56 protein-coding genes and 1 tRNA gene (2 of these 57 running past the window's edge) are annotated in these 57,671 nt (G+C 32.3%); 44 read left to right on the top strand and 13 right to left on the bottom strand.

Features of this window, described 5'->3' with window-relative positions:
* Together folB and ASC72_RS24185 are read left to right on the top strand one after the other, a co-directional pair.
* Window positions 1-158, top strand: the end of a protein-coding gene (gene folB / locus ASC72_RS23220; RefSeq protein WP_056196699.1) for a dihydroneopterin aldolase. It extends 202 nt beyond the left edge of the window; only the last 158 of its 360 coding nucleotides appear in the window; its start codon lies beyond the left edge, outside the window; its stop codon occupies window positions 156-158.
* A 95-nt stretch (window positions 159-253) separates the two neighbouring features.
* Window positions 254-324: transfer RNA gene (locus ASC72_RS24185), tRNA-Cys, on the top strand.
* 550 nt (window positions 325-874) lie between these two features.
* On the opposite strand, the gene ASC72_RS23225 is transcribed toward ASC72_RS24185, so the two are convergent.
* From ASC72_RS23225 to rnr, 4 genes are read right to left on the bottom strand one after another with little or no spacing between them, the layout of a single operon-like run.
* A complete protein-coding gene (locus tag ASC72_RS23225) occupies window positions 875-1,417 on the bottom strand; it encodes a hypothetical protein (protein WP_056196702.1) in 543 nt (180 codons plus the stop codon).
* A 14-nt stretch (window positions 1,418-1,431) separates the two neighbouring features.
* Window positions 1,432-2,109 carry a LysE family translocator gene (locus ASC72_RS23230; protein WP_056196704.1) on the bottom strand — a complete coding sequence of 226 codons (678 nt, stop codon included), beginning with the start codon at window positions 2,107-2,109 and terminating at the stop codon, window positions 1,432-1,434.
* A gap of 13 nt (window positions 2,110-2,122) precedes the next feature.
* Window positions 2,123-2,791, bottom strand: coding sequence for a head GIN domain-containing protein (locus ASC72_RS23235; protein ID WP_056196706.1), 669 nt, complete (start codon window positions 2,789-2,791; stop codon window positions 2,123-2,125).
* Window positions 2,792-2,815: 24 nt separating this feature from the next.
* Entirely contained in the window at window positions 2,816-4,996 is a 2,181-nt protein-coding gene (gene rnr, locus ASC72_RS23240) for a ribonuclease R (protein ID WP_056196709.1), read from the bottom strand.
* 183 nt (window positions 4,997-5,179) lie between these two features.
* Between rnr and ASC72_RS23245 the strand changes: the two genes are divergently transcribed.
* Together ASC72_RS23245 and rpiB are read left to right on the top strand one after the other, a co-directional pair.
* Window positions 5,180-5,413, top strand: a complete 234-nt coding sequence (locus ASC72_RS23245; protein WP_056196712.1) for a putative signal transducing protein — start codon at window positions 5,180-5,182, stop codon at window positions 5,411-5,413.
* Between the two features lie 847 nt (window positions 5,414-6,260).
* Complete coding sequence (gene rpiB / locus ASC72_RS23250) at window positions 6,261-6,692, top strand: ribose 5-phosphate isomerase B (protein ID WP_056196715.1); 432 nt, start codon at window positions 6,261-6,263, stop codon at window positions 6,690-6,692.
* A gap of 153 nt (window positions 6,693-6,845) precedes the next feature.
* Here the strand turns inward: rpiB and ASC72_RS23255 are convergent, their stop codons facing one another.
* Entirely contained in the window at window positions 6,846-7,115 is a 270-nt protein-coding gene (locus tag ASC72_RS23255) for a DUF1294 domain-containing protein (protein WP_056196718.1), read from the bottom strand.
* Window positions 7,116-7,231: 116 nt separating this feature from the next.
* Here ASC72_RS23255 and ASC72_RS23260 point away from each other — a divergent pair, with 116 nt between their 5' ends.
* Window positions 7,232-9,355, top strand: coding sequence for a Tex family protein (locus tag ASC72_RS23260; protein ID WP_056196722.1), 2,124 nt, complete (start codon window positions 7,232-7,234; stop codon window positions 9,353-9,355).
* A 101-nt stretch (window positions 9,356-9,456) separates the two neighbouring features.
* On the opposite strand, the gene ASC72_RS23265 is transcribed toward ASC72_RS23260, so the two are convergent.
* Window positions 9,457-9,636, bottom strand: a complete 180-nt coding sequence (locus ASC72_RS23265) for a twin-arginine translocase TatA/TatE family subunit (protein ID WP_056196724.1) — start codon at window positions 9,634-9,636, stop codon at window positions 9,457-9,459.
* A 211-nt stretch (window positions 9,637-9,847) separates the two neighbouring features.
* Here ASC72_RS23265 and ASC72_RS23270 point away from each other — a divergent pair, with 211 nt between their 5' ends.
* The 9 genes from ASC72_RS23270 (at window position 9,848) to ASC72_RS23310 (ending at window position 19,749) form a co-directional block, all read left to right on the top strand.
* Window positions 9,848-10,351 carry a hypothetical protein gene (locus ASC72_RS23270; RefSeq protein WP_056196726.1) on the top strand — a complete coding sequence of 168 codons (504 nt, stop codon included), beginning with the start codon at window positions 9,848-9,850 and terminating at the stop codon, window positions 10,349-10,351.
* Window positions 10,352-10,362: 11 nt separating this feature from the next.
* A complete protein-coding gene (locus tag ASC72_RS23275; RefSeq protein ID WP_056196729.1) occupies window positions 10,363-11,859 on the top strand; it encodes a GH3 auxin-responsive promoter family protein in 1,497 nt (498 codons plus the stop codon).
* Window positions 11,860-11,868: 9 nt separating this feature from the next.
* The gene (locus ASC72_RS23280; RefSeq protein WP_056196732.1) at window positions 11,869-12,258 is read left to right on the top strand and encodes a hypothetical protein; all 390 of its coding nucleotides are present in this window, start codon (window positions 11,869-11,871) and stop codon (window positions 12,256-12,258) included.
* A gap of 118 nt (window positions 12,259-12,376) precedes the next feature.
* On the top strand, window positions 12,377-14,056 hold the full coding sequence (locus ASC72_RS23285) for a hypothetical protein (RefSeq protein ID WP_056196736.1): 1,680 nt from the start codon (window positions 12,377-12,379) through the stop codon (window positions 14,054-14,056).
* Window positions 14,057-14,063: 7 nt separating this feature from the next.
* A complete protein-coding gene (locus ASC72_RS23290) occupies window positions 14,064-15,050 on the top strand; it encodes a hypothetical protein (protein WP_056196738.1) in 987 nt (328 codons plus the stop codon).
* Between the two features lie 11 nt (window positions 15,051-15,061).
* Entirely contained in the window at window positions 15,062-16,366 is a 1,305-nt protein-coding gene (locus ASC72_RS23295) for an MATE family efflux transporter (RefSeq protein ID WP_117595829.1), read from the top strand.
* A 6-nt stretch (window positions 16,367-16,372) separates the two neighbouring features.
* A complete protein-coding gene (locus tag ASC72_RS23300) occupies window positions 16,373-17,392 on the top strand; it encodes a glycosyltransferase (protein ID WP_056196744.1) in 1,020 nt (339 codons plus the stop codon).
* Window positions 17,393-17,408: 16 nt separating this feature from the next.
* Window positions 17,409-18,473 carry a hypothetical protein gene (locus ASC72_RS23305; protein ID WP_056196747.1) on the top strand — a complete coding sequence of 355 codons (1,065 nt, stop codon included), beginning with the start codon at window positions 17,409-17,411 and terminating at the stop codon, window positions 18,471-18,473.
* On the top strand, window positions 18,445-19,749 hold the full coding sequence (locus ASC72_RS23310) for an O-antigen ligase (protein WP_056196750.1): 1,305 nt from the start codon (window positions 18,445-18,447) through the stop codon (window positions 19,747-19,749). Before ASC72_RS23305 ends, ASC72_RS23310 begins: the two co-directional genes overlap by 29 nt.
* On the opposite strand, the gene ASC72_RS23315 is transcribed toward ASC72_RS23310, so the two are convergent.
* Complete coding sequence (locus ASC72_RS23315) at window positions 19,718-20,794, bottom strand: glycosyltransferase (protein ID WP_056196864.1); 1,077 nt, start codon at window positions 20,792-20,794, stop codon at window positions 19,718-19,720. The genes ASC72_RS23310 and ASC72_RS23315 overlap by 32 nt on opposite strands.
* Before the next feature lie 181 nt (window positions 20,795-20,975).
* Here ASC72_RS23315 and ASC72_RS23320 point away from each other — a divergent pair, with 181 nt between their 5' ends.
* Entirely contained in the window at window positions 20,976-21,959 is a 984-nt protein-coding gene (locus tag ASC72_RS23320; RefSeq protein ID WP_056196753.1) for a UDP-glucuronic acid decarboxylase family protein, read from the top strand.
* A gap of 12 nt (window positions 21,960-21,971) precedes the next feature.
* Window positions 21,972-22,739 carry a glycosyltransferase family 2 protein gene (locus tag ASC72_RS23325; protein ID WP_056196756.1) on the top strand — a complete coding sequence of 256 codons (768 nt, stop codon included), beginning with the start codon at window positions 21,972-21,974 and terminating at the stop codon, window positions 22,737-22,739.
* A 223-nt stretch (window positions 22,740-22,962) separates the two neighbouring features.
* Here ASC72_RS23325 and ASC72_RS23330 read toward each other — a convergent pair whose 3' ends face one another.
* Complete coding sequence (locus ASC72_RS23330) at window positions 22,963-23,484, bottom strand: ORF6N domain-containing protein (protein WP_056196758.1); 522 nt, start codon at window positions 23,482-23,484, stop codon at window positions 22,963-22,965.
* A gap of 41 nt (window positions 23,485-23,525) precedes the next feature.
* Window positions 23,526-24,836, bottom strand: coding sequence for a phenylacetate--CoA ligase family protein (locus tag ASC72_RS23335; protein ID WP_056196867.1), 1,311 nt, complete (start codon window positions 24,834-24,836; stop codon window positions 23,526-23,528).
* Window positions 24,837-24,972: 136 nt separating this feature from the next.
* Here ASC72_RS23335 and purD point away from each other — a divergent pair, with 136 nt between their 5' ends.
* Complete coding sequence (gene purD, locus ASC72_RS23340; RefSeq protein ID WP_056196761.1) at window positions 24,973-26,247, top strand: phosphoribosylamine--glycine ligase; 1,275 nt, start codon at window positions 24,973-24,975, stop codon at window positions 26,245-26,247.
* On the opposite strand, the gene ASC72_RS23345 is transcribed toward purD, so the two are convergent.
* Window positions 26,239-26,469 (bottom strand): hypothetical protein, encoded by a 231-nt coding sequence (locus ASC72_RS23345; protein WP_056196764.1) that lies wholly within the window; start codon window positions 26,467-26,469, stop codon window positions 26,239-26,241. The two genes, purD and ASC72_RS23345, sit on opposite strands and share 9 nt — an antisense overlap.
* Before the next feature lie 141 nt (window positions 26,470-26,610).
* On the opposite strand from ASC72_RS23345, the gene ASC72_RS23350 reads away from it, so the two are divergent.
* Window positions 26,611-27,540, top strand: a complete 930-nt coding sequence (locus tag ASC72_RS23350) for a DUF6427 family protein (RefSeq protein WP_056196767.1) — start codon at window positions 26,611-26,613, stop codon at window positions 27,538-27,540.
* Here ASC72_RS23350 and upp read toward each other — a convergent pair.
* Window positions 27,535-28,188, bottom strand: coding sequence for a uracil phosphoribosyltransferase (gene upp / locus ASC72_RS23355; protein WP_056196770.1), 654 nt, complete (start codon window positions 28,186-28,188; stop codon window positions 27,535-27,537). The two genes, ASC72_RS23350 and upp, sit on opposite strands and share 6 nt — an antisense overlap.
* Window positions 28,189-28,299: 111 nt before the next feature.
* On the opposite strand from upp, the gene ASC72_RS23360 reads away from it, so the two are divergent.
* Together ASC72_RS23360 and ASC72_RS23365 are read left to right on the top strand one after the other, a co-directional pair.
* Window positions 28,300-28,905: a DUF4254 domain-containing protein gene (locus ASC72_RS23360; protein ID WP_056196870.1), complete on the top strand. Its 606-nt coding sequence runs from the start codon at window positions 28,300-28,302 to the stop codon at window positions 28,903-28,905.
* A 39-nt stretch (window positions 28,906-28,944) separates the two neighbouring features.
* Window positions 28,945-29,958 carry a glycosyltransferase family 9 protein gene (locus ASC72_RS23365; RefSeq protein ID WP_056196872.1) on the top strand — a complete coding sequence of 338 codons (1,014 nt, stop codon included), beginning with the start codon at window positions 28,945-28,947 and terminating at the stop codon, window positions 29,956-29,958.
* A gap of 86 nt (window positions 29,959-30,044) precedes the next feature.
* On the opposite strand, the gene ASC72_RS24685 is transcribed toward ASC72_RS23365, so the two are convergent.
* Together ASC72_RS24685 and ASC72_RS23375 are read right to left on the bottom strand one after the other, a co-directional pair.
* Entirely contained in the window at window positions 30,045-30,290 is a 246-nt protein-coding gene (locus tag ASC72_RS24685; RefSeq protein ID WP_241775780.1) for a hypothetical protein, read from the bottom strand.
* 455 nt (window positions 30,291-30,745) lie between these two features.
* Window positions 30,746-31,798, bottom strand: a complete 1,053-nt coding sequence (locus ASC72_RS23375) for a ferredoxin--NADP reductase (protein ID WP_056196776.1) — start codon at window positions 31,796-31,798, stop codon at window positions 30,746-30,748.
* A 128-nt stretch (window positions 31,799-31,926) separates the two neighbouring features.
* On the opposite strand from ASC72_RS23375, the gene ASC72_RS23380 reads away from it, so the two are divergent.
* The 24 genes from ASC72_RS23380 to ASC72_RS23500 form a co-directional block, all read left to right on the top strand.
* Window positions 31,927-33,387, top strand: coding sequence for a DUF5687 family protein (locus tag ASC72_RS23380; protein WP_056196780.1), 1,461 nt, complete (start codon window positions 31,927-31,929; stop codon window positions 33,385-33,387).
* A 116-nt stretch (window positions 33,388-33,503) separates the two neighbouring features.
* Window positions 33,504-34,199 carry an ABC transporter ATP-binding protein gene (locus ASC72_RS23385; RefSeq protein WP_056196782.1) on the top strand — a complete coding sequence of 232 codons (696 nt, stop codon included), beginning with the start codon at window positions 33,504-33,506 and terminating at the stop codon, window positions 34,197-34,199.
* Window positions 34,200-34,371: 172 nt separating this feature from the next.
* Complete coding sequence (locus tag ASC72_RS23390) at window positions 34,372-36,900, top strand: tetratricopeptide repeat protein (RefSeq protein ID WP_371258483.1); 2,529 nt, start codon at window positions 34,372-34,374, stop codon at window positions 36,898-36,900.
* Between the two features lie 6 nt (window positions 36,901-36,906).
* A complete protein-coding gene (locus ASC72_RS23395) occupies window positions 36,907-37,308 on the top strand; it encodes a polymer-forming cytoskeletal protein (RefSeq protein WP_056196785.1) in 402 nt (133 codons plus the stop codon).
* Window positions 37,283-37,510 carry an AtpZ/AtpI family protein gene (locus ASC72_RS23400; RefSeq protein WP_056196788.1) on the top strand — a complete coding sequence of 76 codons (228 nt, stop codon included), beginning with the start codon at window positions 37,283-37,285 and terminating at the stop codon, window positions 37,508-37,510. Before ASC72_RS23395 ends, ASC72_RS23400 begins: the two co-directional genes overlap by 26 nt.
* A 566-nt stretch (window positions 37,511-38,076) precedes the next feature.
* Complete coding sequence (atpB, locus tag ASC72_RS23410) at window positions 38,077-39,249, top strand: F0F1 ATP synthase subunit A (protein ID WP_056196794.1); 1,173 nt, start codon at window positions 38,077-38,079, stop codon at window positions 39,247-39,249.
* 33 nt (window positions 39,250-39,282) lie between these two features.
* Window positions 39,283-39,480, top strand: a complete 198-nt coding sequence (gene atpE / locus ASC72_RS23415; protein WP_008465835.1) for an ATP synthase F0 subunit C — start codon at window positions 39,283-39,285, stop codon at window positions 39,478-39,480.
* A gap of 90 nt (window positions 39,481-39,570) precedes the next feature.
* Window positions 39,571-40,071, top strand: a complete 501-nt coding sequence (locus ASC72_RS23420) for a F0F1 ATP synthase subunit B (RefSeq protein ID WP_056196797.1) — start codon at window positions 39,571-39,573, stop codon at window positions 40,069-40,071.
* 4 nt (window positions 40,072-40,075) lie between these two features.
* Window positions 40,076-40,609 carry an ATP synthase F1 subunit delta gene (atpH, locus tag ASC72_RS23425; RefSeq protein ID WP_056196800.1) on the top strand — a complete coding sequence of 178 codons (534 nt, stop codon included), beginning with the start codon at window positions 40,076-40,078 and terminating at the stop codon, window positions 40,607-40,609.
* 38 nt (window positions 40,610-40,647) lie between these two features.
* Complete coding sequence (gene atpA / locus ASC72_RS23430) at window positions 40,648-42,225, top strand: F0F1 ATP synthase subunit alpha (RefSeq protein ID WP_056196803.1); 1,578 nt, start codon at window positions 40,648-40,650, stop codon at window positions 42,223-42,225.
* A gap of 91 nt (window positions 42,226-42,316) precedes the next feature.
* Window positions 42,317-43,177 carry an ATP synthase F1 subunit gamma gene (gene atpG / locus ASC72_RS23435; protein ID WP_056196805.1) on the top strand — a complete coding sequence of 287 codons (861 nt, stop codon included), beginning with the start codon at window positions 42,317-42,319 and terminating at the stop codon, window positions 43,175-43,177.
* A 269-nt stretch (window positions 43,178-43,446) separates the two neighbouring features.
* Window positions 43,447-44,121 carry a hypothetical protein gene (locus ASC72_RS23440; RefSeq protein ID WP_056196808.1) on the top strand — a complete coding sequence of 225 codons (675 nt, stop codon included), beginning with the start codon at window positions 43,447-43,449 and terminating at the stop codon, window positions 44,119-44,121.
* Window positions 44,121-45,242, top strand: coding sequence for a hypothetical protein (locus tag ASC72_RS23445; RefSeq protein WP_056196811.1), 1,122 nt, complete (start codon window positions 44,121-44,123; stop codon window positions 45,240-45,242). Before ASC72_RS23440 ends, ASC72_RS23445 begins: the two co-directional genes overlap by 1 nt.
* Window positions 45,243-45,270: 28 nt before the next feature.
* Window positions 45,271-47,085 (top strand): phosphate ABC transporter substrate-binding/OmpA family protein, encoded by a 1,815-nt coding sequence (locus ASC72_RS23450; RefSeq protein WP_056196814.1) that lies wholly within the window; start codon window positions 45,271-45,273, stop codon window positions 47,083-47,085.
* A gap of 87 nt (window positions 47,086-47,172) precedes the next feature.
* Window positions 47,173-47,904: an ABC transporter permease gene (locus ASC72_RS23455; RefSeq protein WP_131725848.1), complete on the top strand. Its 732-nt coding sequence runs from the start codon at window positions 47,173-47,175 to the stop codon at window positions 47,902-47,904.
* A 2-nt stretch (window positions 47,905-47,906) separates the two neighbouring features.
* Window positions 47,907-48,737 (top strand): ATP-binding cassette domain-containing protein, encoded by an 831-nt coding sequence (locus ASC72_RS23460; protein WP_056196822.1) that lies wholly within the window; start codon window positions 47,907-47,909, stop codon window positions 48,735-48,737.
* Between the two features lie 8 nt (window positions 48,738-48,745).
* Window positions 48,746-50,275 (top strand): AAA family ATPase, encoded by a 1,530-nt coding sequence (locus ASC72_RS23465; protein WP_056196825.1) that lies wholly within the window; start codon window positions 48,746-48,748, stop codon window positions 50,273-50,275.
* Window positions 50,276-50,762: 487 nt separating this feature from the next.
* A complete protein-coding gene (locus ASC72_RS23470; protein WP_056196828.1) occupies window positions 50,763-51,209 on the top strand; it encodes a GNAT family N-acetyltransferase in 447 nt (148 codons plus the stop codon).
* Window positions 51,210-51,303: 94 nt separating this feature from the next.
* Entirely contained in the window at window positions 51,304-52,764 is a 1,461-nt protein-coding gene (locus tag ASC72_RS23475; protein WP_056196831.1) for a lipopolysaccharide biosynthesis protein, read from the top strand.
* 29 nt (window positions 52,765-52,793) lie between these two features.
* The gene (dut, locus tag ASC72_RS23480) at window positions 52,794-53,228 is read left to right on the top strand and encodes a dUTP diphosphatase (protein ID WP_056196834.1); all 435 of its coding nucleotides are present in this window, start codon (window positions 52,794-52,796) and stop codon (window positions 53,226-53,228) included.
* 182 nt (window positions 53,229-53,410) lie between these two features.
* The gene (locus ASC72_RS23485) at window positions 53,411-54,427 is read left to right on the top strand and encodes a sugar phosphate nucleotidyltransferase (RefSeq protein ID WP_056196837.1); all 1,017 of its coding nucleotides are present in this window, start codon (window positions 53,411-53,413) and stop codon (window positions 54,425-54,427) included.
* 31 nt (window positions 54,428-54,458) lie between these two features.
* Complete coding sequence (locus tag ASC72_RS23490; protein ID WP_056196839.1) at window positions 54,459-55,808, top strand: lipopolysaccharide assembly protein LapB; 1,350 nt, start codon at window positions 54,459-54,461, stop codon at window positions 55,806-55,808.
* A 3-nt stretch (window positions 55,809-55,811) separates the two neighbouring features.
* The gene (locus tag ASC72_RS23495) at window positions 55,812-56,591 is read left to right on the top strand and encodes a DUF4292 domain-containing protein (RefSeq protein ID WP_056196842.1); all 780 of its coding nucleotides are present in this window, start codon (window positions 55,812-55,814) and stop codon (window positions 56,589-56,591) included.
* 23 nt (window positions 56,592-56,614) lie between these two features.
* Window positions 56,615-57,671, top strand: the 5' portion of a protein-coding gene (locus tag ASC72_RS23500; protein ID WP_056196845.1) for a murein hydrolase activator EnvC. Its footprint extends 197 nt past the window's final position; 1,057 of the gene's 1,254 nt are visible here — the first part of the coding sequence; the start codon lies at window positions 56,615-56,617; the stop codon falls past the right edge of the window.

The following is a 57,671-nucleotide window of genomic DNA, read 5'->3' on the forward strand; positions in this document are numbered from 1 at the left end:
CACATTTATTAGAACATGTGGCCAAAAGAATCAATATTCGTGTACTTGCAGAAATAGAATCTATAAAAAAAACAACGGTTTGGGTTTCTAAAATAAATCCGCCTATTGGTGGTGATGTTGAATCAGTTACTATAAAAATGACAGAAAATAGAAAGTAATTCTTTGAAGCAGAAAAACTAATTTTTTAAAATAGTTACTTTTAAAGTTTTGAATTTTAAAGATTTTAGTTACTTTTGCCATCCGTTCAAGTAATGGCGTCGTGGCCGAGCGGCTAGGCTGGGCTCTGCAAAAGCTCCTACTCCGGTTCGAATCCGGACGATGCCTCAAAACCTTCAAAGCAATTTGAAGGTTTTTTTTATGTTTAATTTTTAGAAAAAATTTGATAAAGGTTACGTTCGAATCCGGATGATGCCTCAAAACCTTCAAAGCAATTTGAAGGTTTTTTTTATGGTCAATTTTTAGAAAAAATTTGATAAAGGTTACGTTCGAATCCGGATGATTCCTTTAAAATCTTCAAGCAATTTGAAGTTTTTTTTATGGTTAATTTTTAGAAAAAATTTGATAAAGATTTACGTTCGAATCCGGGCGATGCTTTTAAAAATCTATAAAAAATATTCCTTTTTTGTGTTTAAAACACACAGTTTGTCATTTCGAACAAGGAAAAGTCCCCGCAAGTAGCTCGACAAAGATTAATGAATTACCATGCGTAGAATAGATTGAAATCCATCCCTACAATATCTTTTGTTCCTCCGAGAACAGCTTTAAAAAAAGGTTATTTATAATTTTTGTCATTTATGATAAGTAAAGGTTAAATGCAACTTAAACATAAAAAAACCTCTAAAAATGAGAGGTTTAAATATAAATTGAAATATTATTATCTTATTATTTTATAAAGCTTTTCAAGCTCTGATGGTAAACCAAAAGTATAAGTATCAACTTTAGTTCCTAAAAATTGGGATTCTCCACAACCATTACAAATCTTAGCAATGCCAATTATAGAATTATTTCTTTTAAAAATAAATATATCGCGATATTTAGGAATACAACTCGCTACATCACTTGGTAAAGAATCATTTTGTGTAAAAATATTCTCTACTTCTTTCTTTTTTTCTTTAGTTAATTCTGTTTTAACAAAATGAAACTTTAATAAATCAGATTCAAAATTTGGTTCTGCAATAGTTTTAGGATAATTTCCTGACAATAAATTACTTAACTTTTGATCCTTTACAATTGTGTCCTTTCTAATAATATCATAAACCGAAAAATCAGAAATATCTAAATAATAGTGATCAATTTTATCTGAGATATAAAAAGGTTTTAGCTCCTTCTTTATGACTTCTTTCTTTTTAATTTCAGTTTTACTAGAATTATTACAACCAAAAAAAATCACAATTAAAATAAGTAAAAGTCTTTTCATATAATTAAATCTGATTACTTATCAATCTTCTCAAAAGCATTTCTAACCATTTCTTTTTCTTTTGGAAACCATCCCTGAGTTATTAACACCACTCCAAAAACCATTAAAACGATACTAATCGCTTTTTTAATTTTTAGAATATTAGTGGGTGTCATTTTAGATTTTAATTGTTTGGCCAATAGTATTTTAATACAATCCACTAACAAATAAGTAATAATAACAGATGTAAAAAAAGTAATCATTCTGGAGTTTTGCATTTCTAGTTTTGGTCCAATAGAAATAATAACAGCTAACCAAAAACCTAATACTCCAATGTTAATAACGTTCAGTAAAAAACCTTTTATAAACAAACTTCCGTAATTTCTTTTAATGATGTCACGATCTATTTCTTCATCATTTATCTTTTCTTCTTTTTTTAATCTTACGAAAGAAATAATACCATAAGCCAACATAATAATTCCGCCAAAAATAAATAGGGCCGGTTTATCTTTTAAACTCTGAATTAATCTGTAACTTCCTAAATAAGCAACGGCTATAAAAAAAATATCACCTAGAACTACACCAAAATCAAAGACAATTGCAGCTCTGAATCCTTTTGTAATACTGGTTTCCAGTAATATAAAAAATACCGGACCTACCATAAAACTTAAAAAAAGTCCCCATGGCAGTCCAGCTAAAATATCATTTATCATTCAAATAGAATTATTATTTCACTTCTTCGATTTTACCTCCAAAAACCGTTTTTTGATTAATTTGTTTTGGTTTTCCATAAATGTAAATAGAGCCTCCTGCGCTAACTTTCGCCTCAACAAGGGTAGATGCATTAACATCTGCTTTTCCTCCTGCAGAAACGCTTACTGTAGTTTGTGAGGTAACTAATTTACTTGCTAGTAAAAAACCACCAGCTCCTAAGCTTGCATCTTGATTGGAAGCTTTTCCTGTCAAAGTAATTTCGCCACCTGAAACGGAACTTACTTTTAGTTTATCAACATCTAAATCGACATTAATTTTACCGCCTTCCTGGGCACTTACTTTAAATGCAGTTGCTTTTATAGCTTCTTTACTGCTAACAATTGCTCCTTCGTTTACATCTATCAACTCAATATTTTTGTAATACAAAGTTATATCTAAATCATCTCCGGATAATAATTTTGGAAAAGGCATTCTTAATTTCAATAAACCTTGTTTGTTAACAACTTCAACTTCTGATTCTCTTGCTCCTTTTATAACAATTTTATTTTCAGAAGACTGAACTAATTTTACACTTAATTTATCAAAAACTTTTACCGAATCAAAATCTCCTAAATTTTTGGTAATCTGACCAAAAGACATCTGTGCAACAAGAATTGCAACTCCTATTAATAACTTTTTCATATCGCTCTATTTTTAATTTAACAACTATTCTGCTCGTCTCAAAAAATGAAAATCCAGCTGTTTTTTAACCAAATCCGCATTTTTTACTTTAACATAAATTTCGTCTCCTAATTGCAATATACTGTTTGAAGTAGCTCCAACCAAAGCATATTGTTTTTCATCGAAAGTATAATAATCATCTTTTATTTCTCTGATTCTCACCATTCCTTCACATTTGTTAGAAACAATTTCAACATAAATTCCCCATTCTGTAACTCCAGAAATAACGCCCAAAAATTCTTCGTCCTGATGATCCTGCATGTATTTAACCTGCATGTATTTGATACTGTCACGTTCAGCATTTGTTGCTAAACTTTCCATATTCGAACAATGCTGGCATTTTGTTTCATAAATTTCTTCATCTACAGATTTACCTCCATCAAGGTAATACTGCAACAATCTATGAACCATAACGTCCGGATAACGACGAATTGGCGAAGTAAAATGGCTGTAATAATCAAAAGCTAAACCATAATGTCCAATATTTTCTGTCGAATATTTAGCCTTGCTCATACTTCTAATCGCAAGAGTATCAATTAAATTTTGCTCTTTTTTACCATTAACTTCTTCCATCAAAGCGTTCAATGATTTTGAAATATCGCCTTTGTTTCTGAAATCTATTTTATATCCAAATTTAGCAATTACTGTTGCCATTGCAATTAATTTGTCTTCGTTTGGTTCGTCGTGAATTCGGTAAACAAATGTTTTCTTTTGTTTTCCAATGTACTCAGCGACTTTTCTATTGGCCAAAAGCATGAATTCCTCGATCAGATGATTGGCATCTTTAGAAACTTTGAAGTATACTCCTTCTGGTTCTCCTTCGGCATCTAAGTTGAATTTTACTTCTACTTTATCAAAAGAAATTGCGCCATTTGCCATTCTTTTCTTTCTCAAAATCTTCGCTAATTCATCTAATTTTAAAGTAGCTTCAACAATCTCATCAGATACTACATAAGATTCTCCTGTAATTGAAATATCAACAGGAATTGTATTGTCTTTTGTTTCAATGATATATTGTGCTTCTTCATAAGCAAATCGCTGATCTGAATAAATTACTGTTCTACCAAACCATTGGTTAATAACCTGCGAAGTTGGAGAAACTTCAAAAACAGCTGAGAACGTATATTTTTCTTCATTTGGACGCAATGAACACGCAAAATTAGATAAAACTTCCGGAAGCATTGGCACTACCCTATCGACCAAATAAACTGAAGTTGCTCTTTGATACGCTTCATCATCTAAAATTGTTCCTTCTTCCAAATAATATGAAACATCGGCAATATGAATTCCAATTTCATAGTTTCCATTTTCTAACTTTTTGAAAGACAACGCATCATCAAAATCTTTTGCATCTTTTGGATCAATCGTAAACGTAAGTGTATCACGCATATCACGACGTTTTGCAATTTCAGCTTCCTGAATTGAAGTATCTATTTTTTGTGCATATACCTCTACTTCTACCGGAAAATCTGCCGGTAAACCATATTCGGCTAAAATGGCATGAATTTCAGTATTGTGTTCTCCAGGTTTTCCTAAAACTCTAATCACAGATCCAAATGGACTATCAGCTCTTTTTGGCCAATCTTCAATGGTAACCAAAACAACATCACCATTTTCTGCTTCTCCAATTTTATCTTTCGGAATAAAAATATCCGTATACATTTTAGGATTTGCCGTCGATACAAAAGCAAAATTTGCCTGAATATCTATTACACCAACAAACTCTGTTTTATTTCTTTCTATAACTTCGATTACTTCACCTTCAGGTCTTTTCCCTTTTCTTCTGTTATAAACGTAAACTTTTACTTTGTCTTTATCCAAAGCACGATTCAAATTATTGGTCGGAATAAAAACATCTTCAGCAAAATCCGGACAAACAAAATAAGCTGTTTTCCTGCTGGTCATATCAATTGTTCCTTCGTAATAATCCTGACTTTCTACTTTTACTAAATATTTTCCTGGTTCTGACTCTATAATTTTCTTTGAAGAAGCCAATATTTTTAAATCTTTTATAATCTGATTCCTGCTTTTTGTATCGTCAAGTTCAAGCTTTGCTCCTATCTGTTTGTAATTAAATGCCTTATTTGGGCTTTGCGATAAAATTTTTAAAATTTTGCTTGAGAAATCACTCTCATTTTTTATCGGCTTTCTAATTTTCTTACTCATATATCTTTTCTTAAAAAGTTAAAATTACAAATAAGATATCAGATTATAGATTTTAACAAATAAATTATTAAAAAAATAACGTTCAAAAGCAGATTCTAAAAGGTCATTTTGTAATTCACGTTTAAAATTAGTTATGCCTACATTTAGTAATGCTCATTTCGTATCTTTACGAAAAGACCTTGTATGGAAAGCTTTAAAACCATCGCCATATTCAATTATCTGCACGAAACTGTTGTTCTGAAACACTTGTTGGAACAAGAAGGGATTCCTTATTTTTTTGAAAACGAAATGACGCTCTCTGTTGTTCCGATGTACACCACGGCGCTCGGTGGAATCAAACTTAAAGTTCATCCGGACGATTTCGAAGAAGTTCAGCAAATTCTGGACAATCTCAATAGTCCACTCAAAATCGTTTAAAAAGTTCTGTTTTTTTTTCAATCTCAAATTTTTTTTCTTTTTAAAATTTCAAAGTTGTCAACATATATTAAATACAACAAAAAGAAAAATTTAATTTAAATTAATTTATGGTTGTTATTATAGCTTGTTAATATGTGCAATAATTTTATTTTTAAATGTATTGAAATGAAGTTTTGCTTACTTATATAGAGTTATCAACATACTTATATTTAGCTAAAAGATTAATTTATAAGACTTTTTGTATTTTAATTAACAACGGTTGACAACCAAAAAAGGATTCATTTTGTAGATAAGTTCATATGTTGATTTTTGTTGAAAATCGCATTTTTGATATTGATAACTTTTCTAAAAATTCATCAAACTTTATTAGGATTTTTGGTTCCGGTTTTGGATTAGGTTTTTTTATGACACGACCAAAAAAAACTTCTAATATTCTATCTGAACTTATTAACAAACAATGTTAATTTAAAGTTAACTGAATATCAACGAATTAGCTTTTAGTATTAACATTCTAAAATTTTAACAAAAATGCTGTTTATTTCTAATTGATTTTCAGCTAATTATAGAGATATTAAAATTGTTAATAACGCTAAGTTTTTGATATAAAGCTATTTGTAAAAACGCTTAGTTTAACCGCAAAGTTCGCAAAGATTTACGCAAAGTTAATAAGAATCATATCTTTTAATCTGTGTTGATCTGTGGTAAAGATCACAAAGTTTTACTTGATGAATTTCACGAATTCTATTTTAAAAATGGAAAAGGAAAAAATTCGTGATAATTAGTGAAATTCGTGGCAAACATTTATTAAATGATTAAATTTGCAATACACAACTAAATAGTATTTACGATGAAAATTTCGATAGGAAACGACCACGCAGGACCAGATTATAAAAAAGCAATTGTTGCAATGCTTAAAGCAAAAGGATATGAAGTAACTAATTACGGAACAGATTCTGAGGATTCTGTTGATTATCCGGATTATGGTCATCCGGTTGCAAATGATGTATCTGAAGGAAAAGCTGATTTTGGAATTGTGATCTGCGGAAGCGGAAATGGAATTGCAATGACAGTAAACAAACACCCAAAAGTGAGAGCTGGTTTATGCTGGACTAAAGAAATTGCGTATTTAACACGTTTACATAATGATGCAAACATTGTAAGTATTCCGGCGCGTTTTACATCGATTCCGCAAGCTGTTGAAATTGTTGAAACGTTTTTAACAACTGCATTTGAAGGTGGAAGACACCAAAACAGAGTGAATAAAATCGCTTGTTCGTAAGAAGTCAAAAAAAATCGGGTGCTTCGCACCAATAAAAATAAACACACCGGGCGGATTTTTTAAATTCATCCGGTTTTTTATTTAATGTTCTTAAATTCAGTTCATTGAGTTCTTCAAAACAAAAGGTTTTGGAGTTATCAACAACAGAATTGTTTAAATCTTATTGGTTAATTTAAGATAAACTAATACAATCTGAATCAAAAAAATCCCGGAAAACTTCACAATAAAAGAGGTTTTACTCGTTTTATGTCTAAAGAGTAACATCGCGAGTAATAAACCAATTGTTCCGCCGACAGCTTCTAAAAAAAACAATATATTTTCAGGAATTCTTCGTTTATTTTTTCGCGCTAAATATTTGTCATAGCCTGCAAGAATAAAAACGATGATGTTTATAAATAAAAAATACAATAATAAAATTTCCATTGGCTTAAAATTAGAAACAAAGATATTATTTTAGCCAAATGATTAATGAATTTGTTTTATTATTTTAACAAGTAATTTAAATCATTTTGTAATCAAGAAATTATTTCATTAAAAGTATGACTAATATTCAATTCATTGCCAAGACTGTTCAAACAGCAGCGATTAATATTCAAAAAACGGTTCAATTACTAGAGGAAGACTGTACAATTCCGTTTATTTCTCGTTACCGAAAAGATACAACCGGAAATCTGGATGAAGTTCAAATTGAACAAATTGCAAAACTTCAAAAGGAATACGAAACGATTGTAAAACGTAAAGAAGCCGTTCTAAAATCAATAGAAGAGCAAAAAGCGCTTACGCCAGACTTAAAACAAAAAATAGAGCAAAGTTTTGATTTGCAAGAAATTGAAGATTTTTATCTTCCATACAAAAAGAAGAAAAAAACAAAGGCAGATGTGGCACGTGAATTTGGTTTAGAACCATTAGCGAAAATAATCATGTCGGAAAATGATGTTGATGTCGATTTTATTTCGACACAATATATCAATGAAAATGTAATTAACGAAGAAGCCGCCATGCAAGGCGCACGCGATATTGTTGCCGAATGGATCAACGAGAATATTTATGTTCGTAAACAATTGCGTAGATTATTTAATAGAAAAGCAACGATTGCAACCAAAGTAGTCAAAAAGAAAGCAGAAGAGGAAGGAGCTCAAAAATTCAGTCAGTATTTTGATTGGGAAGAGCCTTTAACAAAAGCACCTTCACATCGTTTATTAGCTATGCTTCGTGCCGAAAACGAAGGTTTTGTGAAGATGAAAATTGACGTTGATCTTGATGAAGCGTATGATGTTATTGACGAAATCATCATTAAAAAACAAAATAGTACAACGGCACATTTGCAATTAGCGATAGAAGACAGTTACAAAAGATTATTGAATCCGGCGATTGGAAATGAAACTTTGCAGGAAGCAAAAGCCAAAGCCGATGCGAATTCAATTCAGGTTTTTGCCAACAATTTAGGTCAGTTATTATTAGCTCCACCATTGGGAGAGAAGCGAATTTTGGCAATCGATCCAGGATTTAGAAGTGGTTGTAAAGTAGTTTGTCTGGATGAAAAAGGCGATTTATTATACAACGAAACCATTTATCCACACGCACCTCAAAACGAGGAAGCTATGGCGATCAAGAAAATCCGTTCGATGGTGAATGCGTATCAAATTGATGCAATTTCTATCGGAAACGGAACGGCGTCAAGAGAAACGGAGTTTTTCATCAAAAAAATCGCATTCGATAAACCGCTGCAGGTTTTTATTGTTTCTGAGGCTGGAGCTTCGGTTTATTCGGCATCAAAAATTGCGCGCGAAGAATTTCCTAACTATGATGTTACAGTTCGTGGATCGGTTTCTATTGGAAGGCGTCTTTCAGATCCTTTGGCCGAATTGGTAAAAATTGACCCCAAAGCAATTGGCGTAGGCCAATATCAGCACGATGTGGATCAAACGAAATTAAAAGAAGAATTAGATAATACGGTAATTCGCTGCGTAAACTCGGTGGGAATCAATATTAACACGGCAAGTAAACATTTACTAAGTTACGTGAGCGGAATAGGAGAGAAGCTTGCCGAAAACATCGTACAGTATCGTTCAGAAAATGGTCCGTTCGAAGACAGAAAGCAATTGAAAAAAGTGCCTCGTTTAGGGGATAAAGCGTATCAACAAGGAGCGGCTTTTATTAGAATTTCGAATGCTAAAAATCCATTGGATAATTCGGCCGTACATCCGGAAGCATATCCGGTTGTAGAGAAAATGGCAAAGGATTTGAAACTTTCGGTAAACGACTTAATTGCAAACAAAGAGAAAACAGCCTTAATTAAGGCCGAAAACTATATTACACCTGAAATAGGTTTGCTTACGTTAAAAGACATTATAAAAGAGCTTGAAAAGCCTGGATTAGACCCGAGAAAGTCGGCTAAGGTTTTTGAATTTGATGCGAATGTAAAATCGATCAAAGATTTAAGAACCGGAATGATTTTACCTGGAATTGTGAATAACATTACCAACTTTGGCTGTTTTGTTGACATCGGAATTAAGGAAAGTGGATTAGTTCATATTTCGCAGTTAAAAGCTGGATTTGTAAGCGATGTAAATGAAGTAGTGAAATTACATCAGCATGTTGATGTTAAGGTTACGGAGGTTGATGAAGACAGGAAGAGAATTCAGTTAACGATGGTATTATAAAATTCCAAAAAAGAAATTCCAAATAGAAAAAGAGCAATAAAAATAAAATCCCAAACTACAATTGTAATTTGGGATTTTTTAAATTTTAAAAGTTGTAATTATTATTTTACTTCTTCCTCTTCTTTTTTGGCAGCAGTAGTTTGGTCGTCTTTGGCTGCGTTTTTAAATTCCTTAATTCCGCTTCCTAAACCTTTCATTAATTCTGGAATTTTTTTACCTCCAAAAAGTAATAACACAATACCTACTATTACAAGGATTTCTGTAAGACCTAATCTTCCCATGATTGTATATTTTATGCCGAAGCAAATTGTTTTCTAATTGTACTGCAAAGGTATATAGAAATATACGAACAAGAAGTGTTTTTGGATTAAAATATTTAGCCTTAACCACGTTAAATATTTTATAAAATCGTAAATTAAGCAGATTTGATCAAATTTGGGTCACATCAACACAACTATTAATTATTATATTTGCTCATATTAAAGAACCGAAATGGCTAAAAAAAAACGAAATTTCAGAAAAAAATTATTCATCAAAAACCGATTGGTAATTTTGAATGAAGATACTTTTGAAGAAATTTTTTCGCTAAAACTCACTCTAATGAATGTTTTTGTGGTTTTCTCTTTAGGCGGTATATTTTTAATTTTAATCACCACTTTCATTATTGCTTTTACACCTTTGCGTGAATTTATTCCGGGTTATTCTTCAACTGAATTAAAAAAGAATGCGACCGAATTAGCGATAAAATCAGATTCTTTAGAAAGAGCTTTAAAGAAAAACGAAGCCTATATTCATGGTGTTCAGAAAGTATTGAGAGGCGAATTGGAATATGCCAAATTCAACAAAGATTCTATTTTGGCTGCGAATATGGATGAGACTTCAGACGTAAACATGAAAGCTACTGAAGAAGAAATAAAATTAAGAGAAGAGGTTAATAAAATAGAGAAGGAGTCGGGCGAAAAAATGCGAAGTAAAAACAAAAATGACAAGAAATAATAGTATAAAAAATGTCGATTAAATCTGTAGCAGCAAAATTATTTGCCAGCAAAATATATCATCAAACGCAGGCATGGGCCAATAAACCTGTCGAAACACAACAAGCTGTTTTCAAGAGTTTAATTAAAAATGCTAAAGATACCGAATTTGGAAAAGATCATCATTTTGCCAGTATAAAAACATTTGAAGATTTTCAAAAGAACGTTCCCGTTCGTGATTATGAAGATTTGAAGCACTATATCGAAAAGGTTAAAATTGGCGAAGAAAACATTCTTTGGAAAGGAAAACCATTATATTTTGCCAAAACCTCAGGAACCACTTCCGGAGCAAAATATATTCCGCTTACCAAAGAATCTATGCCGACGCATGTAAATGCGGCTCGTAATGCTATTTTGCATTATATTCACGAAACCGGAAATGCCGATTTTGTTGACGGAAAAATGATTTTTTTGCAGGGAAGCCCTATTTTAACTGAAAAATACGGAATTAAATTTGGAAGACTTTCCGGAATTGTTGCACATTTTGTTCCAAAATATTTGCAAAAAAACAGAATGCCATCCTGGGAAACAAATTGCATTGAAGACTGGGAAACTAAAGTAAATGCAATTGTAGATGAAACAATCAAAAAAAACATGTCTGTTATTTCAGGAATTCCATCCTGGGTGCAAATGTACTTTGAGCGTTTACAGGAGAAAAGCGGTGGAAAAAAGATAAGTGAAATATTTAAAAACTTTAATTTGTTTATTTACGGGGGGGTAAATTACGAGCCATACCGCGCCAAATTTGAACAAATGATTGGTAAAAAAGTGGATAGTATTGAACTGTTCCCGGCCTCTGAAGGTTTTTTTGCTTATCAGTCCCGAAATTTCGGGATCAAAAATGAAGAAGGAATGTTGTTGTTATTGAATTCCGGAATTTTCTACGAATTTATTAAAAGCGATGAATTTTTCGAACCAAATCCAAAAAGTTACACTGTTGGAGAAGTTGAGGTTGGAATAAATTATGCTTTGATCGTTTCGACAAATGCCGGGCTTTGGCGTTATAATATTGGCGACACCGTTCAGTTTACCTCTTTATTTCCGCATCGTGTGATAGTTTCGGGTCGAATTAAACATTTTATTTCTGCTTTTGGCGAACACGTTATTGCCAACGAAGTTGAAAATGCCATGAAAGAAGCAACTGCAGGAACGAAAATCGTAATTAACGAATTTACAGTAGCACCTCAAATAAATCCGTCAAGCGGATTGCCGTATCACGAATGGTTTATTGAATTCGAAAATGAACCTGAAAATAGGGAAGCTTTCGCCGAAGCAATTGATGATTCAATGCGAAAACAAAACATTTACTACGATGATTTGATTACCGGAAATGTTTTGAGAAAAGTGGTTGTAACCAAAGTGTCTAAAAATGGTTTTCAGGAATATATGAAATCGCAGGGAAAATTAGGCGGACAGAATAAAATTCCGAGATTGTCGAATGATAGAAAGATTGCAGATAATTTGAAATAAAGACAGAATTTGGATTTTCACTTACCTTATGAACAAATTAGAAAAAGAGATTGTGATTTTATAGTCCAATATCGTTTTTTTTCTGCAGAAGAAGGCGGAAGGCCAATTGGAAATCCAGTTCAGGGATATCGTTCTGATTTTATGTATTCTGGCGATGAAAAAGCCAAACAACAATGGATGATCTGGCCAGAATTTTTGGATAATGAAGACAATATCATTTTAGATAAATCATTACGAGTTTCGACTTCAGGAAAGGCAAAAATGTGGGTATTAAATGAAGCACTGATAGAACTTCATAAAGGACGAATTAAAATTGGATTAAAAGCCTTTTTTATGGAAGGACGATATATAGTAGCAGAATGTGAAGTCATTCAAATTGTAAATCCTAATTTGAAATAAACGTTATAATTAAATCACATTTCTAGTTTTAGCCTAAAATAATATTAATATTTCCTACTTTCGTTTGTCGAAAGTTAGAATGATCTTTACTATTTCGAAGATTTTAAAATAAAAAAGCATGAAAGAAACCAAACATATATCAAGATCAAGAGCGCAGGAATCATCTGCAGCGATAGAAAAAATGTACATTACAATGCGTCACCTGTTCAACCGTGGTTTTTATAAGCCAATGGGAGTTTCTGGTGACAGTTTACGTGAATCTTTATTGGCATTACGTCCTGAGATTTACGGAAATATAGGCGAAGAAAAAGTAGAATTAAACGGACTTTTGTACGTTATCGAACGTCTTCCGATAGGAATCGAACAATGCCGTTTTATCAATTTAACTTCAGATGAAGGGTATTCGAAATCGCATTTTCAGGCCATTGTTCCTCCAAAAAGAAGACGAAATTGTTACCGAATCGATGAGGAACAAATGAATGTTGAAATCACGCGTGGACGCTCAGACATCTACGATATTTTAACGCATTTGACTTTTATTTTCATCGAATCACACAAAATAAAAAACAGGGTTTTATTAGATGACGGCGGCGAAGTTTCGCGCGATTGGCTGAAACTGGAACAAGCGGTTATGCAGACTAAAAAACTGCCTTTGATCGAAAAAGAAAAAGCAATTTCGCATGTTGCGAATATTTTAGGACGAACTTTTGAAGAGGTTTTAGATATTTACGACGCCTTCGGATCTGAAAATGCTCCGGATCGTTTCCTTCATGTTATTTATTGGTTAGGGAAATTAGCAATAGAAGAAGTAATTGAAAACAATAAAAGAACAATTACGTTCAGTCCGGTATTAAGAGAGCGTTTAGGACACCACATTCACGGAGAAATTTGGGCGACCAATATTAAAGAAGTTCTAAAAGCTAATAATCTTTTAAAAAGACCAATTCACGTAATTAGTGCGAACATGCATAGCGTTATGAATTCGATTTTTGCAACTCCGTTGTTGAAAACGAAATTCAAAGACAAGTCCGATTTCTTTATTTATGAAGAATTAAGCAAGTCTGGCGCAAAAGAAGTTAGAGCTCACGTTGAAGAACTGGCTTTGAAAAACGGAATGATTTCCTTACCGGATACCTCAGGAACCAATATCGATGTTCAGATTTTTGATACAGCCAAAATTGACTGGACAAAAACCGCTTTTACCTATGCGAATGTTGACGAAGAAAAACCGGTTATTATTGTAATGGATTATGCGTTTGGCGAACAGGCATACGAAACCATCGACGAGCTTTTAAAACCGTATAAAAAAGATACTTTATTGAATGTTCAGTCGGTTTCGATTATGGGAAAAGCCGGAATTTTGGAAGGCGGAAAAGGAGATATTATGATTCCAACGGCACATATAAACGAAGGAACTGCTGATAATTATTTCTTCGAAAATGAATTAACAGGTGCTATGTTTGAAGGAAATGACATTGCTGTCTTTGAAGGTGCAATGGTTACCGTTTTGGGAACGTCATTGCAAAACAGAGATTTATTGAAATTTTTCCATGAATCGACCTGGGGTGTAATTGGACTTGAAATGGAAGGTTCTTATTATCAAAAAGCGATACAGTCGGCATCAAAAATTAGAAAAAGTGTGCCGCACGATATTAAGGTTCGTTATGCTTATTATGCCTCGGATAATCCTTTGGAAACCGGAAGCACACTGGCTTCAGGCGGATTAGGAACAACTGGGGTAAAACCAACTTATTTGATTACCATTAAAATTTTGGAACAAATTTTCAGCGTAAAATAAAAGATAAATGAGTACAAAAGTACCCCAAAATAATTCTGATCAGGAAATAGATATTTTTCAACTTTCAAGAAGCATTAACAGTTTTTTTGATCGTGTGAACAGGTCTGTTTTTAGAGCGATTCAGTTTTTTATTCGAAACTGGATTGTAGTGCTAGTTTTGGTGGTACTTGGAGCTGCGCTTGGATTTTATTTAGACTCCAATAAAAAATCATACAATAATCAGGTTGTGGTAACGCCAAACTTTGAAAGTGTCGATTATTTGTACGCAAAAATAGATTTGATACAATCTAAAATTGTGGCCGGAGATTTGGATTTCCTGAAAAACACAGTTGGAATACCGAATCCGCAGACAATTCGAAATATTGAAATTAAACCGGTTGCAGACGTTTATAAATTTATTGAAGACAAAGAACAAAACTTTGAACTCATAAAATTAATGGCTGAGGTTGGCGAAGTAAAAAAGGTTTTAGAAGACAATGTTACAAGTAAAAACTACACCTATCACACCATTTCATTTGTTTCAAGTGGAACTACAAACGAAAAGGAAGTTGTAGAACCTTTATTGAAATACCTGAATAATTCGGATTATTTTAATTCCATTCAGAAAATAGGATATAAAAATCTGGAACGTGAAATCGCTCAAAACGACACTATAATTGCGCAAATAGACCAGGTTTTGAACGGTCTTTCGAGTACTGCAAAAAACAATGGTAAAAATGAGAAATTGGTTTATTATAGTGAGAATTTACAACTAAACGATATTATAAAAACCAAACAAAAATTAGTTACAGAACAGGGAAAAAACAGGTTCAGATTAATTAGTTTTGATAAAACGATCAAAGAAATTAATGCAACGCTCAACATAAATGAAAGTAAAACAGTAAACGGCCATTTTAAAATTTGGCTGCCACTTTTCTTTATTTTTCTTTTTGTTATGGTTAGCATGTTCAAAAAATTCTATCGCAGACAGCATGCAGTATCAAAAGCGAATTAACTTTAAAGCAATTGAAAACCAATCCTATTTATGAACGCCTTTCGCAAAATCCATTTTTAAGACAAAGTTTTGGCACTTTGTTTTTAAGAATTTTTGGGGTTCTTTTATTATTTGGTTTTACAGTATTTTTGACAAAATCCTACAGTCCAAAATTGGTAGGACAATATGATTTTGCCAGATCATTTCTCTTAGCTATTGGAACCATTTGTTTATTGGGATTCGATTTGTCGATTTTATATTTTAAAGGAAAATTAGCAAGCCTGGGTGCTCTCGAAGAATTAAAAAAAGTATACCTAAAAATGGTTGCAATGCTTTTTGCGACTTCAGTTATTGCTTTGGTAATAATTTTGTTGATAGACGAAAAAACAATCAATAATTATTTTGGAGATCCGGAGGTTTATTCCATTTTTTTAAAAGCAGCAGTAACCTTGTTTTTTTACGGATTAGCGACTTTAAATATTGAAGTTATCAGGGCCTTGGATAAACTATATATTGCAGAGTTATTTAGAAATATCATTAAATATATTCCGCTAATTATTGGTTCAATCGTTTTGTTTTATTGGCACAAAGAAACCTATTTGGTTGATGTTTTTTTAATTGGATTTGTATTTCTTGCCTTAATTAGCACCATTTTGATTTTTAATTATTTCAACAAAACAAAGCCGCTAAAAACAACAACTTTTTTTTCGCATAAAGATGTTTTTTTAAAGTCCTATCCAATGGCAATCAGCGGTATGGCTATATTTTTACTAATGTGTTTTGATATCATGTTTCTGAAAAAATATCGGAATGACGAGACAGTAGCTTTTTATTCAGTTGGAGTTAAAATAATGACGATTATTTCGGTTGTAATTTTAACCATAAACATTACGGTTTCGGCTAAAATTTCAGAATATTTTGCCAGTCAGAATAAAGTAGAATTAACAAAAATAGTTCAGAACTGCGCTCGCTTAATCTTCGGAATAACATTTCCAATAATCGTTATGATCAGTATTTTTTCAGAATATATTTTGTCTTTTTTCGGACACCAATATGTAGTGGCTAAAGAAGCATTTCTGATTTTAATAATTGGTCAGGGAATTTGTTCTGCATTTGGCGCGGCTTCGGTTTATTTGAATATGACCGGAAGACAACATACTTTTCAGGTAATTTTAATTTTGGCGGTTGTGCTTAATTTTGTTTTAAACCGATTTTTAATTCCGCAATACGGAATGACCGGAGCAGCAATTGCATTTGTTTCCGCTTCTTTTTTCTGGAATTTAGTTGTGGCAATTGTTATTTATCAGAAAGATAAAATAAAAGTTTTTTTGAATTAATTGGAAATGAGTAGTCAAAAAGAAAATATCTTTTTTAGCATTATTGTGCCGGTTTACAATGTTGAGGGCTATTTGGCTCAATGTTTAGAAAGCATTTTATGCCAAACCTTTTCTAATTTTGAACTCATTTTAATCAACGACGGATCTACTGATTCTTCTTTGGAAATTTGCCAACAGTATCGACAAAACTTCCATCAAATAAGATTAATTGATCAAAAAAACGGAGGCTTGTCTGAAGCCAGAAACAAAGGAATATTAGCGGCAAAAGGCGACTATATAATTTTTACAGATAGTGATGATTATTGGATAGGAAATGAAGTTTTGCAGGATTTAAATAATTTAATAAAAGAATCAAATCCGGATTTAGTTATACACGAAGAAAGCAGATTTTTTTCAGAAAAAGATGTTGCTTGTAAATACAATCAAAGATTTATAAAAAACAAAAGTGGAAGAGTTGAAGATGAAATCCTAAATCTGGTTTACTATGATTTATATGTAGCTTCGGCCTGGGATAAAGTAATTAAAAGATCTATTCTGATTGACAATCAATTGTTTTTTCCTGTCGGAAGAAAATCAGAAGATATCGAATGGTGTGCAAAACTTTTACAGCATATAAAGACTTACAGTATTTATCCAAAATCATTTTACACGTATCGCCAAGTACGTCAGGGCTCTATAACGGCAGCAGTAAGCGCAAAACATATTGAAGATGTTTATGCAATGGTAAAAGAAGGTTTAAGTTCGAAAAGCGCAACATCTGAAACAATAAACAAAGCAATAGAAAATTATTGGGCCTGCAATTATGTTGTAATTTTAAAAGACTTTTATGTTTTGTCTTCTAAAACACAAAATCAAATTTGGAATGATTTGGTTTCCTGGAAATATTTGCTTCAAAAAGGACGAAACATTAAGGTTGATAAAGTCATGAAGTTTTATTCATTTTTGTCTTTCAAAGCTTTGATTTTCTTTTTGAACGGATATAGAATAAAAACAGTTTTCTTTAAAAAATACAGAACTCTGAAGTAACGGAGACAATTTTATTATGCAGATTTTAATCAAAAAAAGTACCGCAGCATTTTTGCTCATTGCCTCAGCTAATTTAGTTGTGGCATTTTTGGCTTTTTTTGTTTTGCCTCCAAAGTTTTTCTACGATACCGCCATAATTATTTATGACAAGTATAATGAAATAGGCTATTTTGGAAGTTATCCGTTAACCATTTTGTTCTATAAAATTATTGGTTTTCGACATATTCCTTTTCCGATAATTGCACTTATTCAGTTTCCTATTTTAATGTATACTTTATATAAAATTGGAATTCCTGACAATTTCGAAAAGGTAAATATTAAAAACCTTTTAGTGTATTTGGGCATTTTTATGGTTGCAATTTTTATATCAATGCCTTCAAAAGAATTTATGACCTATTTGTTTATTGCCCTAATTGTTTTTGTGTGCAGCAATAAGCAATTTTCGTTTCGAAAAACCATATTGATTACTATTGTACTTTTAATTGTTTTTGGAGCGTTGTATCGTCCTTATTTTGCTTTAATTCCTATTGTTGGTGGCGGCATGTATCTGGTCAGTTTTATTAATTTTAAAAACAAAACTATAACAACCATTTTCTATGGTTTGCTTATTGTCGTTTTATTATCCTTAAGTTATGGCGTTTTAAAAGGCAAATATTTTTCAGAAATCAGCAGGGAACTTGTAAACAGTACCCGTATGGCTTCTGGAGACGCCAACTCAATTATTACATCACCTGTAAAAACAGATACCTGGTACGGAGAAGTAATTAGTGTGTTTTATGGTTTTTTTACAGTCAATCTACCTTTAAATGGTTTAAAACATATACTTTCACCACAAATTATTGTTTTCGTAATCTGGCAGCTTTTATTATTTTATATTCTTTTAGTAAGATTCTCAAAATGTTTAAAAGAAAGGAAAAAATACAAATATGAACTTTTAATCATGTTTATTTTATTTTCTTTTTTCATTCTTCAGGGTGTTTTTGAACCTGATTTGGGTTCGGCAATTCGACATAAAACGGGCATTTTTCCTTTAATCTATTTTGCATTATATTATGAACATTTCCGAAAAGAACTTCAATAAAATATTCCATGTTTTTTTGTGTTTGATCGCCATTGCGATGATTTTCAGAAAACCATGTTCATTGCTGATTATTTTGTTTGCGGCGTTTAATTTGATTTTCGCTAAAAAATTAAAATTTACCAGAACAGCATTGATTTTAATCGCTTGTATTGCTTCGCCAATTTTATTGGAATTACTGCTGTTTTGGAACAATGATTCTTTTGCAAAAGGTTTAAAAGCGATTGAGAAAAGTACTTCATTATTGATTTTTCCGCTGTTTATAATTGGAAATTATCGGCATGTAAATTTTTTAAAAATAGCAAAGACATATACGATTGTTACAACGCTAATTATATTCTTTTTCTTTCTGAGATTTCTAATTGTTTATCCAGAATTAATGGATAAATATTTGAATGGAATCGATTTGTGGGAAATGGGTTATCAATTTGCAGATAGCATTGGTATTCATGCACCGGCCTTAAACATGCATTTGGCATTTGTATCGGTTTGTGCCTTGTATTTTGTTTTTGAGAGTTTCAGGAATCATGAAAAAACGGTATTTAAAATCGTTAGTCTAATTGTTTTTGTATTTTCTTTTTTCTTCGTTCTTTTTGTAAATACGAGAATGGCATTGATCAATGTTTTGTTCGGATTTTTGATTGTTTTCTTTTTTGAATTGAGATCGAAATTCAACACAAAAAAAATCGTCCTGACAGCTACAACTGTTCTTGTTTTGTTAGGAGGAATTACATTTTTCTTTGTTCAGAAGAATCCTTATATGAAAGAAAAATATTCTTCGGTAACTTTTGCGTATATGGATAAAGTGGGGAAGTTAGATGAAATTGATCATCCCGAAATTAAGGTCTTTAATTCGTTAGTAACAAGAGTTTCCATCTGGAAATCGGCTTCGGAATTGTCCGTGCAAAATCTTCCTTTTGGCGTTGGAGCTTCAGATGGAAAATCGGAATTAAATAAATATTATAAAGCAACCAATCAACAATTTTTGGCCAAATATGAATTTCCAACACACAATCAATTTCTTGATTTCTTATTGAAGTTTGGTATTCTTGGGCCTTTGGTAGTAATATTATATATTCTCACCATTGGTTATTTAGGCTATGATTTGAAAAACGGAATGATACTTTCTTTTTTCCTTATTTTCTTCACTTCAAATTTAACCGATGATTTTTTACTCCGCTTCGACGGAATTGCCTTCAGCGGATTATGGTTGTCGATTTTTGGAAGCTATTGGTTGCAGCAAAAACTTACTCTTGATAAAGTGCCAGAAGCTGTTTAAAATTTTGATTTTTATCAAATAAATCGTGACATCTTGCCAATGCATTTTCACCAAAATCGGATCTTGTTTTTGGATCTTTTAAAATTTTAAAAAAGTTCTCCAACTCAGAAACATCACTAAAAAGAAATCCTGTTTTGTTGTGCAGAACAGCATCTTTATTTCCAATAATATTAGTTGCGATAACTGGTTTTTGCAGTGCCATTGCTTCAAGTACAGCAATTGGCAATCCTTCCCAAAGGGATATTTGTAGATAAATGTCAATATTGTTTAGCTCTTGTAAAACAGTTTTTCGCTCTAAAATCCAGCCTGTAATTCTGATATTTGGAGCTGTAATTGAAGGTCTTAATTCACCGTCGCCAATCCATACAAAATTAAAATCAGGAAATTTTAAGGCAATATGATTTAGGAATTGTGGATTCTTTTGGAAAGTTATTCTTCCCATTACCCCAATAGTCAATTTTTCATTTTGATGAGAAACAAAATGTTTATGAACATTTGCAATGTCAATACCATTTCGAACTAATTTGGCATTGCCAATTCCCTTTGCAATTTCAAATTCTGTATCGCCACAAGCAACAATTGTTCCTCCAAAAAAGCGCTGAAAATTTTTTTCAATTCTCCAATATATGTTTTTAACCGTTTTTGAAATATCTGTTCTTAGAAAAGAATATCCGTGGGGAGTATAAAAGAGTTTCTTTTTTTTGAATAAGAAAAAATAAGCTACCCGACCCAAAGCACCCGCTTTTGAAGAGTGGAGATGAATAACATCCGGATTGATTTTTTTGAGTTCTTTGACTAATTTATACGTAGATTTTAAATCCTGAACAGGAGAAAATTCGCGAACCATATTGACCTGGATCAGTTTAATCCCATCTGAAAATTCAGATTTAATTTTTTGAGCATCAATTTCTTTGCGATTGCCACTATAAATAATTGTGGTTTCTATGTTTTTGTTTATTTCATCATCTCCAAAGAAAGTCGATAAATCTCTAAAATATGTATAAACTCCGCCACCTAGAGCTTCAATAATGTGTACAACTTTCAAAACAATGGATTTAATTGGGGGTAAAAATAGATAAATGAGTTTAATAATTTTCTGAAAAGATAAAACTTCTTTTAACATATACTTTCAAGTGTAATTTAAAGGAAAGATATTTTATTACATTTGTGCCTCTATCTTGGATTTTAAATCATATTAAAATTCGAAATGTTCAATTAAACCAATTATGAAAAGAATACTTATTACCGGAGCAGCAGGATTTTTAGGATCACATTTATGTGACCGATTTATTAAAGAAGGCTATTTTGTTATTGGAATGGACAACCTGATTACGGGAGATCTTAAAAATATTGAGCATTTATTTAAGTTAGAAAACTTCGAATTTTACCATCACGATATCACCAAGTTTGTTCATATTCCGGGTGATTTAGATTATATTTTGCATTTTGCTTCACCGGCAAGCCCAATTGATTATTTAAAGATTCCGATTCAGACTTTAAAAGTGGGATCACTGGGAACTCATAATTTGTTAGGATTGGCACGAGTTAAAAAAGCAAGAATTCTAATTGCATCAACTTCTGAAGTTTATGGAGACCCATTGGTTCACCCGCAAACGGAAGAATACTACGGAAATGTAAATACAATTGGCCCGCGCGGTGTTTACGACGAAGCCAAACGTTTTCAGGAATCAATCACAATGGCATACCATACTTTTCATGGTGTAGAAACCAGAATCGTGCGTATTTTTAATACCTATGGACCAAGAATGCGATTAAACGACGGACGCGTAATTCCGGCATTCATTGGCCAGGCACTTCGTGGAGAAGATTTAACGATTTTTGGAGACGGAATGCAAACACGTTCATTTTGTTACGTAGACGATCAGGTCGAAGGTATTTTCAGGTTATTGCATTCTGATTATGTTTATCCGGTAAACATTGGAAATCCGGACGAAATCACGATTAAGGATTTTGCAGAAGAAATCATCAAGTTGACCGGTACCAACCAAAAAGTAGTATATCATCCATTACCAATAAATGATCCTTTGCAGCGTCAGCCAGACACTACAAAAGCAAAAGAATTATTAGGCTGGGAAGCCAAAGTAAGCCGTTCTGAAGGAATGAAAATTACGTATGACTATTTCAGATCGCTTTCTAAAGAAGAACTTTCAAAAGAAGAGCACAAAGATTTTTCAAGTTATATAAAATAATCCCGAGCGTTAATGAGTGAATTAGTTTCTATTATAACGCCAACTTACAATGCTGAAAAGTTCATTACCGAAACTTTAAAATCAGTTCAAAATCAAACGTACCAAAACTGGGAAATGATTTTGGTTGATGACGCCTCGACGGATGAAACCGTAAAAATTATTTCTGATTTTGCTAAGAAAGACAGTAGAATAAAACTGTTTAAATTAGAAAAAAATTCAGGAAACGGTTTTGCCCGAAATATAGCTTTAGAAAAGGCGATCGGAAAATATATAGCTTATTTAGATGCTGATGATTTATGGTTTCCGATGAAATTGGAAAAGCAGATTCAGTTTTTAAAAGAGAATAATTTACATTTTACTTTCAGCTTTTACGACTGTATCGATGAAGAAGGAAATTCGTTAAACAGAAGAGTTGAAGCTCCGATAAATCTGACTTACGATCAATTGTTTTTTTGCAATTACGTTGGCAATTTAACCGCCATTTACGACGCAGATTATTTCGGAAAAATAATTTTAGAAGCTACCCAAAAAAGACAAGATTGGCGTTTGTGGCTCACGATTTTAAAACAAATTCAGGTTACAAAACCAGTTCCCGAACCTTTAGCGTTTTACAGAATCAGAAAAGATTCTATTTCATCATCAAAATTCAAATTAATCAAACACAACTTTGGCGTTTATAGAGAATTTCACGGCTTTAATTTTGTATTTTCTGTTTTACTGATGATGCGATTTTTATTCACGCAGTTGATTATAAAACCTAGATATATAAAGAAGATTTAGCGCTCTTCAAGGTCACAATTTGTGACCTTGAAGAAATTGGGCTTAGTTTTATTTAATTTTAAATTTTGAGGTCACAATTTGTGACATCAAGTTTGCGGGTTAATTCTATAAGATCACAGTTTGTGATCTTATAGAATTTTAATATATCTTCTAAATCTTGATTTCGCAAATTGCGACTTCAAGATTGCTGTTTAAGGTCGCAATTTGCGACCTCCAATTCTAATTATTTCTTATATCCAATTTTTACTCTTTCACTTTCGTTTTCTTTTTTCTCTGTCAATTCATCCAAGTAAGAAAAAACTAATTCTATATTTTTATCATGATTTTCCAATTTTTTTTGAATCTGAATAATATCAACTTTAATTTCAGTTGTATCTAAAAGCATTTGTCTCACTTTGGTAAAAATGCGCATAATTTGAATATTGGTTTGAATGGCCTTGTCGCTTTTTAAGACACTGGACAACATTAAAACCCCGTGTTCAGTAAAAACAGATGGAAGTATTCTTGTTCCTCCCCAACTTGAGGTCACAATTTGTGACCTCAAGTTATCAAATTCAGTTTGTGATAATTCAAACATTAAATCTTCGGGAAACCTTGAAATGTTTCTTTTGATAGCCTGTTTCAAAACTTTTGTTTCAATTCCATATAACATTGCCAAATCACGATCAAGCATCACTTTTTGATTGCGGATAAAGTATATTTTGTTTGAAATGGTTTCTTCTGAAAGTAGAGATTGATCGTCCATAAGTTTTAATTAGCAAAAACAAATGTAAGATTTTATTTATATTATAGATAAGATTTAAATTGCTTTAATTTTCCGCGATTAGTTCTTTCTAAAACTTTTTTTCGGGTAAAAGTGAAATTTAAATTGGGTTCAAGATACAATGAAATTGCTTCTTCAATTTTTTGAATTTGTTTCGAATCTAATTCATTTTCAGAAACGTATTCAATTTCAAAAGTAGCTAATTGGGTTTGTTTGATGATAAATTCTTTGACATTTCCATCATCTTCAATTATGCTTTTGGTCACATAATAAAAGGTTAATCCAGGCGATTTTTTTCCACTTGGTAAAATGGCAACATCGTTTGTTCTTCCAATTAATTTCTTTAGAATTGGCTTTTGCGGAGTACTTTTTTCATCTAAAACTCCGATGTCGCCAATTTCATATCTGATAAAAGGATTGGCTTTGTTGAATAAAGAAGTAATCACAATTCGGCCTTCTTCCCCGTAAGGGAGAACCTTATTATTTTCGTCTAAAATCTCTACAAAAAGTGTCTCAGCATTTATTTGCCATTCGCCTTTTGGGTTTTCAAAAGCAATTAAATCCAATTCTGAAGCTCCATATTCATTGATAATCGGAATACCGAATTGCTTTTCCAACAACTTTTTATCCGATTCAAAAAGCATTTCCGAAGTAACAAAACAAGCTTTTAAAGTCGGACAGATTTCTCTTAGAATAAAATTTTTCTGTTCTAAATACTTCGCAAACAAAACAATCGAACTGGTATAACCGTTGAGGTAATCGAATTTTTTGGTTTTGAATTTCTGCAGAAATTTTTCCAGAACTTCATCAGACAAATCGAAAACCGGAAATCGAAAACGACGGCTTAAAAAATCTTTAAAACGTTCTTTTTGATTACCAACAAAATCCATCGGAATACCATAAAAACGGGCCTGATACGAATGATTAAAATCGATATTGAACCAACCAAAACGCATAATATTCGAAGCCCAGGTCAAGGCGTGCGAATATTTATCTTTGGCAAAAACAAAAGGAGTTCCACTGGATCCGGATGTTTTGTTGAGATAAACATTTTTTAAAGTATACCCTTTTGAAAGCCTTTCTTCGAGCGGTTTTTGAAGATTCTGTTTGTTCAAAATGGGTAAATCTTCCCATTTTGGAGCAATTTTGTTTCCAACTAATTCCTGATAAAACGAATTGTTTTGCAAATGAAAAGCAACAATTTCGTGTTTTTTATTTTGAAGGAAAGTGAGATATTCCTCTTCAGTTAATTTCACAATTCGGTCCAATTCGGCTTTAGCTTTCTGTATCGGAAAACCATTTAATTGAAGCGAAATATCGAAAAGAGAAATCATTTTTTGAAGATTAATTTTCATCAAAAATAATATTATCCAACTATTAACAGAGAAGAATCACGAACTTTTTAAGATTTAATTATTTTTTACGTGTAAAAGCAATTATTTTTGCACCACAACTAAATACAACTATACCATGACAATTTTATTATTGGGATCAGGCGGAAGAGAGCATGCTTTTGCGTGGAAAATGATTCAGAGTCCGCTTTGCGAAAAACTTTTTGTTGCACCAGGAAATGCGGGAACAGCCGGAATCGCTACAAACGTTGCAATGTCTCCAACGGATTTTGATGCCATAAAAGCATTTGTACTAAAAGAAAATGTAAAAATGGTAGTCGTTGGACCTGAAGATCCATTGGTAAAAGGTATTTACGATTATTTTAAAAACGACGAAAGTTTAAATCATATTCCGGTTATTGGGCCATCAAAATTAGGGGCTCAATTAGAAGGAAGTAAGGAATTTGCTAAAGAATTCCTGATGAAACACAATATTCCAACAGCAGCTTACGATAGTTTTACTGCTGAAACTGTTGAAAACGGATGTGCATTCTTAGAAACTTTACAACCGCCTTATGTTTTAAAAGCAGATGGATTGGCGGCCGGAAAAGGAGTTTTGATTATTCAGGATCTTGAAGAGGCTAAGACGGAATTAAGAAATATGCTGGTTCACGAAAAATTTGGTGCAGCAAGTTCAAAAGTAGTTATTGAGGAATTTTTGGACGGAATCGAATTAAGCTGTTTCGTTTTAACAGACGGAAAAAGCTATAAAATACTTCCAACAGCAAAAGATTACAAACGTATTGGCGAAGGCGATAGAGGACTAAACACAGGCGGAATGGGAGCTGTTTCTCCAGTTCCTTATGTTGATGCTGTTTTGATGGAAAAAATCGAAACCCGTATTGTAAAACCAACAATCGAAGGTTTTCAAAAAGACGGAATCGAATATAAAGGATTTGTATTTATTGGTTTGATCAATGTAAAAAACGAACCAATCGTTATTGAATACAATGTAAGAATGGGTGATCCTGAAACTGAGGTTGTAGTGCCAAGATTAAAATCAGATTTAGTTGAATTGTTCTTGTCAGTTGCAAATCAGGAATTAGATACTTTCGAATTAGAAGTTGATCCAAGAAGTGCGACTACAATCATGGTTGTTTCTGGAGGATATCCTGAAGAATTTGAAAAAGGAAAAGTAATTACAGGTTTAGAAAATATTACAGATTCTATTGTTTTTCACGCAGGAACAAAATTAGATGACAATAATGTCGTTAGTAATGGAGGACGTGTATTGACTGTAACATCATATGGAGACGATTTCCAACAGGCCATAAAAAAATCTTACCAAAACATAGATAAACTAAATTTTGATAAGATGTATTTTAGAAAAGATATTGGCTTCGACTTACTTTAAAAAAGAGTGAGCAGTAGTATCTTGGTTTTCTGTTCCGGCATCATCAAAAATGCGTAATTGTTTAATCCAATAAACGATTGCGCATGCGCAGATGATCATAAAAATCCAGTTAATTGTGCTTGCAGCAAACCAGCTAACTAGTTCCAAACGACGTAAAAAGTCAAGAGGAGCAAACAAAATGTTAACGAATAAGTATTGTATTCCTTCGAAAAAAGCTGTCATAATTTATAAAATTATATGTTATTTATTGTTTTGTAACGCATTGAAGACAAAATTCAGATAATAGAATCTTTTTTCAACTTGTTGGGTTTTCCTTTTTAAACAAGTATTATATTTACAATCACAAAAGTATAAAATATCCTTATGATAACAAGTGTTTTTAAAAAATCTACGCCATTAAATTATTCTTTGGTCGTAATTTTAATACTGGTTTTCTTTTTTCTGTTTCAAATTCAGGAACCATCATGGATGAGTTCTTATTTTTTGGCGTTTCAAAAGTTAAGTTTATTATGCTTTATTTTAGCTTCTTTTTTTCTGATAAATTTTATTGTCAAAAAGAACGGACTCAGTAAAGACAACGGTTATTCGATACTTTTCTATTTGTTGTTTATCTTATTTTTCCCCACAATATTCAATAATCCCAATGTTATATATGCCAACTTTTTTCTGTTATTGGCGCTTCGAAGATTAATTTCATTGCAATCTTTAAAAGCTTCCAAAGAAAAAATATTTGATGCGTCTTTTTGGATTTTAGTAGCTTCATTATTTCAGTTTTGGTGTATTCTCTTTCTTATTTTGGTTTTTATTTCAATTGTTTTTCACGTTTCAAGAGATTATAGAAACTGGGTTTTACCATTTATAGCACTGCTAGCCGTTACAATTATGTTTTTTTTGATATCGTTAATTTTTCATTTTGATGCGATTGCATTTTTTGAAAAACGAGCCGTAATCGATTTGAATATAAATTATTTTAAGAATAATTATGAAAATGGAGCGCTTTCAATTTACGTTGCAGTAGCCTTATTTTTTGTAGTTTCAATACTAACAACTTTATCAAACAGACCCCAAATTGTACATACTTCCTATAAAAAAGTAGTAGCCTGTTTTTTTATTGCAGCTTTTGTTTTTATTCTTTCTCCAAACAAAAGCAATGATTTCTTGCTGTTTAGCATTACCCCTTTAACAATTATGGCGTCGAGTCATATTGAATATATGCAACAGAAATTAAACAATGAAATTGTATTTTATGTACTTATTTGTTGCAGTTTGTTTACGTTTTTCTCTCAACTATAATTTGCTTCCGTAAGCAAGATCACCGGCATCACCAAGTCCGGGCACAATGTAGTTTTTATCATTTAATTTTTCGTCTAAAGCAGCAACCCACAAATGACAGTTGTCAGGAAGATTTTTTTCAAGGTGCGCAACTCCTTCAGGTGCAGCGATAACGACTACAATATGAATTTCTTTTGGAACGGCATTCTGAACTAATTTTTCATGTACCGCCACAATAGATTGACCAGTTGCCAACATCGGATCAAGAAGTAAAACCGTTTTATTATTTAAGTTCGAAAGTGCCTGATATTCTACTAAAATTTCAAAAGCATCATCGTTATTTGGATGGTGTCTGCAGGCTGAAACAAAGCTGTTTTCTGCCTGATCGAAATAATTTAAAAAGCCATTGTGAAGCGGTAATCCAGCTCTTAAAATGGAGCACAAAACCAAATCACTTTCTATTTCTGTCGTTTTTTTAATGCCAAGCGGCGTTTGGATTTCTACATTTTTATAAGACAAATCTTTGCTTAATTCATAGGCCATAATTTCGCCAATTCGTTCGATATTTCTTCGAAAACGCATGCTGTCATTTTGAACATTTACATTTCTGATTTGACCCAAAAAGTGATTTAGTACGCTATTATTTTCAGATATATAATGAATTTTCATGTGGAGTTTTTAGAATTATCAATGATTTGTGATACTAAAATGAAAAAACAATCGTTTTTTTCACACTATAAAAGTATAAAAAGTATCTTTGTATCTCTAATAAATAAAGACATGTTTTCAAAATTAGCTTATTCTGTTTTCGAACAAAGTATCAAAGATTATCACCAGTTTGATAATGTTGATCAGCCTATAAATAATCCTTATCCAAAAGATAAATTCGAGCATTTATTGTATCTAAAAAACTGGATTGACACTGTCCAATGGCATTTTGAAGATATTATTCGTGATCCACAAATTGATCCGGTTGCAGCTTTGACTTTAAAAAGAAGAATTGATGCTTCAAATCAGGAACGTACTGATATGGTGGAATATATCGACAGTTATTTTTTGCAAAAATACAGCGATGTACAAGCAAAAGATGGTGCAAAAATTAATTCTGAAAGTCCGGCATGGGCTTTTGACAGATTGTCGATTTTAGCTTTGAAAATTTATCATATGCAAGAAGAAGCTAATCGTGCAGAGGCTTCGCAAGAACACAGAGATAAATGTCAGGAAAAACTAAACATTCTTTTAGAGCAAAGAAGTGATTTGTCTACAGCAATTGATGATTTATTGTCAGACATTGAAAATGGAGAAAAATTCATGAAAGTGTACAAACAAATGAAAATGTACAACGACGATGATTTGAATCCTGTTTTATATCAAAATAAAAAATAATTGGCAGAATTGTCCAATAAAATTAAGCATATAGCCGTCATGAGACTATCCGCAATGGGAGATGTCGCCATGACGGTTCCTGTTTTACGCGCTTTTGTAAAACAGTATCCGGAAGTTAAATTGACCGTAATTTCTCGTCCTTTTTTCAAACCTTTTTTTGACGGAATTCCAAATCTGAACTTTTTTGCTTTTGATGAAAAAGAAAGACACAAGGGTTTTCCAGGGCTTTTGCGTTTATATAAAGACGTTAAAAAATTCAAAATTGATGCTTTCGCCGATCTTCATAATGTTTTAAGGTCTAAAATTGTGAGCTTACTTTTCGCTTTAAGCGGAAAAAAAAGAGCCACAGTTGATAAAGGTCGAGAAGGCAAAAAAGAATTAACCCGGGCTGAAAATAAGATTTTCAGGCAGTTGCCAACCATGTTTGAAAGACACGCAAAAGTGTTTGAAGAATTGGGTTTTACTTTAGATTTATCGAATCCTGTTTTTCCGGAAAAGGTAAATTTGAGTAACGATATTTTAGAAATTATCGGGAACGAAAATCAAAAATTAATCGGAATTGCTCCTTTTGCTCAGTATGATTCCAAAGTTTATCCGATCGATTTAATGACGGAAGTTATTTCGAAATTAGCAGAAAATCAGTCGAATAAAATTTTACTTTTTGGCGGAGGAAAAAAAGAAATCGAAATTTTAAATTCACTTTCAAAACCATTTGAAAATGTAATCAATATGGCTGGAAAAATTAAATTTCAGCAGGAATTACAATTGATCAGCAATCTCGATGTAATGCTTTCGATGGATTCCGGAAATGCACATATTGCAGCTATGCTCGGTATAAAAGTGGTTACACTTTGGGGCGCAACACATCCATACGCAGGATTTTTGCCATTCAATCAAAGTTTAGAAAACGCTTTAGCTTCAGATAGAAATCAATATCCAAAACTACCAACATCCGTTTATGGAAATAAAATTGTGGAGGGTTATGAGGATGCGATGAGAAGTATTTCTCCGAAAGACGTAATTGCTAAAATAGAAGAACAGTTTTCAAAATAAATCTTAGAGAAATTCCAATAAAAAAAAATCCAAATACCAACTTTACAATTGGTATTTGGATTTTTTTTTATTGGAATTTAATTTTCTCATAAATCAAGAAAAAGATATCCCATTGGTTTCTTTTTGTTTCTGTCAACTACAACTTTAACGAAATGATTTTCTTTTTCAGTAGCTAATAAAACATGTTCAAAATCTTCTGTTGAATTTCTATAAACTTTATAGATCAATTCTGATTCCTTAATTTTATTCGATAAAATTTTAGCTGCTTTTAATTCACTTACATAGGGCCAAATATTGAACAAACTATCATTAGAGACTGGTATTTCTGCCATTCCCTCATTCATTGATGAACTATATTTTTCTTTTGAAAGTAGCTTAGGTACTTTTCTGTTTCTTCTTTTTTTAATTATAAAGTAGATGCAGATAAAAGACGTTATTACAAAAAGTAATATAAAAGATAAACGGAGGTAGTGATGCATTGCCATATTTAATGTTTTTAAATGTGTTTGACAATAATTAGATAGCGACTTTATAAATCTATAATCATTAAGAAAGCTATCGGCTTTGATTTCACTACTAATATAGTAAATTTTCGGCACATTTTTTAAAAAATATTTAAAAATCGACACCTGTTTTTATGTATTATTTAGTGTTTTAAAATCGAAAAATACTTTCGAAAGAAAAACGGTAATATTATAAACGTTCCAATAAAAGAAAGTTGAAAAAAAATTCCAAATTCCAATTTTAAAGCTGGAATTTGGAATTTATATGATTGAAACTTTAACCTCTAAACATCATCATAATCTACATAAATAGATTCTGAAGTTGGGTGTGCCTGACAGGTTAAAATTAATCCTGAAGCAATTTCTTTATCCGTTAAAATAGAATTTTTAGTCATCTCTGCAGTTCCAGAAGTTACGCGAGCTAAACAGCTGCTGCAAATTCCGCCCTGACAAGAGTATGGAGCGTCAATGCCTTGTTTTAAAGCAGCATCCAGAATAGTTTGTTTTTGTGACATTTCAAAAGAGACTTCATCATCATCAACTAAAACTGTAATTTTTGTATGTCCTTCAAGCGAAGTTTTTATTTCATGTTCTTGTGATGAAGTAGTAAAAAGCTCAAACTTAATAGCCGAATCTTTTACGTTTTTCTCTTTTAAAATAGCAGAAACAGTATTGATCATTTCTTCAGGTCCGCACAGGTAAAACTTGTCAAACTGAAGTTCTTTGTGTTTGTTGTTAAGAACAAAATTCACTGCCGATTTTTCGATTCTTCCAAACAATGCATTTTCGGCTTTAGCCTGACTAAATACATAATGCACGAAAAAGCGTCCAACATATTTTAATTGTAAATCATGAAGTTCCTGGTGAAAGATAGTTTCTTCAGGTGTTCTATTTCCGTAAACTAACACAAATGAGCTTTTTGGCTCGCTTTTTAAAACTGATTTTATGATAGAAAGTACAGGAGTAATTCCGCTTCCTGCTACAAAAGCAGCATAATTTTTTTGTCTTTCAGCATCTGGTTCAAATGTAAATTTTCCTTCCGGATGACCTACTTCAAGAACATCTCCAGCTTTCAGTTTCGTATTGGCAAATTGAGAGAACAACCCATTTTTGACTGCTTTTACAGCAATTCGCAATTCACCACTTTCGGGTGCAGAACAAATGGAATAAGCACGACGAATTTCTTGATTATCAAGAGTTAATTTTAAATTTATATATTGTCCTGCAATAAATTTATAGTCTGGTTTTAGTTCCTCTGGAACATTAAAAAGTATAGAAACGGCATCGGTTGTTTCGCGTTTTACCTCTTTAATTATCAGTTTTAAGAATGAAGGCATGATTGTATATTTTATGCAAAAGTAGCAAACGGAGATTAATTCACAGGCACTAAACTATTATTTTTAACTTTTTTTGTAACGTTTTCTTACATTTGATCTCTTACTACAAAACTTAAAACCAATTAACCATGATTAAAAAGTTTATTTATCTAGAATGGAAGGCCTTTACCAGATCGGCGTCGTTTGGAGCGAACCTGGCAATGAAAATTTTGTTAGGTTTTTTAATGATTTATTTTTCACTACTTTTTATTGGAGCAGGTGTTGGAGCATTTTATTTATTGAAAAAAATGAACTTCGAACCATTAATAACAATCAATAAATTTTTGATCTATTATTTTCTCTTCGATTTGGTAATTCGTTTATTGATGCAGGCAATTCCGGTTTTAAATATTAAACCTTTATTAGTTTTACCTTTTAAAAAACCAACGATTGTTCACTTTTCATTAGGGAAAACAGCATTGTCTTTTTTTAACTGGGGTCATGCACTTTTCTTTGTTCCTTTTTCGACAGTGCTTGTTTTAGAAGGTTATGATATTATCGGAATCATAATGTGGCTTCTGGCTATTTTCTCTTTAATATATATCAACAATTTTTTAAATATTATCTTAAGTAATATCGACAAATTATTTGTTGTTTTTGTCGTAATTGCAATTGGTTTGGGAGCAGCACAGTATTATAAATTATTTGATATAACAATTTTTACAACCCCATTTTTTCAAGGGTTGTATACTCAAAAGGGATTGTTTTTAATTCCGGTTTTAGTGTTGATCGGGCTGTATCAATTTACATTTAAGTACTTTAAAAATAATTTATTCTTAGATGCAGGACTTTCTAAAAAAGAAGATATTGCCGCAACCGAAAATCTGGTTTGGCTGAATCAATTTGGAACGTTAGGAACATTTCTTAAAAATGATATTAAATTAATCCGAAGAAATAAAAGATCTAAAACCACACTGATAATGAGTTTTTTCTTTTTGTTTTATGGATTGATTTTTTTCGGAAATACACATCAACCGGCGGTGATGTATATTTTTGCCGGAATCTTTGTTTCGGGCGGATTTTTATTTGTTTTCGGACAGTTTGTACCAAGTTGGGATAGTTCATATTATCAATTAATGATGACACAAAACATTCCGTATAGGGGGTATATTACTTCAAAATGGTGGTTGATTGTTATAGCCACTTTTATCTCGACAATATTAGCCTCATTTTATCTTTTTTACGGATGGGAAGTTTACCTGACAATTGTTGTTGGTGCAATTTATAATATTGGAGTTAATTCTCATTTGGTTCTTTTGGGCGGCGCATTTACCAAAACACCAATCGATTTGAGTAATGCCGGTGGTGCTTTTGGAGACAAAAAAGCGTTCAACGTGAGTGCCATGTTATTGACCTTGCCAAAATTATTATTGCCATTAGGACTTTACGGTCTCGGACTTTATTTGGGAGATAAAACTCTTGGATTATTGTTAGTTGCAGGAGCCGGAGTGTTAGGTTTTGTGTTTCGAAATACAGTTTTCTCTATAATCGAAAAAAGATACAAAATTGAAAAATACAGCACAATCAGCGCTTACAAACAAAAGAATTAATTAGAAAATGTGCCAATTTGATAATGAGATAATTTTTATCCGATCGAAATCAAATATCAAAAAATAAGGAATGGATTTTTTAATCTAAAATCAACAATCTAAAATCTAAAATTACAATGATACAAGTAAATCAACTTTCAAAAAAATATAACGGAACTACAGTTTTAAATATCAATAATCTTGAAATTCCAAAGGGTCAAAGTTTTGGATTAGTAGGGAATAACGGAGCAGGGAAAACAACTTTTTTTAGTTTGTTACTAGATTTGATTCAACCTTCAACGGGACATATTACAAGCAATAACATTCAGGTGAATACAAATGAAAACTGGAAATCTTTTACAGGATCATTTTTAGACGAAAGCTTCCTGATAGGATATTTAACTCCAGAAGAGTACTTTTATTTTATTGGCGATTTACGTCATCAGAATAAAGCAGATATTGATGCATTATTAGCACAGCATGAAGAGTTTTTTAATGGAGAAATTCTGAACAACAAAAAATATTTACGTGATTTATCTAAAGGAAACCAGAAGAAAGTCGGCATAATTGCGACACTAATAGGAAATCCGGAAGTAGTGATTCTGGATGAACCTTTTGCCAATTTAGATCCAACAACGGTAAGCCGCCTGAAAAAAATCATTAAAGAATTGGCAGAGGATCCGAATGTTACGGTTTTGGTTTCGAGTCATGATTTACAGCACACTGTCGAGGTTTGTGACCGAATTGTAGCATTAAATAAAGGGGAAATAGTGAAAGATATTCAAACATCAAAAGAGACACTTCAGGAGCTGGAATCGTTTTTTGCTGTTTAAGTTTCTATATTTCAAAAAGAAGCGTATTTTTACCAGTCATTATACTAAAAAGCCTTTTTAGAAGTTAATGGATTTAAACTCTTTTCTATTGAAAAAGAATACTCTAAAATATTGTTTTCCGTTCGTGTTTTTATTCTTTTTGATAGCTTGCTCTACCAAAAATAACACGTTCTTGTCTAGAAATTCGCATGCTTTAAGCACAAAATATAACATTTTGTACAATGGAGGCATTGGTCTTGATAAAGGTTTGAAGTCTATTCAGGCAAATGATCAGGATAATTTTTGGAAGATGCTGCCTATTGAAAAAATGCAGGTCGATGAAAATTATTCCGGAGAAGAAAAAGCTAAAAACCCTGATTTTGAATTGGCCGAAACCAAGGCAACAAAGGCGATTCAGAAACACTCGATGAATATTGGCGGAAGAGAAAAAAACTCCCAAATTGATGAAGCGTATTTAATGCTGGGCAAAGCCCGTTATTATGATCAGCGTTTTATTCCGGCTCTGGAGGCATTCAATTATATCTTATATAAATATCCAAACAGCAGTAATATTTACACCGCAAAAATCTGGCGCGAAAAAACCAATATGCGTTTGGGGAATGATGCAATTGTGGTAAAAAACATTAAACTTTTATTAAAGAATACGGACTTAAATAAGCAGACATTTTCTGATGCAAATGCGTTATTGGCCGCAGCTTTTTTGCATTTAGAACAAAAAGATAGTGCTGTAGCGAAACTTAGAATTGCAGAAGATTTCTCGAGAATAAATGAAGACAAGGCACGTTATCGTTTTATTTTGGGGCAAATGTATCAGGAAGCAGGAAAAAAAGACAGTGCCATTTATTTTTATAATGGCGTAATCGACATGAACCGAAAAGCGGATCGAAAATACATGATGCATGCTTATGCGAGAAAAGCTCAGATGTTCGACTATGAAAATGGCGATCAGGATATGTTTGTTGAAGCTTATAACAAATTGGTAGAAGATCGCGAAAACAGACCTTATTACGATATCCTTTTTTATGAAATGGGTGTTTTTTTCGATAACTATAAAGAACAGGAAAACGCACTGGAATTTTATAACAAATCGTTAGCCAGAAAATCGAAAGATCCTTATTTGGTAGCTTCGACTTATAGAAACATTGGAAACATGTATTTTAAAAATACAGATTATACCATGGCTGCCAAATACTATGACAGTACATTAGTGAAATTAGATCCTAAAAGCAGGGAATTTGCTTTTATCGAAAAAAACCGAAAAAACTTAAACAACGTAATTAAATACGAAGGAATTGCAAAACGCAATGATAGTATTATAATGGTGTATGGTTTACCAGAAGTAGAAAGAAAAGCCTATTTTGAAAATTATATTGCGGAACTTAAAAAGAAAGATGAGGCAAAACGTATTTTTGAAGAAAAGGAAAAAGAAAAACAGGAAAATGTGGAGCGTAATTCAAAAGCCGGCAATTTACCCACAGCTGTAAACCCACAAGCACCGGTGCCTACTGATTTGGCGGCAGGAGGAGCATTTAATCCTCCAGGAGCAAATGATCAGGCGAGTACTTTTTATTTTTACAATCCAACAACGGTTGCGTACGGAAAAGTGCAATTCAGGAAAATGTGGGGAAATAGGTCTTTAATCGGAAATTGGCGTCTAGGTTCAAAAACTATTTTTAACCCTGCGATCAAAGATTCACTAAGTATTCGTCAGGATTCGATTAATGCTTTAAAGGATTCTGTAGTAGTTGAAAAATATACGACGGCGTTTTACGAAAAACAACTTCCAACAAGTCAGGTTGTTATGGATAGTATTGGTAAAGAACGAAATTTTGCCTATTATCAGTTAGGACTTATTTATAAGGAAAAATTCAAGGAATATAATTTAGCCAGCGATAAATTAGAACAATTGTTAAGAAACAAACCTGAAGAAAAATTGGTATTACCATCGATGTATAATTTGTACAAAATATATCAAATTACAAATCCGGCTAAAGCCGAAAAAGTAAAATCTGATATTACAGGAAATTATCCAACTTCCAGATATGCTCAAATTTTAAATAATACAAATGCGGGTGATTTGGCTTCGCCTGATAAAGAATATAAAAAGTGGTATAAATTATATGAAGAAGAGCAATTTGATGTTGTTTTAGATAATATTGATAATTTAATTAATCAATATGCCGGGGATGAAATTGTTTCTAAATATGAATTGTTGAAAGCCAATACATTAGGAAAAGTAAATGGTCTGGCCGCTTATAAAAAAGGGTTAGAAAACGTTGCAGATAATTACCCAAACAGTGAGGAAGGAAAAAACGCACGTGAAATTTTAGAGAAACAAATTCCGAGTTTGGAAAAACTTGATTTTACCGCAGTAGATGGTAAAAGTTGGAAAATTTTATATTTAGTTCCGAATAACGATTCTCAAACGCTTAAAAAAATTGAAGAAGCAATTAGAGTATTTTTGTTAGTTGAAAATTATGAGCGACTAACAACTTCTTTAGATAAATACAATAAAACCCAAAGTTTTGTAGTTATTCATGGAGTAAAATCTGAGGCATATGCCAGAGATGTTTCAGGAGTTTTGAGAGAAGACAAAAAATATAAAATTACGCATCCGGCAATTATTATTTCGAGTGATAATTACAAAGTGATTCAAATCAAAAAAAATCTTGACACTTATTTAGCGCCTAAAAATCCATAAAAAAACATGTTTGAGAAAGCAAAAAAAAGCGGCACAGAACTTTTAGGTAAAACAAATAGAATAGTTGAAGGAACATCTATTATAGGAGATATTGTTTCTAAAGCCGATTTTCGATTAGATGGAGAATTAATCGGAAATTTTACTTCGCAGGGAAAATTGGTCATAGGTCCATCAGGAATTGTAAAAGGTGAAATTATTTGCCACAACGCTGATATTGAAGGCGAGTTTCAGGGAAAATTAAAAGTTTTGGAAATCCTAAACATAAAAGCCACAGCACATATTCAGGGAGAAGTTGCCGTTGGAAAATTATCTATAGAACCTGGAGCTGAATTTATTGCTACTTGTACCATGCTAACAAATTCTAAAGAAGTATCTTTAAAAGATGGAAAAGGAGCCGAACAAAAATAGAAGAAATAAGTGGATGCCACTTATTAATATTCCGGTTCAAATGGGAATAATTATTTTTTTGTTCTCCTATTTTGGCACTTGGTTAGATGAGAATCACCCAAGTCCGAAAGTTTATTATAATACAGTTTTTGTTATGATTGGCGTTGGCCTTGCTTTATATAATGTAATTCGTCAGGTTAACGATATCAATAAAACAAAGTAATTTATCTTTTAAAGGGCTTTAAATAAATGTTGCATCTTTGCAAAAAAATATTTCAAATGCTTTTAAAGAATTACAAACCGTTTTTACAATTATTCATTTTTGCTTTTGTTGTTTATATTTTGCACAAAGTAGCTTTTTTACTTTTAAAAGTTAATCCCCAAAACTTTTATTACAGTATAGAATTCTTGTATTTATTTTTTTTAGGAATATCCGCATCGTTATACCTTATATTATTAATAGTAAAAAAGAAGAATTTTGAAATTGTTGGAATGGCGTTCTTGTTCGGAACATTTACGCAAATGTTAATAGGATATTTGATTTTAAGACCAATTTTAGAAAACAAATCTGAAGAGGTAATAGTTGAAAAAGTCAGTTTTTTTATAACGTTTATTTTGTTTTTGTTATTTGAGACGCTTTTAACTGCCCGATTATTAAATGAAAAGCGTTAAAATAAGGATTCTGTAAAACAAGGTTCAAAAATAATTTTTCATATCCTTTTGAATATTAATAAAAAATGTACCTTTGCACCAAATTTTAGAAACGTAAAAAATAAGATTTTCAACAATATGGTGATTTCAAACAAACCACTCAAATTTATTCTTGCAGCTTTAGTTGCTTGTTCTCCAGTCATGAGTTTTGCAAATTCAGAGAATGATTCAACGCATGTACAAACTGAGGTAGCTCATGAAGCAAAAGTAATTTCACACGATGCTCCTGTGGAAGGAGAGCATGTTGCTCTGGATCCAAAAGCAAAAGTGGATGCTTTTATTGATCATCACTTACAAGATTCTCATGACTTTATTTTCTTTTCAGATGAAAAAGAAAATAAACAGTATGGTTTCCCATTACCGGTAATTCTTATTGACGGAGGTTTGAAAATTTTTTCATCTTCAAAATTGCACCACGGTGAAGCAGTTGCAGAAGTTGATGGAAACTTCTACAAATTAGTTCACGGTAAAATTTACAAAACAGATGCGGCCGGAACCATTACTTTTAATGAGCATGGACATCCTGAGAACGAAAAGCCATTAGATTTTTCTATTACAAAAAATGTTGTTTCAATGCTTTTTGTTTCACTATTATTATTTTTAATGTTTACTGGTTTAGCTAAGTCATATAAAAAAGGACCGATCCCAACTGGATTTGGAAGAGTTTTAGAACCACTAATTATTTTTATCAGAGACGAAATTGCTGTTCCAAATATTGGCGAGAAAAAATACAGAAAATATATGGGTTATTTATTAACCGTATTTTTCTTTGTATGGTTGTTAAACTTATTAGGTATGACGCCACTTGGAATTAACGTTACTGGAAATATTGCAATTACAGTTTGTTTAGCAGCTTTCACTTTTATAATTACACAATTTAGTGCTAATAAAGAATATTGGGGTCATATTTTCTGGATGCCGGGAGTTCCTGTTCCAATGAAAATTATTTTAGCGCCAATTGAAGTTCTTGGAACATTAACAAAACCATTTGCATTATTAATTCGTTTGTACGCCAATATTACTGCGGGTCACGTAGTAATCATGAGTTTGATTGCAATGATTTTTGTGGGTAAAAATTTAGCTGCAGATTTACCTATTTCGATGGGATTAACATTGTTTATTTCAGTTATCGAAGTTTTAGTTGCATTTTTACAGGCCTTTATCTTTACAATGTTATCATCATTGTTTATTGGTATGGCAGTTCAGGATCATGACCATGATCACGGTCACGAAGAGAATGTGATCATTTAATTTAGAAGTTTAATTTTATATATATAAATACTTATGGGAACAATTCCAACTTTAGTAGGTGCAGGTTTAGTAGTAATCGGTGCAGGTTTAGGTTTAGGTAAAATCGGTGGATCTGCTATGGACGCGATTGCTCGTCAACCAGAAGCTGCTGGTAAAATTCAAACTGCGATGATTATTATCGCGGCTTTATTAGAAGGTTTAGCATTCGCTGCTTTAATCTTAGGAAAATAATAAAGAGAGAAATAACAACATCTTTAACGGTTGGTTAAAGGTGTTGTTACTTTTAAAAAAAGAAATTAAATATTTTAATATAGTTATAAAATGGATAAGTTAATTAACGATTTTTCATTCGGTTTATTCTTTTGGCAAGCTTTAATCTTGTTGGTTTTGATTTTACTTTTAGTAAAATTTGCATGGAAACCAATTATGGAATCTATTACTGCAAGAGAACAAGGTATTAAAGATGCATTACTTTCTGCTGAAAATGCAAAGAGAGAAATGGAAAACCTACAAGCTGACAATCAAAGAATTTTGAATGAAGCTCGTGCAGAACGTGACGCGATGTTGAAAGAAGCTCGCGAAATGAAAGAGAAAATGATTGCTGATTCTAAAAACGAAGCGCAAGTGCAAGGTCAAAAAATGATCGAGCAGGCTAAAGCGGCTATCGAAAGTGAAAAAAATGCTGCTATGGCTGAATTGAAATTACAAGTTTCAACTTTATCATTAAGCATTGCTGAAAAATTATTGAAAGATGAATTATCTAACAAAGAATCTCAAACTAAATTAGTAGAGAAAATGTTAGGTGACGTAAAGTTAAACTAAGATTATGGCAAGTACAAGAGCAGCAATTCGTTATGCAAAAGCAATTCTAGACTTAGCAAACTCTAAAGGTGTTGCCGAAGCTGTAAATAACGATATGAAATCTATTGCTTCTACAATTGAAAGCAATTTAGAATTGAGTACATTTATTCAAAACCCAACTACAAAAGTAGAGGTTAAAGAAAGTGCTCTTTTAGAAGTTTTTGCTAATGTAAATGGTGTAACTAAAGGTTTATTTCATTTATTATTCGAAAACAAAAGATTCGAAATTCTGGAAGGAATTGCATTAAAATATAAAAAATTGTTTGACGAAAGTAATGGTGTTGAAGTAGCAAAAGTTACAACTGCTATTCCAATGGATGCGGCTTTAGAAGCTAAAGTTTTAGCAAAAGTTTCAACTTTGTCAGATAAAAAAATAACAATTGAAAATATAGTAGATCCATCAATCATTGGAGGATTTATTTTAAGAATAGGTGATCAACAATACAACGCTTCTGTTGCAAACAGATTACAAGTATTAAAAAGAGAGTTAAGTAATTAGTTTTATTACACATAAAAGTGTCTAAATTATAAATTAAGATGGCGGAAATCAAACCTGCTGAAATTTCAGCAATATTAAGAAAGCAAGTAGAAGGTTTTGAATCTGGTGCTACGCTAGAGGAAGTAGGAACGGTACTTCAAGTTGGAGATGGTATTGCTCGTATTTACGGGCTATCGAATGTACAATATGGTGAGTTAGTTGAATTTGAAAACGGACTTGAAGCTATTGTATTGAATCTTGAAGAAGACAATGTTGGTGTGGTACTTTTAGGACCATCAACAGGAATCAAAGAAGGATCAACAGCAAAAAGAACACAACGTATTGCTTCTCTTAAAGTAGGTGAGCAAATGGTAGGACGTGTAGTAAACACTCTTGGTTTTCCAATTGATGGAAAAGGACCAATTGGCGGAGACTTATACGAAATGCCGTTAGAAAGAAAAGCTCCTGGAGTTATCTTCCGTCAGCCAGTTACTGAGCCATTACAAACTGGAGTAAAAGCAGTAGATGCTATGATCCCGGTTGGTCGTGGACAACGTGAGCTTGTAATCGGTGACCGTCAAACTGGTAAATCAACTGTTTGTCTCGATACAATCTTAAATCAAAAAGAATTTTATGATGCAGGAAAACCTGTATTCTGTATATATGTTGCAATTGGACAAAAAGCTTCAACTGTAGCAGGAATCGCTAAAATGTTAGAAGAAAAAGGTGCAATGGCTTATACTGTTATTGTTGCAGCTAATGCTTCTGATCCAGCTCCAATGCAAGTTTATGCTCCTTTCGCAGGTGCTGCAATTGGAGAATACTTTAGAGATTCAGGTCGTCCAGCTCTTATCGTTTATGATGATTTATCTAAACAAGCTGTTGCTTACCGTGAGGTTTCCCTTTTATTAAGAAGACCACCGGGACGTGAGGCATATCCTGGAGACGTTTTCTACTTACACTCTCGTTTATTAGAGCGTGCTTGTAAAGTAATTGCTGATGATGGAATTGCTAAAAACATGAACGATTTACCAGATTCTATCAAGTCTATCGTAAAAGGTGGCGGTTCATTAACTGCTTTACCAATTATCGAAACTCAGGCTGGTGACGTTTCTGCATATATCCCAACAAACGTAATTTCGATTACAGATGGTCAGATTTTCCTTGATGGAGATTTGTTCAACTCTGGAGTTCGTCCTGCAATCAACGTAGGTATCTCTGTATCTCGTGTTGGAGGTAATGCTCAGATTAAATCAATGAAAAAAGTTTCTGGAACTTTAAAATTAGACCAAGCTCAATTCCGTGAATTAGAAGCTTTCGCTAAATTTGGTTCTGATTTAGATTCTGTTACTTTAAACGTAATTGAAAAAGGAAGAAGAAACGTTGAAATCTTGAAACAAGGTTTAAATGATCCTTATCCTGTTGAAAATCAAGTAGCTATTATTTACGCTGGTTCAAAAAACTTATTAAAAAGTGTTCCTGTAAATAAAGTAAAAGAATTTGAAGCTGATTTCTTAGCTTACTTAAACAGTAAACATAAAGATACGCTTAACGCGTTGAAAGCTGGTAAATTAGATGACAACATTACTGATGTTATCGAAAAAGCAGCAAAAGAAATTTCAGCAAAATATAACTAATTAGATAATTAGTAAATTAGATAATTAGAAAATGTCTCCGGATTTTATCTAATTATCTAATTTTCAAATTGTCACATTTTCTAATTAATAGATGGCAAATTTAAAGGAAATCCGTAATAGAATTACTTCCGTTTCATCGACGATGCAAATAACATCGGCTATGAAAATGGTTTCTGCTGCAAAGCTTAAGAAAGCACAAGATGCAATCACTGCGATGCGCCCTTATGCCGAGAAATTAACGGAGTTGTTGCAAAATCTTTCTGCTACACTTGATGGTGAAGTTGGGGGAGATTACACAACACAACGTGAAGTAAAAAAAGTATTGCTTGTAGCTATAACTTCAAACAGAGGTTTATGTGGTGCATTCAATTCAAATGTAATTAAGGAGATTAAGAATCGTTCTGCGTTTTACGCTGGAAAACAAGTTGATGTTTTTCCTATTGGTAAAAAAGGAAATGATGTACTAAGTAAAACTTTTAAAGTTCACGGTCATCATAATGCAATTTTTGATCATTTAACTTTTGAAAATGTTGCTGGAATCGCAGATAATTTGACTGAAAAATTCTTATCAGGAGAATATGACAGAATCGAATTGATCTACAATCAGTTTAAAAATGCTGCGACTCAAATCGTTCAGACTGAACAGTTTTTGCCGTTAGCTCCAATTAAATCTGATGTACCAGTTTCAGCTGCAGATTATATTTTCGAACCTTCAAAAGAAGAAATTGTACTGACTTTGATTCCAAAATCATTGAAAACACAATTATACAAAGGAATTCGTGATTCATTTGCTTCAGAACACGGAGCACGTATGACAGCAATGCACAAAGCAACTGACAACGCAACTGAATTAAGAAACCAATTGAAATTGACTTACAATAAAGCACGTCAGGCTGCTATTACAAACGAGATTTTAGAGATCGTTGGTGGAGCAGAAGCATTGAACGGATAAAAGTATTTTAATAAAATATTAAAAGAGCCAACTATTAGTTGGCTCTTTTTTTGTGCGTTATTTTTTTTACAATAAATTAATAAAATCAATGAAATTTTTTTTTCGTTTTTTGATAATTTATAAGGATTAACTTATTTGGTAATTAAATAGTTACAATTTAATTTTAAAAAAGTATATATTTATGCTTTTAAAATTAGTAACTTTTTAACACTTTTTGCGTATAACATTTAACAACCAAAAAGTTATTAAAAATAGTTTAACCTAAAACAATGGCAAAAGAAAGTTTTAATTGGAAAAGTCTCTTCATAAATGATGAGACTAACAATGCAGAGGGCGCAGCTGCGGCTCAATCATCAGCACCCGTTTTACCAGCTACTGAAAGTAAGTTTCCAAATCACGCTACCGAATCATTTCCAACAAATTCGCTGACAAATCCTTTTTTAAATGAAATTTTTGAAGTTTATGATAAAGGTTTTGAGTCATTGAATGAGTCCGGTTTTGATTTTTTCGAGCTTTACAAATCTGTTATAGCAGTTGGAGTAACAAATCCACAAAGTTATCAGATGGCTTTTACTATGGGTAAATCAATTAAATCTGATTTGACAAAAGAATTTCTTTTACAAAAAGGGAGTTTTTACATCGCAGAAATCGAGAAAGTCTACGCTAAATATGATACTATAGGAAAAACTAAAAAAGCCGATTTAGATAATTCTATAACCAAAGAAAAATATAATTTATCTAAAAGCATTTCTGATTTGGAAGCGAAAATTATTGAACTTCAAAAAGAGCTGGAAGCTAAGAAAATAGAACTTCAAAAAATTGATCCTGTTAATATGGAACAGCTTTCAGAAATTCAATTAAAAATGGAAGCCAACAATTTAGCTAAACAAAAAATATTAACCTCAATCAATACTGTAATTACAGGAATTAATCAATATTTATAATGGATAAATACGAACAAGAAAGAAGCACTCTTTTGACATTACCAATACTTAAACATTTTGACGAGTCGAAAGGAGAAATTGCTCTAAAATCGGGTGCGCTTAAAAAAGGTGAAAAGTCATTATTTTTGGCTCTGGCACTTGGTTTATTAGGAGTTGGTGGTTATTTAATCTGGACTTATATTATTCCACCATTATTTACAATGTTAGGTCAGGCGATCGCCTTATCCGCAACTGGAGTATTTTTAGTTTTTTTAGTTATGATGGCTCCAGTTATAATGAAGAGTCTTCGTTTTGCAACAAAAAATATTCATAAAGCGTTAATTCAGAGTAACCCTTTTAATGAGTTAGAAGAACAAAAACAAAAAATGATTAAAAACCGTGAAGTTTTTAAGAACACCAAAGCGAAGCTGAAAGGTCTTAAAAATGAAATGGAAATTGAAGCCAATAAATCTGAAAAAGAAGCAAAAGCATTTCAGGAAGATGTTTTGAGTTTACAGCGTCAGTCTGAAAAATTGAAATCGGCGATGGACGAAATGGTGAAACAAAACGGTGTTGCTGCAAAAGATACTGATGAGTATGTAACTCTGCAAAGTGAATTAGCCAGAAAGTTAAGCGACTCTCAAAGAGTTTCTACACAATATGAACAAAGCAAAAGTTTCATTCAAAAATATGGCGTTCGTGCTAATGTTTTGGGAAAAATGGATAGAAAATTGACTTTAGCCGGAACTGCCATCGACATCAAAATTGCTGATTTTGATGTGACAGTTAAGATGCTTCAAAAGGAGTATGAATTTGCCAAAAATGCTAAAGAAGCAACAGAAAGTGCTAAAAGTGCCATGTTATTTACGAAAGACTGGGAATTAGAATATGCACTGGAAGTTGTAACCTCTACAATTGCTCAGGATATTGCTAAAACTTCTGAAAACTTAATTGACATCGATGCATTGACTTCTAAATATTCAGTGGATAATGATGAGCTTTATTCAAGATTAGATTCATTAGCAGATGAAATTAAAACGGGCGATAACACAATTCCGGATTCTACAAAATATACAAGTCCAAATTATAAAATGACCAAAGAAGATAAATTATCTGGTGGTGGTTTTGGGGATATTTTTTAATACAATTAAATTTAATTTTTAAATAAAAATGGGAAAAATTTTAAGAACAGAAAAGTTAACTACGTTTTCTGAATTATTAATCGTTATTGCCGGAATTGGTGCGATTTTAGGAGGAGTTTATTATTTGTCTCCTGGAATTAAGACAGCTGTTTCAAAACAATTAAACGGAATTGAACTTAATCAGACAGATGTTAATAACGTAACTAATGCTGAAAAAATAGCGCTTCCTTCAAAAGAAATATCTTCAGAAGTTGCAGACAAACCTTTAGTGAAAATTGGTGCTTATGCATGGAATGCTCAATCTGGAATTATTGTTTCTAATGGTGGTCCAAAAACAACAAAAGGATCATTGATGGAAAAAAACGGAGTTAATTTGGAAATTATCCGTCAGGACTGGTTGTCAGAATTGCGTAATATGCAAATGAAATTTATCGAAGAATTTGATAAAGGAGAAGCTTTTCCTTCTTCAGATAAAAGTGTTTTTGCTGTTATGATCATGGGTGACGGTGCCCCATTTTATATTAGTTCTGTTCAAAAATCACTAGATGAAAAATACGGAAAGGACAAGTACCACTTACAAGTTATGGGTGTTGTGGGTATGAGTTATGGTGAAGATAAATTGATTGGGCCACCAAGCTGGAAATCTGATCCAAAAACGATGAAGGGTTCTGTTATTTCTGCCGTTCTTGGAGATGGTGACTGGGTTACTACTGTAAACTATTGTTTCGCAAACGGATTAAAAGTAAATCCTGATCCAACAACTTATGATGCAGATGCAGTAAATATTTATCCATCTGAAAATGATGATTATATTAAATCGGCAGAGGAATTAATTAAATCTCAGACAACGGGATGGACTGTTACTTTGAAAGAAGTAGTAAATGGAAAATTAACTGGAAAATCTGTAAACAGAAAAATCGACGGTTGTGCTACCTGGACTCCTGGAGATAAAACAGTTTTTGATAAACTTACTGGTTTTGTTGATATTGTTTCTACCAAAGAATTCAATAATCAAATGCCAACTGCTCTTATTGGAGTTAAAGAATGGGCAGAAAAAAATCCGGATATTGTTTCTAATATTTTGAAATCGGCATTGACGGCTTCAAATCAAATGAAAAACTATGAAGACTGGAAAGTAAGAGCTTCAGAAGCAGTTGCTGATACCTATAAACTTGAAACTCCTGAATATTGGTACAAAATGTTCAAAGGACAACAAGGAACAAAAGCTGGATTGACTTATAATATGGGTGGTTCAAAAGTATTTAATTATGCTGATGTAATGCAATATTTTGGATTATCAGATGGTGTGAACAGATACAAATCAGTTTACAATCAGGTTTCTGGATATTTAACAGAATTGAATCCGTTTGGATTTAACGAAAATGTTGGCGCAGTTGTTCCTTACGATCAGGCAGTAAACTTGTTTTTCCTGAAAAACATCAATGATATCGAATCTACTTCTGCAGATAAAGCAGATTATAGTGCTGAAGCAAAAGAAGTTGTAGCTTCTGGAGAATGGAAAATTAATTTTAACACAGGAAGTGCTGAAATTTCAAACTCTTCCAGTAAAGAAGTGGAAAAAATCTACAATCTTTTAGTACAGGCTGAAAACACAAAACTAACTATTGTTGGTCATACTGATAATGTTGGAAATCCAGATTCTAATTTGGCTTTGTCAAAAAGCAGAGCAGAAGCAGTTGTAAACTATTTGAAACAAAAAGGTATTCCTGCAAGCCGTTTCCAATTAGTTGACGGAAAAGGACAAAGCGATCCGGTTGCAGATAATAATACAGCTTCAGGAAAAGCATCAAACAGACGTGTGGTTATTACTTTATTAAAATAAAAATAAATATTTAAAGGCTATCTTAACGGATAGCCTTTTGCTATAAACATGATAAAACTTTTAACTCCCTTTGAAAAAATATCAAAAATGAACAGAACCCTTATTTTAATAGGCTGGTTCTTTCTTTTGATTATTATTTGGTTTGCGACGACAGCTGGCGAAAAACATCTTTTTCCATCTCCATCTCAGGTTTTAACTGGTTTTGAAGATTTATACAGAGAAGGTTTGGTAGTGCATATTTTCAATTCATTGTCATTATGTTTTATCTCGATTTTTTTAGCTACTATCATTTCTTTACTATTTGCTTATTCATGGCCCATTCCGTTATTGAAACCAATTGCTGAATTTGTTACTAAATTTAGATTTTTGCCTTTTACCGGACTTTCATTTTATATCACAATGGTGGTTCACGATGCAAGATCGATGCAGGTTTGGATTTTGGTAATTTTCCTGACGACTTTTTTGACAACATCGTTAATTGCAGTTATCAAAGATATTCCACAAGAAGAATTTGATCATGCAAAAATGCTAAAATGTACTCGGTTAGAAGTCCTTTGGCAGGTTATTATTTTAGGAAGAGTAGATTATGTAATTGATGTCATCAGACAAAATCTTGCCATAACCTGGATGATGCTGGTAACAGTAGAGTCGATCGTTGTAGCTTCTGGAGGATTAGGGTTTTTAATCAAAAATTCTGATAAATTCATGAACACGGGACGAATAATAGCACTTCAAATCATTATTTTATTAATAGGTCTTGGCTTAGATGCAGGAATAAATTTCTTAAGAAAAGCATTATTTAGATATTCAAAAATATAATCATGAAACACGAATATAAAGAAACGCTTTTGTATGTTGAAAATTTAAGCGTTGCATACGATGATACAGTTATTATAAAGGATATTAATCTTGTAGAAAAAGACGTAATCAGAGATGGAGTAGATTGCACAGGACAAGTTGTAGCTTTTGTTGGAAGATCAGGTAGAGGAAAATCTACTTTCTTTAAAGCATTAACCGGACTAATTCCATCGAAAACGGGAAAAATTTTAATTAGAGATTTTGAAAACAAAGAACCTAATGCTGCCAAATCTGTAAATGAAGGCGATATTGGTTTTGTAGATCAAAAGTATACTTTGTTCAGACATAAAACAGTTACTCAGGCTTTGAAATTTTCGTTAAGAAAAACAACGCTTTCGAATACTGAAAAAGAAGACAAGATAAAAAAATACCTGAAAGAATGGGGCTTAGAAAACTGTAAAGACAAATATCCAAACGAACTTTCCGGAGGACAAAGACAAAGAACCGCGATTATAGAACAATTGTTCTCGTCGGATCAATTTATTGTTTTGGATGAACCTTTTTCAGGTTTAGATGTTGGAAATATTGAAGAAGTAAAAAAATCTTTTGAGCTATTAGGAAAATCTTCTGATTTTAATACAGTCATTTTTTCTACACATGACATTGAATTGGCAATTGAATTGGCGCAGACTATTTATGTTATTGGTTATCCAACTATTAATGGAAAACAGGAACATTACGGAACAATTGTGGCCAAGTATGATTTGAGAGATATGGGCTTAGCCTGGAAAGATTATTGTGATGATCACCTAAAATTATCAAAAGAAATTATTCACCAAATGATGATTTCTTAAAACAGCATATGTCAAAAAAGAACAATCCGATATCGATTATTGAGGAATCATTTTTGTCTCTAAAAAAATATTTGGAAACAAACATAAATTCTAATGAAGCCGTTTTTACGGCTTCATTTATTAGTAATCTACATAAAGAAACTACAAGTATTCTTGAAATTTGCAATGTACTAAATCAAGATACAGATTTTATTCAGAAAATAAATCAAGCTGTAAACCCTGTTTTTTCAAAAGGTTTATTGTTTAAAGCAGAGCATTTTTTTCTTTCGGATATTATTAATCTTTACGAAAGAGAGCCGGGACAAAAAAATGAAAAGCAAGAGTTTGTTGTAGCTTATTATTATGATGTTTTACGCAACAAACATTTTGCGGATGAAAATTCGGCAAACGAATTAAATCAATTGGTTTTTACAACGGAATTTAAAAATCATCTTTTAAAAATAAAAAAGGAAAACAAGATAATAGCTTCAAACGCTTACCAAAACCAATATTTGCTTCCTGAAATAGTAGAAAAGAAACACAATAAAGCAGACGAAATTTTAAACAAATACCAAAATTTCATCCAGTTTGCGTTTGATAAAAAATTTGAAAATGTAACAGCTTTCAATAATTATCTTGGTTTGAATTTCAACAAATCAAAAACAGACAAAAAGGAAATTGACCATCTTCCGAAAGAAGATTCATTAGAAAAAGTACTGAAAGAATTAAATGAATTAGTTGGTTTAGCAGAAGTAAAAAAAGACGTTTCTGAACTTATTAATTTATTAGAAATACAAAAGAAACGATCAAAACAAGGATTAAAGAATGTTGAAATAACCTTGCATACTGTTTTTTTAGGACCGCCCGGAACCGGAAAAACTTCTGTGGCGAGACTTTTAAGCCGAATTTTTAAACATTTGGGCTTTTTATCCAAAGGTCAAATGTTCGAAACAGACAGAGAAGGTTTAGTTGCTGGCTATGTTGGGCAGACGGCAACCAAGGTTGATGCTGCGGTGGAATCCAGCCTTGGTGGTGTTTTATTTGTTGATGAAGCTTATGCATTATCTCAAAATGCATTTGGAAATGATTATGGAGCCGAAGCTGTGAATACACTCTTGAAAAGAATGGAAGACCATCGGGAAGATTTAGCAGTTGTAGTGGCTGGATATACCGAACCAATGAAGATTTTTATAGAATCTAATCCGGGTTTACGTTCCCGCTTTAATCGATATTTTCATTTTAGCCATTTTACTCCACAAGAATTATTTCAAATTTTTGAGTCATTTTGTTCAAAGTCTGATTTTATAATTGCTGATGATGCCAAAGAAAAATTAACGGATACTTTTGATTTGCTCTATGAAAGTAAAAATGAAAGTTTTGGAAACGCCAGAGTGGTTCGAAATTTATTTGAAAAATGTGTTCAGAATCAGGCGAACCGAATTGTTAAATTGAAAAAAATAACCAATAAAGTACTAAAAACACTTACTGAAGAAGATATTCCGGAACCAAAAGAAACGGAGCAAAACGTTAACTTAGAATTGAAAAACAAAGAATCTTAAAAAAGCAAAAAGAGCCGACATCCCCAATTGTCGGCTCCTTTTAAATATAGTAGTTTTTATCTTTTTCTATTTTGAAATATAAGTTATAAAATGGTGATTCTTGGAATTACTCAAAACCAAGAATCAATACCATTTTATAAATTTACCATTCAGATAGTGATCTGTGGTGCTTTGTCTTTTGTGGGAACAAACTAGCTTTATCAATCCCAGTGCTCTGTTTTTTTGAGGGTTACATTTCAGCAGAATCAATCCCTTGTGCTTTGTCTTTTGTGGGAACAAACTAGCTTTATTAGTCCCAATGCTTTTCTTTTTTATAAGGGTTGTATTTCTAGCTTTTCTCAATCCCTATGTAGCAAATTTAAGATGAGACTGTTAAAAAAATGTTACATAATTTTTGCCGACAATTTATATATTTCACATGTGTACGTTTTTTGCTATAATTAAGAATGAAAAAAATTGAGTATTTTTGAACTCTATTTTTATTACAATGAAACTACAAATTAAAGAACTCACTACAATAGAAGAAATGCTGGCTCAAATTGATACTATGCGATTTCTTTATCCAAAACTTTCTATTGAAAAATACAAATCATTTCTGTCAGAGATGGTACCACACAATTATATTCAGATTGGTGTTTTTGAAGATGGTGTTTGTCTGGGAATAACGGGTTGTTGGGCTGCTACTAAACTATGGACCGGCAAGTATCTTGAAATCGATAATTTTGTGGTTAATCCGGAGCATCGCTCAAAAGGAATTGGAAAATTACTGACCGATTATATTGAACAAAAAGCTACTGACCTGAACTGCAGCAGTATTGTTTTAGACGCTTTTACAGGAAATTTTGCAGCACATCGTTTTTACTACAATCAGGGTTACGGTCCAAAGGGTTTTCATTTTGTTAAAATTTTGGATGAAAATAAACTAACGCAATAAAAAAGCACTGAAGTTTTTTTATTGAACCTGCAAAATCAGTATTAAACCAAAGAATTGGTTATTTTTGTTTTACAAACTTTATTATTAAATTATTTTGGGATTATATAAAAATCTATTCAAGCAAACTGCAATTTACGGCCTAGCAACAGTGTTACCGCGAATGCTGAGCTTTTTATTGGTAAGATTATATACAGGTATTTTACCAACTGCAGAATATGGCGAGATTTCGATTGTTTTGTCCTGGATGGTTTTCTTTAATGTAGTTCTTTCTTACGGAATGGAAACTGCTTTTTTTAGATTCTATAGTGCCGAAGAAGATAAGAAAAATGTAATTGCAACTTCTACAATTTCAATATTTTGGTCGTCGATAATTTTCTTGTTTGTAGCATTAATTTTTAGAAATACCTTAGCAAGCCTTGCTGAAGTAGATGCACAGTATGTTACCTATTCGGTTTGGATTTTAGTTTTAGATGCTTTGGTGTTAGTACCATTCTCCAAACTTAGGGCCAATCAGAGACCAATGGTTTACGCTGCGATTAAAATTGGAAACGTAATAATCAATTTATTGCTGAATATTTTCTTTTTAATGTATTTACCAAAACTGGCGGCTTCAAATCCTAATTCGGTTTGGGATAATTTATATGTAGAGAATTTCCAGATTGCCTATATTTTCATAGCAAATTTATTGGCGAGTTTAGCCACTTTTGTTGTGCTTTCTCCAAATTATCTTTCGCTAGGACGAAAATTCGATCCGGTACTTTGGAAAAAAATGATGAAATATGGTTTGCCAATTTTGGTTGCCGGACTTGCATTTGCTGTTAACGAACATTTCGATAAAATTCTTTTAGGATATTTATTACCCGAAAACTTGGCTAAATCTGAAGTTGGAGCTTATTCTGCTTGTTACAAGCTTGGATTATTTATGGTTTTATTTGCAACGGCTTTTAGATTAGGAATCGAACCTTTCTTTTTCAGTCATGCAAAGAATGAAAATGCACCTCAGACCTACGCGGTTATCACCAAATATTTTGTGATTTTAGGATCCTTAATTTTATTGGGAGTAATTGTTTTTGCAGATATTTTAAAATTTCTGCTATTGGATAATAAATCATATTGGGAAGCGATGAAAGTAGTGCCGTTAATTATTCTGGCAAACTTCTTTTTAGGAATTTACAACAACTTATCGGTTTGGTATAAACTGACAGACAAAACAAAAATTGGTGCTTATATTTCAATTGTTGGTGCAATAGTAACTTTGGTTTTAAACTATTTCCTGATTCCAAAATACAGTTACTATGGTTCTGCAATTGCAACTATTTCTGCTTACGGAAGCATGATGCTGATTTCTTATATTTTAGGAAATAAATATTACCCTATACCTTATGATATGAATAAAATTGGAGCTTATTTAGGAATTTCAATTGTGTTTTCGGCTATTTCTTTTTATGGATTTAGGGAAAATTATTTCGTTGGAATTCCGTTATTATTAGGCTTTATGTATTTTGTTTATCATAACGAAAAAGATACAATCAAAGGAATTATGAATAGAAAGTAGTCGTACTTTTTAATGTTTTAAATAAAAAAATGAAAATACAAATTATCAATAAATCACAACACGCTTTACCAAACTACGAAACAATTGCTTCGGCAGGAATGGATTTGCGAGCCAACTTAACAGAATCAATAACGCTTAAACCTTTAGAAAGAACGATTGTGAAAACAGGTCTTTTTATTGAATTGCCAATTGGCTACGAAGCGCAGGTACGACCAAGAAGCGGATTGGCTGCAAAAAAAGGAGTAACCGTTTTAAATTCACCGGGAACCGTTGATGCAGATTATAGAGGTGAAATAGGGGTAATTTTAGTAAATTTATCAAATGAAGAATTCGTAATCGAAAACGGAGAACGAATTGCTCAATTAATTATTTCCAAACACGAAAGAGCTGAGTGGATTGAAGTTGAAGAATTATCCGAAACTTCAAGAGGCGCCGGCGGATTTGGTAGTACAGGCGTGAAATAAGTTTTCAGTTTTCAGTTGCAGTTTTCACCATTCATTCGGACTTTGCGACCTTAAAAAGTACAAAATAACTTAGCGAACTTTGCGTATCCCGATAGCTATCGGGATTGCGGCCTTTGCGGTTAAAAATCAAGAACCAACTCAAGAAGATTTTAGATAATCTTTCATAAAAAATAAATACAAAAATGAAAATAATTGTTCCAATGGCGGGCCGAGGCTCGAGACTTAGACCACATACTTTAACGGTTCCAAAACCATTAATTCCAGTTGCAGGAAAATCAATTGTACATCGTTTAGTCGAAGATATTGCTAAAATATTAAAAGAACCAATTGAAGAAGTTGCTTTTATTTTGGGTGATGAAGCTTTTTTTGGTGCTGATCTTGTAACAAGTTTAGAAGATTTGGCAAAAGGTTTAGGAGCAAAAGCATCTATCTATCGTCAGGATTTGCCTTTGGGAACAGGTCATGCAATTATGTGCGCAAAAGAATCTTTGTCAGGACCTGCTGTAATTGCTTATGCAGATACTTTAATCAGAGCTGATTTTGAATTAGATCCTGCTGCAGATGCTGTAATTTGGGTAAAACAAGTAGATCAGCCTGAAGCATTTGGTGTAGTAAAGTTAAATACCAATAATGAAATTATAGAATTGGTTGAAAAACCAAAAGAATTTGTTAGCGATTTAGCCGTTATCGGAATCTATTATTTTAAAGAAGTTGCTGATTTGAAAAAAGAACTGCAAGGCGTTTTGGATAATAATATACAAAATGGTGGAGAATATCAAATCAATGACGGAATCAAAGCAATGATGGCTGACGGAAAAATTTTCAAAACCGGAAGTGTAGATGAATGGATGGACTGCGGAAACAAAGACGTTACCGTTGAAACCAATACCAGAATGTTAGGATTTTTACATAACGATGGAGAACATCTGGTTGATTATAATGTGACATTAGAAAACGCAACGATTATTCCACCTTGTTATATTGGTGAAAATGTAGTGTTGAAAAACGCAACGGTTGGACCAAACGTATCGTTAGGAAAAGGATGCCATGTAATCGACAGTACAATCAAAAACAGTTTAGTTCAGACGTTTTCTCAAATAAAAAATGCTAACTTAGATAATGCGATGATCGGAAACCATGTTAGTTATGATGGTAAGTTTACGAGTATCAGTATTGGAGATTATTCTGTTTTAGAATAAAATAATAATTTAAAATGAAATTATGTAAATGATGAAAAAAGGAGTTTTTGTAATTTTATTTTTCGTTTTGCTTGGCAATTCAATGTCGGTTTTAGCTCAGACTGAACCGGAAGATATTGCTATGGCAACCGATGAATATCAGGACTCTTTTTATGAATCATTAAAACAAAAAGGAATTGAAAATTATGACAAGGCCATTGTATCATTAGAAAAATGTATCAAACTAAAACCTAATGATGCTGTTGCTTATTTTGAATTGGGGAAGAATTATTTTGCTCTAAAAGAATATAGCAATGCTCAATCTTCATTTGAAAAAGCAACACAATTAGACCCAAAAAACAAATGGTATTGGCTTGGAATTTATGATGTAAGTTATGAAACCAAGAATTATCCTTTGGCAATCGAAACGATTCAAAAAATTATCCCGTTTGACGAAGAATATAAAGATGATTTGATTTCATTATACATGTTGACGAATCAGTACGATAAAGCGCTTTTGACGATTAATGAAATGAACGATAAATTCGGGAAATCTGAAGATCGCGAAAGATATAAATTGCAGATCTTATCTCAGGGTAAATATCAAAATTCCGAGATTGCTAATTTGATTGATCAGATTAAACAAAATCCGAAAGAAGAATCAAATTATGTTAACCTGATTTTTTTATATTCAAAATCAGAAGAAACAGATAAGGCTTTGGATGTTGCAAAACAATTGGCAAAAGAAATTCCAAATTCTGAATGGGCTCAGGTAACTTTGTTCAAAGTGTATTTAGATGGCAATAAAGCAGATCAGGCAATTAAATCGATGAATGTTATTTTGTCAAGTTCAAAAATTGATTCAAAAATAAAGCATCGTACGCTAAATGAGTTTTTGATTTATGTGAATAAAAATCCGCAATATGCTCCAGATTTAGAGAAAGCAATTGCTTATTTTGACAACGATCCGAATGTCGATGTTGCAAAAGAAATTGGGAAATTTTATCACAGTAAAGGTCAATTTGAAAATGCCATTAAATATTACGAAAAAGATTTAAAGGCAAATTCAGATACAGATCGCGAAACCAACTTGCTTTTGCTTGAAGCGTATACGCAGGCAAAACAGTTTGAGCCGATGACAAAAAGAGCTATGAATATGATTGAAGTGTATCCGAGCCAGCCTCAATTTTATTATTATGCAGGCTTAGGAAACAATAAGTTACAACAATTTAAGAATGCAAAAACCGTTTTAGAAATGGGACTTGATTATGTAGTCGATGATAAAACGCTTGAGGCAAATTTTAATATTCAGCTTGGAGAGGCATACAATGGATTAGGAGATGCTAAGAAAAAAGAGGAATACTTTTTGAAGGCAAATGAGTTATTAAAACAAAAGAAGTAGAAAATGAAAAAATATATAGCGCTAGTATTGATGTCGGTTTTTGTGATTTCATGTAAATCCAAAGCCGTTGCAGTACAAAATACAGATAAACCTGTAGAAGCACCAAAAGAGGACAGAAAAGCAATAGCAAAACATTATGACAATAAATTAGATTTCAAAACATTAAATATAAAAGCAAGCGCTAAATATGAAGATGAAAAACAAAGTCAGAATGTAACTGCCGAAATCAAAATTGAAAAAGACAAGCAAATTTTAGTAAGTGTTCGTTTTCTCGGAATCACAATGGCAAAGGCATTGATCACACCTACTACAGTAAGTTACTACGAAAAAATAAAAGGTACTTATTACGAAGGTGATTTTACAAGTTTAAGCAAATGGCTTGGAACTGAATTAGACTACAGCAAAGTTCAGAATTTATTGGTTGGAGAAGCTTTGGATGATTTAAGAAAAGGAAAATACACACAGACCATTGTAGAAAATCTTTTTAAGTTGGAAGATGAAAAAGAAGCTAAAATAAAAAAGACATTTTATTTAGATTCAGAAAAATATTTGCTGCAAAAAGAGGAAATTTTACAACCTGCAGAAAACAGAATGTTAGCAATAAAATATTCTGATAGTAAAACTTTTGATCAGGGAATACTCCCAACCAAAATCGAAATTAATGCTGTTCAGCCAAAAGGGAAGACCGATATTAATTTAGAATATAATAATATTACGTTTAATGAAGAACTTTCTTTCCCATATAGTGTTCCAAGTGGGTATAAAAAAGTTATAATTAACTAAATTTGCAAAAAGAAAAAAGAAACATGCCAAAATTTCTCCTAAGCCTAATTTTTATTTGTGCCACAACTTTCATGTGGGCGCAGGATTCGCAACAAGAAAAACTGGAGCAGCGTAAAGCTCAGATTCAGCAGGAAATTAGAGATAATGAAAAAATGCTGCAGTCTGTAAAGAAAAAAGAAAAATCGGCTGTAAATGTATTTTTGATTCAGGCGAATAAAATTAAACTGAAAGAAAAACTGATCAATACGACTGCCCGACAAGAGAAGATTTTAAACAATGATATGTACATTAACCAACTTAAGGTTAATAAACTGAAGCGAGAATTAGCAGTTTTGAAAGAAGATTATGCAAAGATGATCCTGAAATCATACAAAAGCCGTTCGGAGCAAAGCAGAGCAATGTTTATTTTATCTTCTGAAAGTTTTTTACAGGCTTATAAAAGAGCACAATATTTAAAACAATATACTAATTTCAGAAAAAATCAAGGTTTAGAGATTCAATCAAAAACGGCTCAGTTGGTTGATTTTAATGCAAAATTAGATAGTCAAAGACAAGTAAAGAAAAAAATTATTGCTGAAAACCAAAAGGAAAAGCAAAGCTTAGAAGTTGAAAAGAAGGAGCAGCAAAAATTAGTAAACTCTATTAAAAAAGATAAAAATAAAATTATTGCTGACACCAGAAGCAAACAAGCAGAAGCAAAAAGAATCGACAGACAAATTGATCGTTTGATTCGTGAAGCGATTGCTGAAGCGAATAGAAAAGCTGCTGCAGAAAGAGCAAAAGACAATCCGGGATCAACAGCATCTACGGCTCCGGTTTCATCATCTAAAATTGCTTTGACACCAGAAGGAAAAATCCTGGCTGCCGATTTTAAAGCAAACCGTGGAAAATTGCCCTGGCCTGTAGAAAAAGGATTTATTTCATTAGGATATGGTGATCAACAACATCCATTATATCCAAATTTAACCGTTCATAATTCAGGAGTGGAGATTACAACAGAATCTGGAGCGACTGCGCGTGCCGTGTTTGAAGGTACTGTCTCAAGTGTTATCGTTTTATCTCCAATCAACAGAGCAGTTA

It is taken from the genome of Flavobacterium sp. Root420, from assembly GCF_001427905.1.
In the GTDB taxonomy this organism is placed as follows: domain Bacteria; phylum Bacteroidota; class Bacteroidia; order Flavobacteriales; family Flavobacteriaceae; genus Flavobacterium.

What these genes read in the sequence shown, in the direction of transcription:
- ASC72_RS23225 (WP_056196702.1), bottom strand. Translation starts at nt 1,417, where the DNA reads ATGAAAAGACTTTTACTTATTTTAATTGTGATTTTTTTTGGTTGTAAT.
- ASC72_RS23230 (WP_056196704.1), bottom strand. Translation starts at nt 2,109, where the DNA reads ATGATAAATGATATTTTAGCTGGACTGCCATGGGGACTTTTTTTAAGT.
- ASC72_RS23235 (WP_056196706.1), bottom strand. Translation starts at nt 2,791, where the DNA reads ATGAAAAAGTTATTAATAGGAGTTGCAATTCTTGTTGCACAGATGTCT.
- rnr (WP_056196709.1), bottom strand. Translation starts at nt 4,996, where the DNA reads ATGAGTAAGAAAATTAGAAAGCCGATAAAAAATGAGAGTGATTTCTCA.
- ASC72_RS23245 (WP_056196712.1), top strand. Translation starts at nt 5,180, where the DNA reads ATGGAAAGCTTTAAAACCATCGCCATATTCAATTATCTGCACGAAACT.
- rpiB (WP_056196715.1), top strand. Translation starts at nt 6,261, where the DNA reads ATGAAAATTTCGATAGGAAACGACCACGCAGGACCAGATTATAAAAAA.
- ASC72_RS23255 (WP_056196718.1), bottom strand. Translation starts at nt 7,115, where the DNA reads ATGGAAATTTTATTATTGTATTTTTTATTTATAAACATCATCGTTTTT.
- ASC72_RS23260 (WP_056196722.1), top strand. Translation starts at nt 7,232, where the DNA reads ATGACTAATATTCAATTCATTGCCAAGACTGTTCAAACAGCAGCGATT.
- ASC72_RS23265 (WP_056196724.1), bottom strand. Translation starts at nt 9,636, where the DNA reads ATGGGAAGATTAGGTCTTACAGAAATCCTTGTAATAGTAGGTATTGTG.
- ASC72_RS23270 (WP_056196726.1), top strand. Translation starts at nt 9,848, where the DNA reads ATGGCTAAAAAAAAACGAAATTTCAGAAAAAAATTATTCATCAAAAAC.
- ASC72_RS23275 (WP_056196729.1), top strand. Translation starts at nt 10,363, where the DNA reads ATGTCGATTAAATCTGTAGCAGCAAAATTATTTGCCAGCAAAATATAT.
- ASC72_RS23285 (WP_056196736.1), top strand. Translation starts at nt 12,377, where the DNA reads ATGAAAGAAACCAAACATATATCAAGATCAAGAGCGCAGGAATCATCT.
- ASC72_RS23290 (WP_056196738.1), top strand. Translation starts at nt 14,064, where the DNA reads ATGAGTACAAAAGTACCCCAAAATAATTCTGATCAGGAAATAGATATT.
- ASC72_RS23300 (WP_056196744.1), top strand. Translation starts at nt 16,373, where the DNA reads ATGAGTAGTCAAAAAGAAAATATCTTTTTTAGCATTATTGTGCCGGTT.
- ASC72_RS23305 (WP_056196747.1), top strand. Translation starts at nt 17,409, where the DNA reads ATGCAGATTTTAATCAAAAAAAGTACCGCAGCATTTTTGCTCATTGCC.
- ASC72_RS23310 (WP_056196750.1), top strand. Translation starts at nt 18,445, where the DNA reads ATGAACATTTCCGAAAAGAACTTCAATAAAATATTCCATGTTTTTTTG.
- ASC72_RS23320 (WP_056196753.1), top strand. Translation starts at nt 20,976, where the DNA reads ATGAAAAGAATACTTATTACCGGAGCAGCAGGATTTTTAGGATCACAT.
- ASC72_RS23325 (WP_056196756.1), top strand. Translation starts at nt 21,972, where the DNA reads ATGAGTGAATTAGTTTCTATTATAACGCCAACTTACAATGCTGAAAAG.
- ASC72_RS23330 (WP_056196758.1), bottom strand. Translation starts at nt 23,484, where the DNA reads ATGGACGATCAATCTCTACTTTCAGAAGAAACCATTTCAAACAAAATA.
- ASC72_RS23335 (WP_056196867.1), bottom strand. Translation starts at nt 24,836, where the DNA reads ATGATTTCTCTTTTCGATATTTCGCTTCAATTAAATGGTTTTCCGATA.
- purD (WP_056196761.1), top strand. Translation starts at nt 24,973, where the DNA reads ATGACAATTTTATTATTGGGATCAGGCGGAAGAGAGCATGCTTTTGCG.
- ASC72_RS23345 (WP_056196764.1), bottom strand. Translation starts at nt 26,469, where the DNA reads ATGACAGCTTTTTTCGAAGGAATACAATACTTATTCGTTAACATTTTG.
- ASC72_RS23350 (WP_056196767.1), top strand. Translation starts at nt 26,611, where the DNA reads ATGATAACAAGTGTTTTTAAAAAATCTACGCCATTAAATTATTCTTTG.
- upp (WP_056196770.1), bottom strand. Translation starts at nt 28,188, where the DNA reads ATGAAAATTCATTATATATCTGAAAATAATAGCGTACTAAATCACTTT.
- ASC72_RS23360 (WP_056196870.1), top strand. Translation starts at nt 28,300, where the DNA reads ATGTTTTCAAAATTAGCTTATTCTGTTTTCGAACAAAGTATCAAAGAT.
- ASC72_RS23365 (WP_056196872.1), top strand. Translation starts at nt 28,945, where the DNA reads ATGAGACTATCCGCAATGGGAGATGTCGCCATGACGGTTCCTGTTTTA.
- ASC72_RS24685 (WP_241775780.1), bottom strand. Translation starts at nt 30,290, where the DNA reads ATGGCAGAAATACCAGTCTCTAATGATAGTTTGTTCAATATTTGGCCC.
- ASC72_RS23375 (WP_056196776.1), bottom strand. Translation starts at nt 31,798, where the DNA reads ATGCCTTCATTCTTAAAACTGATAATTAAAGAGGTAAAACGCGAAACA.
- ASC72_RS23380 (WP_056196780.1), top strand. Translation starts at nt 31,927, where the DNA reads ATGATTAAAAAGTTTATTTATCTAGAATGGAAGGCCTTTACCAGATCG.
- ASC72_RS23385 (WP_056196782.1), top strand. Translation starts at nt 33,504, where the DNA reads ATGATACAAGTAAATCAACTTTCAAAAAAATATAACGGAACTACAGTT.
- ASC72_RS23395 (WP_056196785.1), top strand. Translation starts at nt 36,907, where the DNA reads ATGTTTGAGAAAGCAAAAAAAAGCGGCACAGAACTTTTAGGTAAAACA.
- ASC72_RS23400 (WP_056196788.1), top strand. Translation starts at nt 37,283, where the DNA reads ATGGAAAAGGAGCCGAACAAAAATAGAAGAAATAAGTGGATGCCACTT.
- atpB (WP_056196794.1), top strand. Translation starts at nt 38,077, where the DNA reads ATGGTGATTTCAAACAAACCACTCAAATTTATTCTTGCAGCTTTAGTT.
- atpE (WP_008465835.1), top strand. Translation starts at nt 39,283, where the DNA reads ATGGGAACAATTCCAACTTTAGTAGGTGCAGGTTTAGTAGTAATCGGT.
- ASC72_RS23420 (WP_056196797.1), top strand. Translation starts at nt 39,571, where the DNA reads ATGGATAAGTTAATTAACGATTTTTCATTCGGTTTATTCTTTTGGCAA.
- atpH (WP_056196800.1), top strand. Translation starts at nt 40,076, where the DNA reads ATGGCAAGTACAAGAGCAGCAATTCGTTATGCAAAAGCAATTCTAGAC.
- atpA (WP_056196803.1), top strand. Translation starts at nt 40,648, where the DNA reads ATGGCGGAAATCAAACCTGCTGAAATTTCAGCAATATTAAGAAAGCAA.
- atpG (WP_056196805.1), top strand. Translation starts at nt 42,317, where the DNA reads ATGGCAAATTTAAAGGAAATCCGTAATAGAATTACTTCCGTTTCATCG.
- ASC72_RS23440 (WP_056196808.1), top strand. Translation starts at nt 43,447, where the DNA reads ATGGCAAAAGAAAGTTTTAATTGGAAAAGTCTCTTCATAAATGATGAG.
- ASC72_RS23445 (WP_056196811.1), top strand. Translation starts at nt 44,121, where the DNA reads ATGGATAAATACGAACAAGAAAGAAGCACTCTTTTGACATTACCAATA.
- ASC72_RS23450 (WP_056196814.1), top strand. Translation starts at nt 45,271, where the DNA reads ATGGGAAAAATTTTAAGAACAGAAAAGTTAACTACGTTTTCTGAATTA.
- ASC72_RS23455 (WP_131725848.1), top strand. Translation starts at nt 47,173, where the DNA reads ATGAACAGAACCCTTATTTTAATAGGCTGGTTCTTTCTTTTGATTATT.
- ASC72_RS23460 (WP_056196822.1), top strand. Translation starts at nt 47,907, where the DNA reads ATGAAACACGAATATAAAGAAACGCTTTTGTATGTTGAAAATTTAAGC.
- ASC72_RS23465 (WP_056196825.1), top strand. Translation starts at nt 48,746, where the DNA reads ATGTCAAAAAAGAACAATCCGATATCGATTATTGAGGAATCATTTTTG.
- ASC72_RS23470 (WP_056196828.1), top strand. Translation starts at nt 50,763, where the DNA reads ATGAAACTACAAATTAAAGAACTCACTACAATAGAAGAAATGCTGGCT.
- dut (WP_056196834.1), top strand. Translation starts at nt 52,794, where the DNA reads ATGAAAATACAAATTATCAATAAATCACAACACGCTTTACCAAACTAC.
- ASC72_RS23485 (WP_056196837.1), top strand. Translation starts at nt 53,411, where the DNA reads ATGAAAATAATTGTTCCAATGGCGGGCCGAGGCTCGAGACTTAGACCA.
- ASC72_RS23490 (WP_056196839.1), top strand. Translation starts at nt 54,459, where the DNA reads ATGAAAAAAGGAGTTTTTGTAATTTTATTTTTCGTTTTGCTTGGCAAT.
- ASC72_RS23495 (WP_056196842.1), top strand. Translation starts at nt 55,812, where the DNA reads ATGAAAAAATATATAGCGCTAGTATTGATGTCGGTTTTTGTGATTTCA.